This is a genomic window from Thermasporomyces composti (assembly GCF_003386795.1).
GTDB classification, from domain to species: Bacteria; Actinomycetota; Actinomycetes; order Propionibacteriales; family Actinopolymorphaceae; genus Thermasporomyces; species Thermasporomyces composti.
Map to the genome: position 1 here is coordinate 2,356,892 of NZ_QTUC01000001.1, position 57,671 is coordinate 2,414,562.

The following is a 57,671-nucleotide window of genomic DNA, read 5'->3' on the forward strand; positions in this document are numbered from 1 at the left end:
AAGTCGCCGGTCACGATCACGGGAAGATCCGCGTCGAAGTCGGCGAGGCGCCGGGCGAGCAGCTCCGCGCCCAGGCGCTGGGCCCGGTCGACGGCATGGTCGAGGTGGGTGTTCAAGACGACGAGCTCCCGACCCGTCGCCAGGTCGGTGAAGCGCACCCACGTCGCCATGCGGACCACCCGGTTGCCCCACGTCGTCGAGCCCACGACGGATGGGGTGTCGGAGAGCCAGAAGTGGTCGAACTCGCGCGGCTGGAGCCGTTCGGCGTCGAAGAAGACGGCCATGAACTCGCCGCGGGACCCGCCCTCGCGGCCGGTGCCGACCCACTCGTACCGCGCCGGCAGGGCGGCGGCCACCTCGCGGACCTGCGGGTAGAGCCCTTCCTGGGTACCGATGACCGCCGGCTGCTCCGCTCGCAGGAGCGCGGCGGAGACCGGACGCCGCTCGGGCCAAGGGTCGGGCAGGCCCTCATTGCCCACACGGAGGTTGAACGACATCACGTGGAGCGCCGGCGGCGCCACCGGCCCGATGAGCGGGCTGTCGGCCTGGTCACACTCCACGGTCGAGGCATCAGACGTTGGACGTATCGCCACGACGGTCAAGCCTCTCGCATCCGGCGTGGGAAGCGTCAACCGACCACGTCCCACGTGGCCGAGACCGGTACGCGAGCCCCCATTGCTCCGCGAAACCGCTTCAGTGGTGGGCGAGGCCGGAGGCGAACATGTTGCGAGAGATCCTCACCACCGAGGCGCTGTCGAACCACCTGCCACAGCCCGGCGCGTGGCGACCTGTCCCGGACGTCAACGATCGGGCCTTCTGGACGAGCGTCGAGGAGCCGACGAGGTCCGCCCTGCTCGCCCACGCCGAGGAGGTCACCCGAGCGCCGTGGCCGGTCCAGCCTGCCACGCTCTGGCTGGACTTTCGGCGAACCGGCAACCGCACCAGGTTCGAGAGAGGCTACTTCGCTCGTCGTACCCGGTTGGCCGCCGCCGTCCTGGCGGCCTGTCTCACCGACGAGGATCGCTGGCACGAGGAGGTCCTCGACGGGGTGTGGCTGCTGTGCGAGGAGACCTCGTGGTGCATCCCGGCCCACGACGAGTCGCACGGTGCGCGAGGCGGCGACCTGCCGAACCCGGCGAACCCGACGCTGGACCTGTTCGCGGCGGAGACCGGCGCCCTGCTGGCCTGGACGTACGCCGTCCTCGGTGACCGAGTCCGGGACCGCTCGGAGTTCGCCGTCCGACGCCTGCTCGACGAGGTGCGCCGGCGCGTCCTCATCCCGCAGCGCACGATCGATACCTGGACGTGGTTCGGTCGGACCCGGCGGCACGTCAACAACTGGAACCCGTGGATCAACTCCAACGTGCTCGCCTGCTCGTTCCTGCTCGACTTCGACCGCGACGACATCGTGCGCACGACCGAGCGGGTCGTCGAAGGGCTCGAGGTGTTCCTCGCCGGCTACCAGCCGGACGGTGCCTGCACCGAGGGACACTCGTACTGGTGGCGGGCGGGCGCGTCGCTGTCGGAGTGTCTGGAGTTCCTCCGGTCGGCCAGCGGTGGGGTGCTGGACTGCTTCGGGCTCCCACTCGTGCGCGAGATCGGCCGCTACCCGCATCGGGTCCACATCGCCGACCGCTGGTACGTCAACGTGGCCGACGGGCCAGCGCAGGTCGACAAGAACGCGTGCGCCCACGTCCTCTACCGGTTCGGCGTCCGGGTGGGCGACGAGGAGATGAAGGCCCACGCCCGCGCCATGCGCGGCGACGACGGGCCGGCGGTCTCGCCCGGCACCCCCCTGGGTCGGGCGCTGCTGGCGCTCGCCGACACCGAGTGGCGGAGGGAACCACCCCGCTCCGCGCCTCTCGTCGCGCAGGCGTGGTGGCCGGACGCGCAGCTGCTCGTCGCGCGGCAGCACCCGGGACGTGCGGACGGCCTGCTCATCTCGGTGAAGGGCGGCCACAACGCCGAGGACCACAACCACAACGACGTCGGAACGGTGCTGGTGGCGCTCGACGGGCATCCGGTGCTCGTGGACGCCGGCGTCGGTGAGTACACCGCCCAGACCTTCTCGGACCGGCGCTACGAGATCTGGGCGCTCCGCAGCGCGTACCACAACGTGCCGTTGATCGACGGGTACGAGCAGGCACCGGGCGCGGCGTACGCGGCCCGTGACGTCACGGTCGAGTTGGACTCGGGCCGGGTCCACGCCAGCGTGGACCTCGCCGGCGCGTACCCCGCGGAGGCGGGCTGCCGGCGGTGGCTCCGGACGCTGACCCTCGACCGCGCGGGGGAGGGGCGGGTCACGTTGGTCGACTCCTGGGAGCTCGACCACCACCCCCGGGACCTGCGCCTGCACCTGATGGCGTCGGGCACCCCGGACACAACCGTGCGGGGGACGATCGTGGTCCCCGGGCAGCGGCGCGCGCTCCGCGTCGACTACGACGCGGAGCTCCTCGACGTCGGCGTCGAGCGCATCGCCTTCCAGGACAGCAAGCTGAACCCGGTCTGGGGTGAGGCGCTCTGGCGGATCGCCCTCGTGGTCCGGACACCCGCCGCGACCGGGTCGGTGCGCCTGGTCATGTACCCGGTCACGTCGGACTGAGCGGTCGTGCGCTGGGGACGCCGGCGAAAGGCCCGAGCGCTGGGGCTCAGAACCGGTAGAAGTTGCGGTACGACCGCGAGGGTGTGGGCCCGCGCTGGTTCTGGTAGCGCGAGCCGTAGACCTCGGCGCCGTACGGGTGCTCCGCCGGCGAGGACAGCCGGAAGAAGCAGAGCTGGCCGATCTTCATGCCCGGCCAGAGCTTGATCGGCAGCGTCGCGACGTTCGACAGCTCGAGGGTGATGTGCCCGGAGAATCCGGGGTCGATCCACCCGGCTGTCGAGTGGGTGAGCAGCCCCAGGCGCCCCAGGCTCGACTTGCCCTCCAGGCGGGCGGCGATGTCGTCGGGGAGGCTGACCCGCTCGTACGTCGAGGCGAGGACGAACTCCCCGGGGTGGAGGATGAACGGCTCCCCCTCCGCGCACTCGATGAGCCGCGTCAGGTCCGGCTGCTCCTGCGCGGGATCGATGTGGGGGTAGCGGTGGTTCTCGAAGACCCGGAAGTAACGGTCGATCCGGACGTCGACGCTCGACGGCTGCACGAAGGCAGGCTCGAACGGTTCGAGGACCACCCGGCCCTTGTCGATCTCGACGCGGATGTCACGGTCGGAGAGGAGCACACTCGCAACCTACCGAACCGGCATCCTCACACCTGCTGCAGCCAGGCGACGGATGAGTAGTATCCTGATCCGTCGTCACCGTGAGGTGACGGTACGCGGGTGTAGTTCAATGGCAGAACGTCAGCTTCCCAAGCTGATAGTGCGGGTTCGATTCCCGTCACCCGCTCTCTTGCCCGGAGGCCGAGGTCAGGGATGTGATCCCGCCCCCGGCCTTGTGATCTTGGCGCAGTCTCGCCCAGGGCCTCCGCGATCGCCCCGTCCGCCGGCTCGTGGCGCACTGCGGATCGGCGTGGCGTTCGGGTTTTCGTGCCCCATCCGGCCCATCAGGTCCGCGGGCTCGTCCCGCTAGCCGTCGGAGGCGTGCTTTCCGGTGTGGCGAGGTCGTGGAAGCGCAGACCCGGACGACGGATCGTGGCCGCCACGCCCGGTCAGCCAACGAGACGTTGCCGCGCCATAGCAACCGGCCGTCCGGTGAACGCGTCGTCGTCACGTCGGGCAGGTGGTCGCGGAGCGCCGTGACGTCGGCGCGAGGAGGCCGCTCAACCGGCGCGCGTCGGCCTTGGCGGCGGTGAGCACGACGGAATCAGGAGGTCGTCGTCGACCTAGGCGTGACCGGGCAGGCTGATAGGAGAGCGGCGTGGAGATCACCGAGTTGCGCCGAGCGCTGGACGACATCTCCGACCACGCCGTCGTGTACCACGCCTACACCGATTACATGCGCGACTACGAGGTCATCGTCCACGTGACGGCCGACCCGAGGACAGGCATCAAGCCGACGCACCTTCGGTACCTCTTCAAGTACTGCGTCGTGGCGGAGACGAGGACCGCTCTGAGCCCGGAGACCTGGCGCACGTCCTTGGACGAGCGGCTGACGGACCCGGAGATCGGACCGGACCTCGACGGCTACGTGTGGGCCGTGAGGTGGCAGGCGCTCTACCCTGGGGCCCACCTGGTCGCCGACTCGCGCCGGGCAAAGGCGTGGACCGAACGTCTTGGGATCGACTTCCACGAGGTCCGTCTCGAGATGAACAGCCACAACCTCACCCTGATCTTCAGCGAGTTGGAGGTGACGGAGCCTCCCGTCGGCTACATGCCATTCGTGCTTGCCGGCGACGAGTGATCAGAGGCGGGGTCAGCTGACCACAGCCACGTCCGGGAGCGGACGACGCATGTCGATCATGCACGTCCGATTCGTGGACCGGCGTCAAGTTCTCGTCGTGGAGCCGAACACAAGGAGCACGTGAAGGCCGCCCTCGCGGCGGCGCGTGAGGCGTACGCCGCCGCGACCGACGCCTTGGCTCGCGCCGAAGAGGCAGCGCGAGCCGTCGGGCTCGATGTCGACCAGTCCGACGAGCCGGTGCGGGAGCTCCGAGCGCAGCGCATCCGCATCGTCGAGCCGGACGGCACCACGCGCATGCTCATCGGCAACTCCACCATCGCGAGCATCGCCCCGACGCGCGGCGAGGACCAGGAGCATCCGGGCCGCGGGACGTTCGGCGGCATCTTGTTCTGTAACGACGAGGGGACCGAGGCCGGCGGCTTGATCTACGCGGGCCACAGGAACAACGGCAAGCCCAGCCAGCTCGGCCTTTGGACAGCCGAGGGCGCGGTCAAGATCACGGCGACCGCCGCCGACGGCACCGACCACACGCTCTTCTCCAGCGAGGCAACCCACAACGGAGCACCCACTGCCCCAGCGATGTGAGGCTCCCGGGACGGAGGACGGAAAGCTCCTGTTGGGAACCGTGGTACCAGGGCACGATCGCGGGTGCTAGTCGCGCACCGGTGCGGCGTCACCGCTCCCGCCGTCCGCGCCGGCGGTGGCGTCGCCAGGGGAGGCGCTCGCGGCGGAGCGGTCACCGCCTCGACGGACCGACTCCAGCAGCAGCTGTGCCACGTCGACCACTTCGACGTCCTCACCAGCCTTGCCGTCGGCCTGGTGCTGGGTGACGCCGTCCCTCAGCATCACCCGGCAGAACGGGCAGGCGGTGGCGATGCGCTCGGCGCCGGTCGCCACGGCCTCGGCGGTGCGCTCGAGGTTGATGCGGGTGCCGATGCGCTCCTCCATCCACATGCGGGCTCCGCCGGCGCCGCAGCAGAAGGACGTCCGACCGCTGCGCGGCATCTCTCGCACCTCCACCTCGGGCAGCGCGCTCAGCAGCTCCCGGGGCGGCTGGTAGACCTGGTTGTGTCGGCCGAGATAGCACGGGTCGTGGTAGGTGACGGGTCGTCGCTCGCCGTCGGCCGTCGGCGGCACGGGGCGCAACCGCCCCTCCCGCACCAGGCGGTTGAGCAGCTGCGTGTGGTGGACGACCTCGAGCTCCAAGCCGAGCTGGCGGTACTCGTTGCGAATCGTGTTGAAGCAGTGCGCGCAGGTCGCGACCACCTTGGTCGCGCCCGCCTCGCGCAGCGTCTCGACGTTCTGCTGGGCCAGCATCTGGTAGACGAACTCGTTGCCGGCGCGCCGTGCGGGATCACCGGTGCAGGTCTCGGCGGGGCCGAGAACGGCGAAGGACACCCCGGCGATGTGCAGCAGCTCCGCGACCGCGCGCGTCGTCTTCTTGGCGCGATCGTCGAACGCGCCGGCACACCCGACCCAGAACAGGTACTCCACCCGGGACAGGTCGGTCACGTCGCCCTCACCGACGACCGGCACCTCGAACGACAGCCCTTTCGTCCACTCCAGCCGTGCCGCCGGGTTCATGTTCCACGGGTTGCCGCGGCTCTCCAATCCCCGGAACAGCTGGTTGAGCTCGCTGGGGAACTCCGACTCGACGAGCACCTGGTGCCGGCGCATCTCGACGATGTGGTCGACGTGCTCGATGTCCACCGGGCATTGCTCGACACAGGCGCCGCACGTCGTGCACGACCAGAGGACGTCGGAGTCGATCACCGCGCCGAGCGTGCCGGCCGCCGGGTCGTCGATCGCGCCCACCAACCGGCGTTGCGCCTCCGCCTTCACCTGGTCGGGCAAAGCCTCCCGCTCGTTCTCCGACGCCCGCAGGTAGGGCGCCTTGGCGTACGCGTGGTCGCGCAGGTCGAGGATGAAGCCCTTGGGCGACAAGGGCTTGCCGGTGTTCCACGCCGGGCACTGCGACTGGCATCGTCCGCACTCGGTGCAGGTGGTGAAGTCCAGCAACGCCTTCCAGGTGAACTCCTCGACCGCTCCCGCGCCGAAGATGTCGTCCTCGCTGGGGTCCTCGAAGTCGATGGGCCGGCCTCGCGAGTACATCGGTGGCAGCTCACCCAACGCGGTGCCGCCGTCGGCCTTGCGCCGGAACCAGATGTTCGGGAACGCCGTGAAGCGGTGCCAGGCCACGCCCATCGTGGGGTACAGCGCGATGACGACGAGCCACGCCATGGAGACCGCGATCTTGAGCGTGGCGACGGCGAGGATCGCGGTCGCGAGGGTCGTCGGAGCCAGTCCGGAGAACGCTGCGACGAGTGGGGCGGTGACCAGGTGGTGCGAGCCGCGCTCGGGCCCGCCGAGGGCGCCTTCCAAGCCTCGCAGGACGAGGATGCAGCAGGCGATCACGACGATCGTGGCCTCGACGTAGTAGGCCTGCCACATCGTCGAGCCGCTGAACCGACTGCGCCGCCCGAGCCGACGCGGGTGGTTGCGCTGCCGGATGACGATGAGGACGAGGATGCCGGCCAAGGTCAGCGAGGCCACGAGCTCGGCCGCGATCTCGTACGGCCACCAGTGACCGAGGAGCGGCAGCGTCCAGTCGGCTCCGCCATACACCTGGCCGTAGGCGGAGACGAGGGTGAAGAAGAGGAATCCGAAGCCGACGAAGACGAACCAGTGCGCCACACCGACCAGCGGCCAGCGTGTCAACCTGGTGTGACCCACGGTCTCGCGCAGCATCGTCGCCCATCGACGCCAGGGCTGGTCCGTACGACCGACCACGGGCTGGCCGAGCCGCACGACCCCGACCATTCCGGCGACGGTGCGGGTGACCAATGCGACCGCCACCAAGGTGATCGCCGTGGTCGTCACGATCGCGAACGTACGCATCCGGGCTGCTCCTTTGGATCCGCAAGGTCACCCGGTCCGGCGGTGACCGCTCGTGGCCCGACGAGGTGGTGGATTCCGAGGGTAGTGTTCACCGCCCGCATCGGCGGGAGGACGGTCCGCGCGGGTCGCCGGAACCGGTTCCTGTCCTCTTCGTCACACCTGGGCCGAGTGCAGGGCGGTTATTGTGGGTTCGGTGTGCCGGTCGCGACAGGCAAGGGTGTCACCGGGGCGCCGGGCGACCGCGACGCACCCGTCGACCGAGGAAGGGGCCGACGACCGTGATCGAGTTCGATTCCGTGACCAAGCGCTATCCCGACGGCACGGTGGCGGTCGACGCGGTCGACATGCGGGCCGAGACAGGCGAGATCACGGTGCTGGTCGGTCCGTCCGGCTGCGGCAAGACGACGTCGTTGCGCATGGTCAACCGCATGGTGGAACCGACGTCTGGACGGGTTCTCATCGACGGTCGCGACGTCGCCGACACCGACGCCGCTCAGCTGCGACGTGGCATCGGGTACGTCATCCAGCACGCCGGGCTCTTCCCGCACCGGACCGTCGTCGACAACATCGCGACCGTGCCGTACCTGCTCGGGTGGAGCCGCCGAGCGGCCCGGCGGCGCGCGATGGAGTTGATGGAGCGTGTCGGACTCGACCCCGACTTGGCGCGACGCTATCCCGCGCAGCTGTCGGGTGGGCAACAGCAGCGCGTCGGTGTCGCCCGGGCGCTCGCCGCTGATCCTCCGATCATGCTGATGGACGAGCCGTTCAGCGCTGTCGACCCGGTCGTGCGCGAGAGCCTCCAGGACGAGTTCCTCCGTCTGCAAGCTGAGCTTGACAAGACGATCCTGTTCGTCACGCACGACATCGACGAGGCGGTGAAGCTCGGCGACAAGGTGGCGGTGTTCCGTACCGGTGGCCGGCTGGCCCAGGTGTCCACACCGAGAGAGCTCCTGGAGCACCCCGCCGACGAGTTCGTCGCCGGTTTCGTCGGCAAGGACCGTGGCTACCGGGCGCTCTCCTTCATGCCGGCCGAGGGGCTCGCCGTCGACCCCGAACCCACGGCCACGCTGGGCTGCTCGGTGGCAGAGGCCCGGGCGGCGGCGAGTGACGGCTGGGTCCTCATCGTCGACGATCAGCGCCGACCGCAAGGCTGGCTTGACGTTCGTCAGTGGTCCGACGTCGGGTCTGTGGCGCCGGAGCACCTCAACCGCGGGGGGACGGTCGCGTCCTTCACCGGTTCGCTGCGGGGAGTCCTCGACGCCGCGCTCTCCTCACCGACGGGGCGAGGAGTGCTCGTCGACGACTCCGGTCGGCTGGTCGGTACGGTCCCCGCGGCGAAGGTGCTCGCGCTGATCGACGGTGCGCCACCCGGCGGCGCCAGCGCGAACGGGGCTCACGCGGGCCCCCAGCTCTCTCCGATCACGCCGCGATCGCCGCGGTCTGGAGCGCCCACTCCGGAGGACCCGCCGTGATCGAGTGGCTGTCCCGTAACGTCGACGAGATCGTCGTACTGTTCGGGTGGCACGCGATGCTCTCCGTGCTGCCGCTGGTCTTCGGGCTGCTCCTCTCCATCCCGTTGGGCTGGCTGGCGCGCGAGCGTCGGTGGCTGTATCCGCCACTGGTGGGCGTCTCCAGCCTGCTGTACACGATCCCGTCCCTGGCGCTCTTCGTCGCTCTTCCGGCGGTTCTCGGCACTCGCATCCTCGACCCGGTCAACGTCGTGGTCGCCCTCACGATCTACACCGTCGCGCTCTTGGTCCGCACAGTCGCCGACGGTTTGGCCGCTGTGCCCGACGACGTGCGGCAGGCGGCGACCGCGATGGGCTTCCAGCCGCTCCGTCGGCTGCTGCAGGTCGAGCTTCCGGTGGCCGTGCCCGTCATCGGCGCCGGGCTACGGGTCGCGGCGGTGTCCAACGTGAGCTTGGTCAGCGTCGCCGCGATCATCGGTGTCCCCGAGCTCGGGATGCTGTTCACCGACGGCTTCCAACGTGACTTCTTCACGCCGCTCGTCACCGGCATCGGCCTGTGTGTGGTGCTCGCGCTGCTCCTCGACGGCGCGGTGCTCGCCATGACACGCGCGCTCACGCCGTGGGAGCGAGTGGGGAGCCGCTCATGATCGGCGCTCTCCTCTCCTGGCTCACCGATCCCGCCCACTGGGCGGGATCCGACGGCGTGCCCCACCGGGTGGCCGAGCACCTCGGCTACTCGGTCCTCGCGCTGCTCCTGGCCGCCGTCATCGCCGTTCCGCTCGGGCTGTTCATCGGCCACACGGGACGGGGCACCTTCCTCATCGCGGGACTCGCCAACGCCTTGCGCGCGCTGCCCACCCTCGGTCTCCTGATCCTCGCCGTCCTGGCGCTGATCTCCCGGCTGCCCGGCGAGCTCGGCTTCCTGGTGCCCAGCATCGCCGTCCTCGTCGTCCTCGCCGTGCCCCCGATCCTCAGCGGCTCCTACGCCGGTGTCCGTTCCGTTCCCCCCGAGGCGCGCGACGCCGCGTTCGGCATGGGGATGACGGGCCGTGAGGTGCTGGTCAAGGTCGAGATGCCCTGCGCGCTGCCGCTTCTCTTCTCCGGCCTGCGCAGCGCGATGCTCCAGATCGTCTCCACCGCCACGGTGGCGGCCTACGTCGGCCTCGGCGGGCTCGGACGACTGTTGATCGACGGCTTGGCGGTGCGTGACTACCCCCAGATGCTGGCGGGCGCGCTGCTCGTCGCTGTTCTCGCCGTGCTCGTCGAGCTGCTGCTCGCCGGACTCCAGCGACTCGTCGTTCCCCGTGGGCTCATCGCCGCCGCGCGACGAGGCGAACGACGGACGCGCGACGTCGGAGGGGAGGACGTCCAGGACCAGCTCGAGGACCACCTGGTCCGGGCGCGCTGAGCGTCGTCCACGACGCGTGGTCGACCACCCTGTGCGCGCCAGCCCTTGTGACCGAGACAGCGTTCGATGGCGACGCGGACGTCGTCACGGGCGCGTCACGACGGAGGAGAACACCATGCGACCGACACGGACCCTCCTCGCCACGGTGGTGGCCGGCTTGCTCGCCATCACCGCCTGTGGAGGGGGTGGAGACCCACTCGCCACGAACAGCACGGAGCCGGCGGGACGCGACACGATCACCGTGGGCTCGGCCAACTTCCCGGAGGCGGTCCTGCTCGGGGAGATCTACGCCGGAGCGCTGGAGGCCAAGGGCATCCAGGTTGAGCGCAAGCTCAACATCGGGAGTCGGGAGACCTACATCAAGGGACTCGAGGACGGCTCCCTCGACCTGGTTCCCGAGTACACCGGCGTGCTGCTGCAGTACTACGACTCCGACGCGACAGCCGCCGAGCCGGACGAGGTCTACGCCGCGCTCCGCGACGCTCTGCCGTCCGGTCTCACCGTCCTGGAGATGTCGTCGGCGGAGGACAAGGACGCGGTGGTGGTGACCCGGGAGACCGCCGAGGAGTACGACCTCAGCTCGATCGAGGACCTCAAGCCGTACGCGTCGTCGATGGTTCTGGGCGGTCCGCCCGAGTGGAAGACCCGACCGACTGGCGTCCCGGGCTTGGAGAAGGTGTACGGCCTGACGTTCAAGTCGTTCAAGGAGCTGGACACCGCGGGACCGGTGACCGTGGCGGCGCTCAAGAGCGGTCAGGTCGACGCCGCGAACCTCTTCACCACCCAGTCGGCGATCGAGGAGAACGACTTCGTCGTCCTCGAGGACCCGAAGCTGCTCTTCACCGCACAAAACGTCGTCCCGCTCATCGTCGAGGACAAGGCGTCCGACACCGTGCGCGACGCGCTGAACGCCGTCTCGGCCCAGCTGGACACCGAGACCTTGCGGGAGCTCGTCCGCAAGGTCGAAGTCGACAAGGAGGACCCCGACACGGTGGCGGAGGAGTGGCTGACCACGACCGGGCTGGTCTGATGCCGTGGTCGGGTTCCGCGGTTGGGCTGGTCTGAGGCACCGGACCGCCTCTCCCCGCCGCACCGCGTGGGAACGTCGACGTCGGACCTCGGCCGGCACCCCCGACTGGGCCGAGGTGGTGGCACGGCGGCCGGTTCGCGGGTGGAATGAGGACATGGAGCAGGTGACGGTCAGTGGCCGACCACTGACCGAGGCGGAGGTCGTGGCGGTCGCCCGGCACGGCTGCCGCGTCGCTCTCGCGCCCGAAGCGCTCACCGCGATCGCCGCTGGACGGAAGCCGGTCGACGACCTCGCTGCGGCGGAGCGCCCGGCCTACGGCGTTTCGACCGGGTTTGGTGCGCTCGCGACCCGCTTCATCGTCCCGGAGCTGCGGGCCAAGCTCCAGCGCAGCCTGATCCGCTCCCATGCCGCGGGGATCGGCCCCGACGTGGAGGACGAGGTCGTCCGGGCGATGATGCTGCTTCGCCTGCGGACCCTCGCGACCGGTCAGACGGGTGTTCGTCCGGAGATCGCGACGACCCTGCTGGCATTGCTCAACGCCGGCATCACCCCGGTCGTCCCCGAGCACGGGAGCCTCGGCTGCTCGGGCGACCTCGCGCCTCTGGCCCACGTCGCGCTCGCCCTCACCGGCGAGGGCGAGGTGTGGAGCGGTGAGGGTGGGGCGCGGCGGCGCCGACCTGCCGCCGAGGCGCTCGCCGACGCCGGCATCGCACCCGTCACGCTCGCGGAGAAGGAGGGCCTCGCGCTCATCAACGGCACCGAGGGCATGCTCGGCATGCTCGTGCTGGCCTGCCACGACGCACAGCGGCTGCTCGACACCGCCGACGTGACGGCGGCGATGAGCGTGGAGGCGCTGCTCGGCACCGACCGGGTCTTCGCCGCCGACCTGCAAGCCCTGCGGCCCCACCCGGGGCAGGTCCACTCGGCCCGACACCTGCGCCAGCTGCTCGCCGGCTCCCCCATCGTGGCGAGCCACGCCGGCCCCAGCGACACGCGGGTCCAGGACGCGTACTCGCTGCGATGCGCGGCCCAGGTCAACGGCGCGGCCCGGGACGCCCTGGCCTTCGCCCGGACGGTCGCCGGTCATGAGCTCGCCGCGGTCATCGACAACCCGGTCGTGCTGCCGGACGGTCGGTTGGAGTCGAACGGCAACTTCCACGGGGCGCCGCTGGCGTACGCGCTGGACTTCCTCGCGATCGTCGTCGCCGACGTCGCGAGCATGGCGGAACGTCGGACGGACCGCTTCCTCGACGTGGCCCGAAGCCACGGCCTCCCGGCGTTCCTGGCCGACGACCCCGGGGTGGACTCGGGGTACATGATCGCCCAGTACACCCAGGCCGCCTTGGTCAGCGAGCTGAAGCGGCTCGCGGTCCCCGCGAGCGTGGACTCCATTCCCTCCTCGGCCATGCAGGAGGACCACGTCTCGATGGGCTGGTCGGCGGGACGCAAGCTCCGTCGAGCCCTCGCCGGGCTCGCCGAGGTGTTGGCCGTGGAGGCGATGACGGCGGCCCGCGGACTCGACCTGCGGGCGCCCTTGCGGCCGGGACCGGCGACCTCGGCCGTGCTCGCCGCCATTCGACGGCGGGTGCCGGGGCCGGGTCCCGACCGCGAGCTGTCGAAGGAGATCGCCGCCGTGGTCGACCTGGTCCGTTCCGGTGAGCTCGTCGTCGCGGCGCAGTCGGTCACCGGGCCGTGGGACGCGGAGCCTGAGCTGTCCGCGCACGCGGCGGAGCCCGAAGCGGCAGAGGAGGACCCATGACGCACGACACCCACCTCAGCGTGCCCCGCACGGTCACCGCGCCGCGGGGGGCGACTCTGCACGCCCGAGGCTGGCAGCAGGAAGCGGCGCTGCGGATGCTGCAGAACACCCTCGACCCCGAGGTGGCCGAGCACCCAGACGACCTGGTGGTCTATGGCGGCACGGGGAAGGCCGCGCGGGACTGGGCGAGCTTCGACGCGCTCGTCCGGACCTTGGAGTGGCTGGCGGACGACGAGACGATGCTCGTCCAGTCGGGTCGCCCCGTCGGCGTCCTGCGGACGCACGAGTGGGCGCCTCGCGTGCTGATCGCCAACTCCCACCTGGTTCCCGAGTGGGCCACCTGGGAGGAGTTCCGGCGGCTCGAGACGCTCGGCCTGACGATGTACGGCCAGATGACCGCCGGCTCCTGGATCTACATCGGAACCCAGGGCATCCTCCAGGGCACGTACGAGACGTTCGCCGCCGTCGCGGCGCGACTCGAAGGGCAGGACGGCTCCCTGGCGGGCACGGTGACGTTGACCGCTGGGCTCGGCGGCATGGGCGGCGCGCAGCCGTTGGCGGTCACCATGAACGGCGGTGTCGCGCTGTGCGTCGAGTGCGACCCGTCCCGGATCGAGCGTCGTCTCGCCCAGGGCTACCTCGACGTGTGGGCCGAGTCGCTCGACGAGGCCTCGCGCCTGGTCGAGCGGGCCCGGCAGGAACGCCGGTCGCTGTCGGTCGGCGTCCTCGGCAACGCCGCCGAGGTGGTGCCTCTCCTCCTCGCCCGAGGGCTGCCGGTCGACATCGTGACCGACCAGACGTCCGCGCACGACCCGCTGCGCTACCTGCCGCTCGGGGTCGCGTTCGAGGACTGGAAGACGCTGCGCCATCGGGACCCGGACGGGCTCGTCGAGCGCGCACGAGAGTCCATGGCCCGGCACGTCGACGCCATGGTGGGCTTCCTCGACGCGGGTGCCGCGGTCTTCGAGTACGGCAACTCCCTGCGCGAGGAGGCTCGCCGGGGTGGTGCCACCCGCGCGTTCGACATCCCCGGCTTCGTCGCCGCGTACATCAGGCCCCTGTTCTGCGCCGGCAAGGGGCCGTTCCGGTGGGTGGCGCTCTCGGGCGATCCAGCGGACATCGCCCGGACCGACCAGGCGGTGCTCGAGCTGTTCCCCGACAACGAGCCGCTCGTCCGATGGATTCGGCTGGCGCGCGAGCGGGTCACGTTCCAAGGGCTGCCTGCTCGCATCTGCTGGCTGGGGTACGGCGAGCGGGACCGCGCTGGCCTGCGCTTCAACGACATGGTGGCGTCCGGAGAGCTCAAGGCTCCCGTCGTCATCGGGCGGGACCACCTGGACTGTGGGTCCGTCGCCTCGCCGTACCGCGAGACCGAGGCGATGCTCGACGGATCGGACGCGATCGCCGACTGGCCTGTGCTCAACGCGATGGTGAACGTCGCGAGTGGGGCCTCGTGGGTGTCGCTGCACCACGGCGGCGGGGTGGGCATCGGCCGCTCGATCCACGCGGGGCAGGTGTGCGTCGCCGACGGGACGCCACTGGCGGCGCAGAAGCTGGAGCGGGTCCTCACCAACGACCCCGCCCTCGGTGTGCTGCGACACGTCGACGCCGGCTACGCGCGGGCGGAGCGGGTCGCCGAGGCTGGTGGGCTGGTCGTTCCGACCCGCGACCACGGTCGGCTCGGAGACGGTGGCCCGTGACGAACGACGGAGTGGGATCCTCAGCCGCCGGCGCGGTCGCGCCGACGTTCCACGAGATGTGGGAGGAGCTCGCCGCGCTCGGCCGAGACCCGCGCACGGGCGGCTACCACCGCCTGAGCTGGACGCCCGCCGAGCGGGCGTGTGTCGTCTGGTTCCAGGAGCAGGCCGCCCGGCGCGGTCTCGTGCTGGACGGCGACGGGAACGGCAACCTCGTCGCGTGGTGGTGGCCGGACTCGGCGTCACCGGAGCGCGGGCGACTGGACGGTGGTGTGGTGACCGGAAGTCACCTGGACTCCGTCCGGGGTGGGGGCGCCTACGACGGCCCCCTGGGGGTGGTCTCAGCGCTCGCGGCCATCGACGTGCTCAGGGCCAGCGGCGTCCGCCCGCGTCGGCCGCTCGGCGTCGCGGTCTTCGTGGAGGAGGAGGGTGCCCGCTTCGGTGTGCCGTGCCTCGGCTCTCGGTTGATGACCGGAGCGCTGACGCCCGACGAGGCGGCGCGACTGCGGGACGCCACCGGCACCTCCCTCGTCGACGCGATGCGACAAGCGGGTCACCACGCCGAGCTGGGTCCGTCGCTCGCGCTGTTGCGCGATCCGGTGGCGTTCGTCGAGCTGCACGTGGAGCAGGGCCGCCAGCTCGCCGACCTTGGCGCCCCCGTCGGTGTCGCCACCTCGATCTGGCCGCATGGTCGCTGGCGGTTCGAGTTCACCGGTGAGGCCAACCACGCCGGCACGACGGCGATGGAGGACCGCCACGACCCGATGGTGACCTACGCCATGACGGCACTCGCGGCGAACAAGCGGGCTCGACTGCTGGAGGGACGTGCCCGGGCGACCTTCGGCCGGGTCGAGGTCGAGCCGAACGCGGTGAACGCCGTGCCGTCCCGCGTCCGGGCGTGGCTGGATGCTCGGGCTGCGGACGAACGCATCCTCGAGACCCTGGTCGGCGACATCCGGCGGCAGGCTGGGGAGCGGGCGACCCGAGACGGGACGCGGCTCGTCGTGGAGCGGGAGTCCTGGACGCCAGCCGTCGAGTTCGACCCGACCCTGCGTGACCGGCTGCGGCTGGTGGCTCGAGTGGCCGTGGCTGGGACAGGGTTCGAGGCAGGTGAGGTCCCGCTGCTCGCCACCCAGGCGGGGCACGACGCGGGCATCCTGGCGAGCGCCGGAGTCCCCACCGCCATGCTCTTCGTCCGCAACCCCACCGGGGTGTCGCACGCTCCCGCCGAGTACGTCGACCCCGTGGATCGGGTCGCCGGGGTGGGGGCACTCGCGGCGGTCCTGGCGGATCTCCTCAGGCACTGATCTCCTACTGACGCACCGGCTCGAGGTCGGGCACAGCCCGACATACCGACAGCGGGGGTATCGAGTCGCCGCTCGCAGGCTGTCACGGGGGTCAGTGCTCGGTGAGCGGCTCCAGAAGGCGGTGGGGACGGCGCAGGGCTCGGCTCACCGGGTCCTCTCGCGTCGACTCGGCACCGGGACCAGGCCGCATCTCCACGCTCTCAGGCGGGACCTGGTCGCCGCAGGCGGGACAGACCGGGCTCCCGGTGAGGTGTCCCCCGCAGCCGAGGTGGACGAACAGACGGCGAGGGCGGCCGTCCGCGAGGTGCCGCTCGCCCCAGCTGGCCAGCGCGAGCAGCGCCGGCCAGAGGTCGCGTCCCATCTCGGTGAGCACGTACTCGTCGCGGGGCGGGCTGTCCTGGTACCGGCGCTTTTCCATCACGCCGGCCTCGACCAGCCTCTGGAGTCGCTGGGAGAGCACGGCCCGCGGCATGTCCAGGTGGGCGAGGAAGTCGCCGAAGCGGCGAACGCCGTAGAAGGCGTCGCGAATCACCAGGAACGTCCAGCGCTCACCGATGAGCTCCAGCGCGCGGGCGAGGGAGCACTCCTGTCCTTCGTAGTTCTTGCCCAACCCCACGCGCGGCATCTTAGTTCATTCACTGAACCCACATCTGCTACGGTGCTCGCGGATAGGTTCAATCATTGAACTAACCAGAGGTGCTCTCGTGACCGTCGCTGCTGCTCAGGTTCCCGCCGCTCCGGCTGGGGCGCGCACCACTCTGGTGATGTCGTGCGCGGCCGTCTTCCTCGTCATGGTCAACTACACGGTCCCAGCCGTGACACTCCCGGTGACCGCGGCCGACCTCCGCGCGGGCGTCACCGGGCCCGCGTGGATCCTCAACGGCCTCGTCCTCGGCTTGTCCGCGCTGCTGCTGGTCGCTGGAGTCATCGCTGACGAGTACGGGCGCCGTCGCACGTACCTCGTCGGCATGCTGCTGTTCGCGCTCGCGAGCGTGGGCGCCGCGATCGCCTCTCGAACCGCCACCTTCGTCACCGCGCGGGTGCTGCAAGGCGCGGCGAGCGCCGCGTTGCTCGCCGCTGGGCTGGGTGCGGTGGGTCACGCCTACCCTGCTGGTCCCCCGCGGTTGAAGGCCACCAGCTCCTACGGTGCGATGGTCGGGCTCGGCGTTCTCGCCGGCCCGTTCGTCGCGGCCGGTATCACCACCGTCGCCGGGTGGCGGGCCACCTACGGGGCGCTCGCCGTCGTCGCCGCTGTGCTTGCGCTCCTCGGCGCCGGTCTGTTGCCCGAATCACGCGCCGAGCGGCCCCGCCGCCTCGACGTCGCCGGTGTCGTCACGCTCAGCCTCGGTCTCACCGCACTCGTCACCGGTCTCACCGAGGGGCGGCTCGGCTGGACGCGGCCCCTCGTCCCGGCCAGCTTCGAGCTCGCCGCTGTCCTGCTCGTCGCGTTCACGCTGATCGAGCGGCACCGAACGGAACCACTGCTCGAGCTGGTGCTGTTCCGCACTCCGCTCTTCGCCATCGCCACCGGTGGGGCGCTCGTCTCCGGCATCACGGTCATGGCTGTCATGACGTTCCTGCCGAACGTGGTGCAGCTCGCTCACGGGATCTCGCCGATCGGAGCCGCTCTGCTGTTCGGTCTGTGGTCCGGCGTCTCGTTCCTCGTCTCCCTCCAGGCCCGGAGGGTGCCACTCGCCGGTCGCTCCCAGCTCGGTCTCGGCTTGACCCTCGCCGTCGTCGGGTACCTCCCGCTGCTCGGCGTCGGCGACCACTGGTCTCCCGTGCGGGTCGTCATCGGCCTGCTCGTCGCTGGGGTCGGCAGCGGCCTCATCAACGCGGCCCTCGCCTACCTCGCCGTCGCGAGCGTCCCGCCCGGCCAGAGCGGTATGGGGGCTGGTGCCAACAACACCGCTCGCTACGTCGGCTCCGCCCTCGGTGTGGCCGCGATCTCGTCCGTCGTCGGCGCGTACGGCTTGAGTCGCGGAATCGACGTTGCTCTGGTGACCTGCATCGCCGTCGTCCCCGTCGTCGTCCTCGCCGGCCTGCGCCTCAGGATCGCGTCTGAGGATCGCTCCCGAGGATCGCTCCCGAGGATGTGGTGAGGGCCGCGCCCCAGCCGCACGCGCGTCACGTCCACCCGGAGTCCGCCTGAAGTCCACCCAGACATCGCCGTGGTCCAGACAGCCACGTGCTGAACCTGCCCGCCGGCCGGGGCCGCACGGGCGGGGCGCGTTCGCTTGCGTTCGCGGGGTCCGTCCTGCTAAGTACCGTCTGGGCGATCGGCCGCGGGTCCTAGGTTCCCTTCATCCGGCTCTCTGGGCCCGTGCCGGGCGCAGGTGATCGCAGCCAAAGGGAGTGACGCGACGGTGAACGGCACAGCCATCGCGACACGCCGAGAGCGCGACACGCCGGTGAATGTGGTCACAAATAAGCCAACAACCCGCGGTTGATCTTGCACCCGTTGTGTGCGCTATGTCAGGATTCCCAGCCGGTAGCGCCCACTGCCGCGGCAGTTTGATCACGGAAGGTGATCGAACGTCCGGAATGTGAGATCTCCTCACGAAGGCCCCGGTAGTGGGACCGTTGCCGTTTGTTCTACGCTCCGTCTGTTTTCTCAGTCCGTACGACTACCCCCGGGGGGTCACATCGTGAGATCGCGTCGCTTGGTCGGCGGTCTCGCAGCCCTTGCCACCGCGGTCAGCGGTTCGGCACTGGTTGCGATGGCGACGCCGGCCAACGCGGGATCGCTGACAAGTCCCGCGTTCGGTAAGAAGCCCGACGCCGTCGTGCAGCAGCGTGGAAACGACGGCACGGTGCGCGTCATCGAGGCCAAGGGCGGCACCATCGCGCGTCCGAAGGGAGTCTCCGCCAAGGCCAAGCCTGAGCAGGCCGCCAAGGCGCACCTCGACCGCTTCGCGAGCGCGTTCGGTGTGTCGAGCAAGGAGCTGAAGCACAAGAGCACCGTCGAGCTCGACAACGGCACGGCCGTCCGCTTCGAGCGCACCCACCAGGGCATCGAGGTCATCGCGGGCGAGGTGGTCGTCTCCCTCGACAAGTCCAACAACCTCGAGTTCATCGTGGGTGAGGTGGGCGCTACGCCCAGCAAGCCCTTCCCCAAGGGCGTTCTCAACGAGAGCAAGGCGCAGGCCGTGGCCAAGCAGGTCGTGGCCAAGCGGGAGAAGCTCTCGTCGGCCTCCGGCCTGAAGGCCAAGCTCGAGGGCAAGGCCTGGTACGACCCGCAGGTTCTCGGCGTTCCGGGGCAGGAAGGTGTCCGGCCGGTCTACAAGCTGAAGGTCACCGACCCGTCCAACATCGAGCTGCAGTACCAGGTCCTCGTCAACGCCTCCACGCTCAAGGTCGAGCTGGCCTACAACACCGTCCAGCACGCCATCAACCGCGTGGTGTGTGACGCTGAGGGCCAGGTGGTCAGCGACTACACCTGCGGCGTCGGCCTGCCGGTCACGCGGGCCGAGGGTGACGGTCCGTCGTCGGTGGAAGACGTCAACAACGTCTACGACTTCTTCTACGACACCTCGGTTCGGTTCGCCAGCTACGTCAACGTTGACGTGACGCAGCTGATCGGAGCGGACTACGGCGACGGCCGCGGTCAGGCTCTGCGTGGCACGGTCCGCATCTGCGCCGAGAACCAGTGCCCGTTCCAGAACGCGTTCTGGGACGGTCAGCAGATGGTCTTCGGTGAGGGCCTGGCGGCCGACGACGTCACCGCCCACGAGCTGGGCCACGGCGTCACCCAGGCGACCGCCAACCTCGCGTACCTGTTCCAGTCGGGCGCCATCAACGAGGGTCTGTCGGACTTCTGGGGCGAGATCGTCGACCAGAACAACGGCAGCGATGACGACACCGACGAGAACCGGTGGAAGATCGGCGAGGGGACGAGCATCGGGGTCATCCGCGACATGGCCGACCCGACCAGCCTGGGTCAGCCGGACCGGATGACGTCCGACCTGTGGGACGACGACCCGGCGCTCTGGGACAACGGCGGTGTCCACACCAACAGCGGTGTCTTCAACAAGGCCGCGTACCTGATGGTCGACGGCGGTAGCTTCAACGGCTACGACATCCGCGGCCTCGGTCCGGCCAAGTCCGCCAAGATCGTGTGGACGCTGCAGAACCTCCTCGCGCCGGGCGCCGACTACAAGGACGTCTTCTACACCCTGCCGCTGGCCTGCCGGAAGAACATCGGTCGTGCCGGCACGTTCCTGACCGAGGACGACTGCGCCCAGGTCGACAAGGTCGTCCGCGCGACCGAGATGTACAAGGACCCGGCGAAGGGTGCCCCGAAGAACGTCGACTACTGCGACAACGGCACTCCGACCTCCGTCTACCGCCAGGACTTCGAGTCCCGGAACGACGGCTGGGAGTTCGAGGGCAACTGGCTGCTCTCCAGCGAGACCGGCTTCGAGCGGCTGGCGACCACCGGCGAGGACTCCGCGGTGGCCTGGACTGTCGCCGGTGACAACATCTCGCTGACCCAGCAGGAGGCGGTGACGATTCCGGAGGGTGCCTTCGCCCGGTTCGACAACATGTACCTGCTCAACTCGGGCGACGGTGCCGCGCTGGAGTACTCGACGGACGGCGGCGCCACCTGGAAGCCGGCCGCTGAGCTGCCGAACGTGAACGGTGAGGACACGCCCGTCGACTCGATCGGCGGCAAGAGCTTCTCCGGCAACTCGAACGGCTTCGGCGGTACCCGGTACGACCTCTCCAGCCTGGCTGGGCAGGACGTGAAGTTCCGGTTCCGTGCCGCGTCCGTCACGTCGGACTCCGCTTGGTGGGTCGACAACTTCAAGATCTACACCTGCGGCTGAGTCCAGGCTGTAGCTCTGAATCCTCGAGGGCCCTGGTTCACCCCCGGGTGGGCCGGGGCCCTCTTCATGTCTGGGTTCCTCTGCCTGCTTGGCCTGTCGTCGGCCCGCTGGGTCTGTCGTCGGCCGAGCTCACGTCCACTGGCCGTGCGACGCGGCGGGTGGCACGTGGAACGGCACGTTCTCCAGAGTCGGCAGGCGATCACCCGCCCCGCACTAGAAACCGTTACGTATGCCCACTATGCTCCCTCCGGCATGCTTCGACCCACTACGTATCCGTTTTCGATTGAGTGATGGGGGATTCAGTGAAGTACCGACGCACGGTCGGTGGCTTGGCTGCGCTGGCGACCGTCGTCAGCGGTAGCGCACTCGTGGCGCTGGCCACCCCGTCCTACGCCGGATCGACGACAGGCCCCAGCTTCGTCTCCGACGCGGGCGGCGCTACCGCAGGACGTGGACCTGGACTGGTGAGCGTCCTGAAGCGTGACGACGGCTCGATCCTCGGTATCCAGGCCAAAGACAACCCGATCGAGGCGCCGCGTGGCACCTCGTCCTCGCCGAAGGAAGCGGCAAAGGCTCACCTCGAGCGTTTCGCGCCGCGCCTTGGTGTCTCGGCTTCGGACTTTAAGCCGGTCACCACGGCGAAGGTGCCTGGTGGTAGCACCGTCCGGATGCAGCAGCACATTGACGGGCTTCCCGTCGTGGCCGGCGAGGTCGTGGTCTCGCTCGACCGCGAGGGCCGTTTGGAGGCGCTGCTCGGCGAAACGACCAAGGGCACGGTCGAGAAGGCGAAGAGCCCGCTGAGCCAGGCGAAGGCGGCGACGATCGCGCGCCGGTACGTCGCCAAGAAGGCCGGTGTCTCCGCGGACAGCCTCCGGGTGCGAAGCGAGGGCCGTTGGATCTACAACCCAGCGTTGCTCGGGGCGCCGGGTGCGCCGGTCAACCGCGAGACGTTCAAGTTCCGCGTCTCGAGCCGGAACGCGATGGTCGACTACACCGTCTTCGTCGACCTCGGGTTCAAGAGCGTCGCCCTGGCGTACAGCAACAACCACGCGGGTCTGAACCGACAGGTCTGTGACCTGAACAACACCGACGTCGGGACCCTCGACGGTGCGGCGTGCGACGGCACCACCGTGCCGTACGCCCGTCAGGAAGGCGACGCCCCGACCGGCGTGGACGAGGTCGACAACGTCTACGACCGTCTGGGCGAGGTGGCCAAGTGGTACGCGTCGTACGTCAACCTCGACGTCTCGGCGTTCATCGGTGGGCAGGAGAAGTCGCTGAAGGCGACGGCGCGGGCCTGCGTCTCTCAGTCCCACAACGGCTGCCCCATGGCCAACGCCTTCTGGAGCGACGGCATTGGCGGGGTGGTGTTCGGTGACGGCGTGAGCGCGCTCGACGTCGTCGGGCACGAGGTCACGCACGGTGTCACCTCGCACACGTCCAGCCTCTACTACGTCTACCAGTCGGGTGCGCTCAACGAGTCGATCTCCGACACCATGGGTGAGCTGATCGACCTCGCGGCGCACCCGGAGAAGCGGGGCACCGACCAGGCGTGGCTCATCGGCGAGGAGAACACCCAGCCGGGCATCGACAAGCCGTGGCGGAGCATGAAGGACCCGACCGCCTACGACCAGCCCGACACCATGACCTCGCCGCTGTGGAACGACGACCCCGAGCTCTGGGACAACGGCGGTGTCCACACCAACAGCGGTGTCGGCAACAAGGCCGCCTACCTGATCGCCGAGGGCGACAGCTTCAACGGCTACGACGTTCGTGGCCTGGGTCTGGCCAAGACGTTCAAGATCTACTGGACGGCGTCGAACCTCCTGACGTCTGGCTCCGACTACAAGGACCTGTTCCACGTCCTGCCGCTGGCGTGCCGGAAGAACATCGGCCGGCCCGGTACGCACATCACGGAGGATGACTGCGCCCAGGTCGACAAGGCGGTCCGGGCCACGGAGATGTACAAGGACGCGTCGAAGGGCGCGCCCGTTGCCACGCCGTACTGCGAGGAGGGTGAGACCGTTCGGGCTTCCTACTCGCAGGGCTTCGACGAGGCGCCGTCCGACTGGACCCTGGCCGGCGGTGCCGGGATGGTGATGTCCGACTGGGGTGTCGACTACGTGAACCGTGGCGAGGATGCCCTCGGTCTGTTCACCGAGACCGGTCGGGTCGACAGCAGCACGGCGACGTCTGAGGCGTTGTCGATTCCGGCCAACAGCAAGCTGCGGATCGACTACGCGTCGCTCATGGCGTGGAGCCGGCCGCAGCCGGGTGCGAGCGCCAAGCTGGAGTACAACGACGGCTCCGGCTGGAAGGACGCCAGCGCTCTGCCGGGTTCGGTGAACGGTGGTCCGTGGTCGCTGCACTCCAACGGCTGGTCGTCGGCGAAGTACGACCTGTCCAGCTTGGCCGGTAAGCAGGTGCAGTTCCGGTTCACCGTGAGCGGTGTCTCGGGCGACGCGCAGGACCCGGTGTCGCTGCTGTTCCTCGACAACTTCAAGATCTACACCTGCGGCTGATCCACTCCACGTGGTGGACGGAGGCGGGGTGCCCCAGGGCACCCCGCCTCTTCCTGTGTTCTTGTGCTCTTGTGCAGCCGCCATGCGCGTCGGCGACCCCGGGTGACGGGACACGAGGGTCCGCGATCGTGGTCAAGGTCGCGGCCGTGAGCTCGACCTCGAAAGCGTCGCCAAGGGCTGGGCGGTCCGTCGGGATGGTCTCGCCTCCGCGTGGTGAGCCGTGCGTCCCCACGACGTAGGTCCCTGACGCCGTCCACTGGGTGGCGATGACTGATCGGAGCCAGTGCAGTGGGTCGGGCGGTGTCCCGGTCTGTCCGGCTCGGGCGCCACGTGTGGATGGTCGGGAATCCTGGGGCTATCCTCGTCGTTAGGAAAGTTGAGTCCAGTCGACTCAGATCTGTTGACAGCGACCAGCGCGTCCAGGAGGATTGAGTCGAGGCGACTCAGCTTCGGCCGTCAGGCCATTGTGCCTCGACGGCGTCCTGCTGGCCACTGCGGACGAAGACGACCCGACCCGGACGGGGCGGGCGATCGGCAAGGAGGTTGCGGCGCATGTCCCGTGCGATCGGTATTGATCTTGGTACGACGAACTCTGTGGTTGCGGTTCTGGAGGGTGGGGAGCCGTCGGTTATTGCGAATGCGGAGGGGTCGCGGACGACTCCTTCGGTGGTGGCGTTCGCGAAGAATGGTGAGGTTTTGGTTGGTGAGGTCGCGAAGCGGCAGGCGGTCACCAATGTGGACCGGACCATTCGTTCGGTGAAGCGCCACATGGGGACCGATTGGAAGATCGAGATCGACGGGAAGTCGTTTTCGCCGCAGCAGATTTCCGCGTTTGTTCTGCAGAAGTTGAAGCGGGACGCGGAGGCGTATTTGGGGGAGCCGGTCACGGATGCGGTGATTACGGTTCCGGCGTATTTCTCGGATGCGCAGCGGCAGGCGACGAAGGAGGCTGGTGAGATCGCTGGGCTGAATGTTCAGCGGATCATCAATGAGCCGACTGCTGCGGCGTTGGCGTATGGGTTGGACAAGGAGAACGACCAGACGATTCTGGTGTTCGACTTGGGTGGTGGCACGTTTGACGTGTCGCTGCTGGAGATTGGTGAGGGTGTGTTCGAGGTCAAGGCGACCTCGGGTGACAACCATCTTGGCGGGGATGACTGGGACGCCAGGGTGGTGGATTGGTTGATCACCCAGTTCAAGAACAAGCATGGGATTGATCTGGGTGCGGACCGGATCGCGCGTCAGCGGTTGGTGGAGGCCGCGGAGAAGGCGAAGATCGAGTTGTCGTCTGCGTCGGAGACGCAGATCAATCTGCCGTACATCACGTTGGGTGAGTCGGGTCCGCTGCACTTGGATGAGAAGTTGACGCGGGCGGAGTTCCAGCGGATGACGGCGGATCTGTTGGAGCGGTGCCGGGGCCCGTTCGAGCAGGTGATCAAGGATGCTGGGATCAGTGTGTCGCAGATCGACCACGTGATCTTGGTGGGTGGCTCGACCCGGATGCCGGCGGTGGCGGACCTGGTGCGTGAGCTGACCGGGGGTAAGGAGCCGCACAAGGGCGTCAACCCCGACGAGGTGGTCGCGGTCGGTGCCTCGCTGCAGTCGGGTGTGCTCAAAGGCGAGGTCAAAGACGTCCTCCTGCTCGACGTCACACCCCTCTCCCTCGGCATCGCCACCAAGGGTGGTGTCTTCACCAAGATCATCGAGCGCAACACGACCATTCCGACGAAGCGCTCCGAGATCTTCACGACCGCTGAGGACAACCAGCCCTCGGTGATGATCGAGGTCTTCCAGGGCGAGCGTGAGATGGCCCGGGACAACAAGTCCCTCGGCAACTTCGAGCTGACTGGTATCCCGCCGGCGCCGCGGAACGTGCCTCAGATTGAGGTGACGTTTGATATTGACGCGAACGGGATCGTGCATGTGTCGGCGAAGGACCTGGGGACTGGTCGCGAACAAAAGATGACCGTGACTGGTGGGTCGGCTCTGCCTCGTGAGGAGATCGAGCGGATGATCAAGGAGGCGGAGCAGTACGCCGAGGAGGACCGGAAGCGTCGGGAGGCGGCGGAGCTGCGGAACCAGGCCGACACGCTGGTCTACCAGACGGAGAAGTTCTTGGCCGATAACCCGGACACGGTGCCGGCGGATGTGAAGTCGGAGGTGGAGCGGGACATCGCCGAGGTGAAGAAGGCGCTCGAAGGCGATGACACCAGCGCGCTCAAGGCCGCCTTCGACAAGCTGTCCGCCTCCCGCACCAAGATCGGCCAAGCCATCTACGCCAACGCCCAGCAGAGCGCGACCGCTGGTGAGAGCGGCGGCACGAGCGCCAGTGCGAGCGGCAAGGACGACGAGGACGTGGTCGAGGCGGAGATCGTCGACGAGGACAAGCCATCTGACGAAGGGCAGGGCGGTCAGAAGTGACTCAGGCCGAAGGACACGAGAAGCCCGTGATCCGCGACCGGAGGCGCATCGACCCGGAGACCGGCAAGCTCCGTACCGCGTCGGAGACCGCCGCACAGCCCCAACCCCAACCCGAGTCGACGTCGGAAGGGGACGCGGTCCAGGGGACGGCTGGTCCGGCTCAGACAGGTGAGTCGGGTCAGGTGACGACGCCGCCGGCGGCGACGGCGTCCGGTGTGGACGGGGGCGTCGCTCCACCCGACGCAGCCAAGCTCGCGGCCAGGATCGAGCAGCTCGAACGGGAGCTGGCCGAACGCACCGACGACCTCAAGCGAGTCCAGGCTGAGTACCTCAACTACAAGCGTCGGGTCGAGCGCGACCGAGAGCTGGTGCGCGACCTCGCGGTTGGCTCGGTTCTCACCGAGCTGCTCCCCGTGCTCGACGACATCGGACGAGCGCGGGAACACGGCGAGCTCACCGGCGGTTTCAAAGCGGTCGGTGAGGCGCTCGAGACGACCGTCGCCAAGCTCGGCCTGGTGCGCTACGGCGAGGTGGGTGACTCGTTCGATCCGCGGATCCACGAGGCGCTCATGCACTCCTACGCCGACAACGTCGACGGGCCGACCTGCACGGCGATCCTCCAGCCCGGCTACCGCCACGGCGACCGGGTCCTGAGGCCGGCGCGTGTCGCGGTGGCCGAGCCCACGGTCGGGCCCACCGACAACGGGGAGGCGGGGCAGCAGCCGAGCGAGGCGGCGGAACAGCAGCCCGGTGGTGCCGCGGATCAGCAGGCCAGTGAGACGGCGGGCCAGCAGTCCGAGACATCGGGTACCGACTCGACGTCGCAGTCCCCCTCCAGCGACAGCTAAACCACGGAGAGAGCACCGATGAGCACCAAAGAGTGGCTGGAGAAGGACTACTACAAGGTGCTCGGCGTCTCCAAAGACGCGTCCCCCGAAGAGATCAAGAAGGCCTACCGTCGGCTCGCCCGGCAGAACCACCCGGACGCCAACAAGGGCGATCCGAAGGCGGAGGAGCGCTTCAAGGAGGTGTCGGAGGCCTACTCGGTGCTGTCCGACCCTGCTCGGCGCAAGGAGTACGACGAGACACGGTCGCTCTTCGGGGGCGGAGGCTTCCGCTTCCCGGGTGGTGGTCAGACGGGTGGGTTCCCGTTTGACCTCGGTGACATCTTCGGCCAGCCAGGCACGCGGACCGGAGGTCTGGGTGACCTGCTGGGCGGGATCTTCACCGGCGGCCGCACGCGAACCACGGGAGTCCGTCCGCGTCGGGGTGCCGACGTGGAGACCGAGGTCACCATCAGCTTCGTCGACGCGGTCGAGGGCGTCACGGTGCCCCTGCGGATGACGAGCGACAGCCCGTGTCCGGCGTGCTCGGGGACGGGTGCCCGCTCGGGCACGCTGCCGCGGGTGTGTCCGGACTGCGAGGGCGTCGGTATGCGCGCCACCGCGCAGGGCGGGCGGCTCGCGATCTCCGAGCCGTGCCGAACCTGCCGCGGTCGCGGCATGGTCGTCGATGACCCCTGCCCGAGCTGCCACGGCTCGGGCAGGGGCCGCTCCTCGCGGACCATGCAGGTCCGCATCCCGGCGGGGGTTCACGACGGCCAACGCATCCGGCTGCGGGGCAAGGGCGCGCCGGGCGAGCGTGGTGGCCCAGCGGGCGACCTCTACGTGACCGTCCACGTGCAGCCGCACGAGCGGTTCGGCCGCAAGGGCGAGCACCTCACGATCACGGTGCCGATCACCTTCCCCGAGGCCGCACTCGGAGGGGAGATCAAGGTCCCCACGCTGAACGGGCCTCCGGTGCGGTTGAAGATCCCGCCGGGCACACCCAACGGGCGGACCTTCCGCATCCGCGGCAAGGGAACCACCCGGCGCGACGGCACCAAGGGCGATCTCCTCGCCACCGTGGAGATCGTCGTCCCCAAGCACCTCGACGAGGAGGCGAAGAAGGCGTTGGACGCCTTCCGCAGGGCGACCGGCGCCGCTGACCCCCGCGATGACCTGCGGTGACGGGAAAGGAGGCAGGCGATGAGCGGTGACAGCATCGACGCGGCCTCCCGCGCGCGCCGGTCGGCCCGGGGCCGCGCCGCCAAGCAGACGTTCGGCGTCCCGATGGACATCGACACTCCGGCGTACGTCATCAGCGTCGCGGCCGAGCTCACCGGACTTCACCCGCAGACGCTCCGGACGTACGACCGGATCGGGCTGGTGACGCCAGGTCGCTCCGTCGGGGGTGGGCGGCGGTACTCGATGCGGGACATCGAGACGCTCCGGCGGGTCGCGGAGCTCACCGCCGCCGGCATCGGCCTGGAGGGCGTGAAGCGGATCCTCGAGCTCGAGGCACAAGTGGAACGTCTGAGCGCGCGTGTGGCGGAGCTGGAGAGCGCGCTCGAGGAGGCCCGAGCCATGGCGGAGCGTGCCGGGGAGCAGGCGTCGTTCCTACCCGAGCTGATGCCGCGCTCCACCCAGGCGGTCGTCGTGTGGCAGGGACGCTCGTCTCGGCGCCGGCGTGGTTCCCGTGGGAGCTGAGCGAACCAGACGACGGGGGACAACAAGGAGCGGATGAAGCATGGACGCGCAGAAGCTGACGACGAGGAGTCAGGAGGCTCTGTCAGCGGCGATCCGGCAGGCCGCGAACGCCGGTAACCCCTCGGTGGAGCCGGTGCACCTGCTGCAGGCACTGCTTGCCGATCCGGAGGGCACGGCGGGTGCTCTGCTGGACGCGATCGGGACCGGTCGTGAGGCCGCGCGCCGGGCCGCCGAGGACGCCGTCCGCCGGCTGCCGTCGGTGAGCGGGTCCACCGTGCAGGCGCCGGGTCTGTCCAGGCCGATGTACCAGGTGCTGCAGGTGGCCCAGGACCAGGCGAGCGAGCTGGGCGACGAGTACATCTCGACCGAGCACCTGCTGGTCGCTCTGGCGACCGTGGCGAGCAGCGCCAAGGACATCCTGAACCGCATGGGCGCCACGCCCGACGCCCTCCGCGCGGCGTTCTCCCAGGTGCGGGGCTCCGCGCGGGTGACCACACCTGACCCGGAGGGCACCTACAAGGCGCTGAGCAAGTACTCCGTCGACCTCACCGAGCGGGCCCAAGAGGGCAAGCTCGACCCGGTGATCGGTCGGGACGCCGAGATCCGCCGGGTCGTCCAGGTGCTGTCGCGGCGTACCAAGAACAACCCGGTGCTGATCGGCGAGCCGGGGGTCGGCAAGACGGCGGTCGTGGAAGGGCTCGCCCAGCGGATCGTCGCGGGCGACGTGCCCGAGTCGTTGAAGGGACGCCGCTTGGTCGCGCTGGACCTCGCCTCGATGGTGGCCGGCGCCAAGTACCGAGGGGAGTTCGAGGAGCGTCTGAAGGCCGTCCTCGCCGAGATCAAGGAGTCCAACGGCCAGATCATCACCTTCATCGACGAGCTGCACACGGTCGTGGGCGCGGGTGCCGCCGGCGACAGTGCGATGGACGCCGGCAACATGCTCAAGCCCATGCTGGCCCGTGGCGAGCTGCGCATGATCGGCGCGACCACGCTGGACGAGTACCGCGAGCGCATCGAGAAGGACCCGGCGCTCGAACGCCGGTTCCAGCAGGTGTTCGTGGGTGAGCCGTCGGTCGAGGACACCATCGCGATCCTGCGTGGCTTGAAGGAGCGGTACGAGGCGCACCACAAGGTGCAGATCGCGGACAGCGCTCTCGTCGCCGCGGCGGTCATGTCCAACCGCTACATCACCGGCCGCAAGCTGCCCGACAAGGCGATCGACCTCGTCGACGAGGCGGCGAGCCGACTCCGGATGGAGATCGACTCCAGCCCGATCGAGATCGACGAGCTGCGCCGGCAGGTCGACCGGATGAAGATGGAGGAGCTCGCGCTCGCCAAGGAGGAGGACGAGGCGAGCAAGGAGCGGTTGGCGCGACTGCGGGCCGAGTTGGCCGACAAGCAAGAGGCACTGCGCGGCCTGGAGGCGCGCTGGGAGAAGGAGAAGGCCAGCCTCAACCGCGTGGGTGAGGTCAAGCAGCGGCTCGACGACCTGCGAGGTCAGGCCGAGCGCGCTCAGCGAGAGGGTGACCTGGAGACCGCCGCGCGGATCCTCTATGGCGAGATCCCCCAGCTGGAGAAGGAGCTCGCCGCCGCCTCGGCGCAAACGACCGAGACGACGCCGATGGTGCGCGAGGAGGTCGGCCCTGACGAAGTGGCCGAGGTGGTGTCGAGCTGGACCGGCATCCCGACGGGCCGGCTGCTCGAGGGCGAGAGCGGCAAGTTGCTCCGCATGGAGGAGGAGCTGGGCCGGCGGATCATCGGCCAGCGTCGCGCCGTTCAGGCCGTCTCCGACGCGGTGCGCCGGGCCCGGGCCGGGATCTCGGACCCGGACCGGCCGACGGGGTCGTTCCTGTTCCTCGGCCCGACCGGGGTCGGGAAGACCGAGCTGGCGAAGGCGCTGGCGGAGTTCCTCTTCGACGACGAGCGCGCGATGGTGCGCATCGACATGAGCGAGTACTCCGAGAAGCACTCGGTGGCGCGACTCGTCGGCGCCCCGCCTGGCTACGTCGGCTACGAGGAGGGCGGCCAGCTCACCGAGGCCGTGCGCCGGCGGCCGTACTCGGTGGTCCTTCTCGACGAGGTGGAGAAGGCTCACCCGGAGATCTTCGACGTCCTGCTGCAGGTGCTCGACGACGGCCGGCTGACGGACGGCCAGGGTCGGACCGTCGACCTGCGCAACGTCATCCTGATCCTCACCAGCAACCTCGGGTCGCAGTACCTCGCCGACCCTGCGCTGGACGAGGACAAGAAGCGGGAGCTCGTGATGAACGTCGTGCGGTCGTCGTTCAAGCCCGAGTTCCTGAACCGTCTCGACGAGGTGGTGCTCTTCGACCCACTGGGCAGCGAGGAGCTCACGAAGATCGTCGAGCTCCAGGTGGCGGCCCTGGCGAAGCGACTCGCCGAGCGCCGCATCACCCTCGAGGTCACCAGTGGCGCCAAGGAATGGTTGGCGCTCACCGGATACGACCCCATCTACGGCGCCCGGCCGCTGCGTCGACTCGTCCAGTCGGCGATCGGCGACGGGCTGGCTCGCAAGATCCTGGCCGGCGAGGTGCGCGACGGCGATCGGGTGCTCGTGGACGTGAACGACGCCAGCGACTCCCTCGACATCCGCGTCGCTGAACCCGCCGCCACCGCGTCCGCGTAAGTCGTGACGAGCGTGCAGGAGAAGACAGCGCATGTCCCGTGCGATCGGTATTGATCTTGGTACGACGAACTCTGTGGTTGCGGTTCTGGAGGGTGGGGAGCCGTCGGTTATTGCGAATGCGGAGGGGTCGCGGACGACTCCTTCGGTGGTGGCGTTCGCGAAGAATGGTGAGGTTTTGGTTGGTGAGGTCGCGAAGCGGCAGGCGGTCACCAATGTGGACCGGACCATTCGTTCGGTGAAGCGCCACATGGGGACCGATTGGAAGATCGAGATCGACGGGAAGTCGTTTTCGCCGCAGCAGATTTCCGCGTTTGTTCTGCAGAAGTTGAAGCGGGACGCGGAGGCGTATTTGGGGGAGCCGGTCACGGATGCGGTGATTACGGTTCCGGCGTATTTCTCGGATGCGCAGCGGCAGGCGACGAAGGAGGCTGGTGAGATCGCTGGGCTGAATGTTCAGCGGATCATCAATGAGCCGACTGCTGCGGCGTTGGCGTATGGGTTGGACAAGGAGAACGACCAGACGATTCTGGTGTTCGACTTGGGTGGTGGCACGTTTGACGTGTCGCTGCTGGAGATTGGTGAGGGTGTGTTCGAGGTCAAGGCGACCTCGGGTGACAACCATCTTGGCGGGGATGACTGGGACGCCAGGGTGGTGGATTGGTTGATCACCCAGTTCAAGAACAAGCATGGGATTGATCTGGGTGCGGACCGGATCGCGCGTCAGCGGTTGGTGGAGGCCGCGGAGAAGGCGAAGATCGAGTTGTCGTCTGCGTCGGAGACGCAGATCAATCTGCCGTACATCACGTTGGGTGAGTCGGGTCCGCTGCACTTGGATGAGAAGTTGACGCGGGCGGAGTTCCAGCGGATGACGGCGGATCTGTTGGAGCGGTGCCGGGGCCCGTTCGAGCAGGTGATCAAGGATGCTGGGATCAGTGTGTCGCAGATCGACCACGTGATCTTGGTGGGTGGCTCGACCCGGATGCCGGCGGTGGCGGACCTGGTGCGTGAGCTGACCGGGGGTAAGGAGCCGCACAAGGGCGTCAACCCCGACGAGGTGGTCGCGGTCGGTGCCTCGCTGCAGTCGGGTGTGCTCAAAGGCGAGGTCAAAGACGTCCTCCTGCTCGACGTCACACCCCTCTCCCTCGGCATCGCCACCGGCCAGACCGCGGCGCGCGGCGGGGTGTTCACGAAGATCATCGAACGGAACACCACAATCCCCACCAAGCGCTCGCAAATCTTCACCACCGCGTCGGACAACCAACCGTCCGTCCTCATCGAGGTCTTCCAGGGCGAGCGCCCCATGGCGGCTGACAACAAGCTGCTGGGCAACTTCGAGCTCACCGGCATTCCGCCCGCCCCTCGCGGCGTCCCTCAGATTGAGGTGACGTTTGATATTGACGCGAACGGGATCGTGCATGTGTCGGCGAAGGACCTGGGGACTGGTCGCGAACAAAAGATCACGGTGACTGGTGGGTCGGCTCTGCCTCGTGAGGAGATCGAGCGGATGATCAAGGAGGCGGAGCAGTACGCCGAGGAGGACCGGAAGCGTCGGGAGGCGGCGGAGCTGCGGAACCAGGCCGACACGCTGGTCTACCAGACGGAGAAGTTCTTGGCCGATAACCCGGACACGGTGCCGGCGGATGTGAAGTCGGAGGTGGAGCGGGACATCGCCGAGGTGAAGAAGGCGCTCGAAGGCGATGACACCAGCGCGCTCAAGGCCGCCTTCGACAAGCTGTCCGCCTCCCGCACCAAGATCGGCCAAGCCATCTACGCCAACGCCCAGCAGAACGCCGCGTCGTCGGGGTCGTCCGAGACCACGAGCCAGGAGACCCCGGTCGACGGCGACGTCGTGGAGGGCGAGGTCGTCGAGGACGACCAGCGTGACCAGAAGTCGTCCTGATCGAGTCGTCCTGGTCGAGCCTGACCGTGGAGGTCCGCCGGTGCGGGCGGACCTCCACGCAGGTCCGCTCGATCGAGGTCGACGCTCCCTCACCTCTCCCCCTGCGCGGACGGCGCGCGGCGGCCACCGGTCGCGGCGCCGCCTACGCTGACGGCATGGGCCGCCGAACGGAGCTGCGCGACTTCCTACGGAGCCGGCGGGCTCGGCTGAGTCCCGAGGACGTGGGCCTGCCGGGCGCCGGTCGGCGTCGCACTCCGGGGTTGCGCCGGGAGGAGGTGGCCGTCCTGGCCGGGGTGGGCGTCTCCTGGTACACGTGGCTGGAGCAGGGACGCGACATCACCGTCTCGCCGCAGGTTCTGGACGCGGTGGCGCGAGCGTTGCGGCTGAACCACGACGAGCGCGCGTACCTGTACGTCCTGGCGGGGTGTAACCCGCCTCTCCCCGCGCCGGAGGACGGGACGCCGATCGGGGACGAGCTGCGGCGGTTGCTGGACGCCTGGTCGCCGCGTCCGGCGTACGTGCTCGACCGGCACTGGGGGATCGTCGCGGTGAACGAGCCGGCGCGGACGGTCTTCGGTCTCACCGACGACGACCACAACTGTCTGGTGTCGTTCTTCACCAGTCCCGCCTACCGCTCCTCGTTCGCGCACTGGGAGGCGGCGGCTCCGGGGGTCGTCGCCCAGTTCCGCGCCGACGCGGCCCGCTATCCGGACGACCCGGAGTTCGCACGCCTGGCCGCCGACCTGTGCCGGGCCAGCGCGGAGTTCGCCGAGCTGTGGCGACGCCACGAGGTGAGGTCCGCGACCCAGGGGATCAAGGCGATCCGACATTCTGAGGAGGGCCTGCTGGTTCTCGAGTACACCAGCTTGCCGTTGCCCAACCACCCGGGTCACCGGCTGGTGTTGCACAACCCACGACCGTCCACGGGGACAGCGGAGAAGCTGGAACGACTGGCCGGCAGCGTGGTGGTACCACACCCATGATCAGCTCGCTCTGGTCGCGGTGACGAGCGCCGGGCAGCATCCGGTTATGAGCCGATTCACCGACCAGGTTGCGCTGATCACCGGCGGGAGCAGTGGCATCGGATTGGCCACCGCCCGTCGCTTCGTCGCTGAAGGTGCTCACGTGGTCATCACCGGCCGTGACCGGCGGCGCCTGGACGCCGCCGTCGCCGAGCTCGGAGATCGCTGCGTGGGCGTGGCCGCGGACGTAGGCGATCCGGACGGCGTGGACGCGGCGACGACGGCTGTGCGGGAGCGACACGGTCGGCTCGACATCGTCGTCGCCAACGCGGGGACCGGGACGTTCAAGCCGTTCGCCGAGATCACCGTGGCGGACTTCGAGCGGACGGTGGCGGTGAACTTCCGCGGCGTGTTCTTCACCATTCAGCGGGCGCTTCCACTGCTGGCGGAGGGCGCTCGGATCGTCGTCAACGCCTCCTGGACCCTGCACCGAGGGAACGCCACCGCCAGTCTGTACTCCGCCACCAAGGCGGCGGTGCACAACTTGGCACGGACTCTCGCTGCGGAGTTGGGTCCGCGGGGCGTCCGGATCAACTCGGTGAGCCCGGGATACATCGACACACCGATGTATCCCGAGGCCGAGCTCGACCCCGCCGAGGCCGCGGCCAACCGAGGACGTGTGCCAGCCGGTCGATTCGGTCGCCCGGAGGAGGTCGCGGCGGCGATCGCGTTCCTGGCCAGCCCGGAAGGCTCCTACATCAACGGGCAGGACCTGATCGTGGACGGCGGTCTGGTCGCGGTCGTCCCAGGCGGGTGAGACGCTCGACGGTGTCGGCTCGACGTTGCGGCGTGGGCGGCCGGCGTGGGTGGCCGGCGTGGGTGGCCGGCGTGGGTGGCCGGCGTGGGTGGCCGGCGGCCCCGGCGAGGACCGTGGACAGTCGCCCGCGAGGCGGAACGAGCCACGGATGCCCTGTTTCGTCCCGATTCGCGACAGCCGGTTCGCCTCGATTTGACTCACGGAGAGCGGGTCCGTATGGTTCTACTCGCCTCGCCGGAGAGCGGGACGCCGAGCGGCGGCCGATCCGTCGGGGAACCCAGTCCACCAGCTCGAGTCGGTACACTGTGTCTCCCACAGGAAGCCGACACGACAAACCCCGCGATCAATCCGACCCGTCGGGTTGACGTGGTTGGGTGGGGTGGGTAGTGTTGGTGGTTGGCCCTGCTTCTGGGTGGCTGCTGTGTGTGGTGGTTGCCTGGGGGTGTGGGTTTGATTCTTGAGAACTCAACAGCGTGCCTGTTAGCCGATGTGTAGTTTTTGGCCCTCGCAGCGCCGCGGCCTCGTGTGGGGTTGTGGTGTTGTGGTGGTTCCTTTGGGTGGATGACCCTGTGTTGGGGTTGTTTGCCTGCTGGGATCGTTAGGGCTTTCTGTCTTGGGCTGCTGCCTGCCTTTGTGGTGGGTGGTGGTCTGTTGGTTTTTGGACGGAGAGTTTGATCCTGGCTCAGGACGAACGCTGGCGGCGTGCTTAACACATGCAAGTCGTGCGGAAAGGCCCCTTCGGGGGTACTCGAGCGGCGAACGGGTGAGTAACACGTGAGTAACCTGCCCCTAGCTCTGGGATAAGCCTGGGAAACTGGGTCTAATACCGGATATGACTTCTGCCCGCATGGGTGGGGGTGGAAAGGTCTTTGACCGGCTAGGGATGGGCTCGCGGCCTATCAGCTTGTTGGTGGGGTAATGGCCTACCAAGGCTGTGACGGGTAGCCGGCCTGAGAGGGCGACCGGCCACACTGGGACTGAGACACGGCCCAGACTCCTACGGGAGGCAGCAGTGGGGAATCTTGCGCAATGGGCGAAAGCCTGACGCAGCAACGCCGCGTGAGGGATGACGGCCTTCGGGTTGTAAACCTCTTTCAGCGGGGACGAAGCGAGAGTGACGGTACCCGCAGAAGAAGCGCCGGCCAACTACGTGCCAGCAGCCGCGGTAATACGTAGGGCGCGAGCGTTGTCCGGAATTATTGGGCGTAAAGGGCTCGTAGGCGGTGTGTCACGTCGAAAGTGAAAATCCGGAGCTTAACTCCGGACCTGCTTTCGATACGGGCACACTAGAGGTAGGCAGGGGAGAGTGGAATTCCTGGTGTAGCGGTGGAATGCGCAGATATCAGGAGGAACACCGGTGGCGAAGGCGGCTCTCTGGGCCTTACCTGACGCTGAGGAGCGAAAGCGTGGGGAGCGAACAGGATTAGATACCCTGGTAGTCCACGCCGTAAACGTTGGGCGCTAGGTGTGGGGGATTTTCCACGTCCTCCGTGCCGTAGCTAACGCATTAAGCGCCCCGCCTGGGGAGTACGGCCGCAAGGCTAAAACTCAAAGGAATTGACGGGGGCCCGCACAAGCGGCGGAGCATGTTGCTTAATTCGAGGCAACGCGAAGAACCTTACCTGGGCTTGACATGCAGGGAAAAGCCGTAGAGATACGGTGTCCTTCGGGGCCCTGCACAGGTGGTGCATGGCTGTCGTCAGCTCGTGTCGTGAGATGTTGGGTTAAGTCCCGCAACGAGCGCAACCCCCGTCCTATGTTGCCAGCGGGTAATGCCGGGTACTCATAGGAGACTGCCGGGGTCAACTCGGAGGAAGGTGGGGATGAGGTCAAGTCATCATGCCCCTTATGCCCAGGGCTGCAAACATGCTACAATGGCCGGTACAATGGGCTGCTAAACCGTGAGGTGGAGCGAATCCCAAAAAGCCGGCCTCAGTTCGGATCGGGGTCTGCAACTCGACCCCGTGAAGTCGGAGTCGCTAGTAATCGCGGATCAGCAACGCCGCGGTGAATACGTTCCCGGGCCTTGTACACACCGCCCGTCAAGTCATGAAAGTCGGCAACACCCGAAGCCGGTGACCCAACCCCTTTTTGGGGAGGGAGCCGTCGAAGGTGGGGCTGGCGATTAGGACTAAGTCGTAACAAGGTAGCCGTACCGGAAGGTGCGGCTGGATCACCTCCTTTCTAAGGAGCAGTTGTCCCGCCCCTGTGTTTGGTGTGGGGGTTGGGGCTCGCCCTGCCTGGTTGTGGGTGGGGTGGTGCTCGATGGTGTGGAACGTCGGCTGAAGGCGCTCGGCTGGTTTGGTGTCATGTCCTAGTACTGCCCTGCTGTGTGTGGGGTGTGGAACGGGTGGCGCTGGGCTGGTTGGGTGTCGTGGCACGCTGTTGGGTCCTGAGGGATCAAGCCCACGTGTGGGGTTTGGTTCTGCGGGCCGCTCTGGTTGCCGCGCGACCATTGCCGCTGTTGGTGGTGGTTGTGTGGTGGCGGGTGGGGTGGTTTCCGCTTGTGTTTTGAGAACTGCACAGTGGATGCGAGCATCGTGATCGCCGAGGACAAGTTAGTAAGGGCACTCGGTGGATGCCTTGGCACCAGAAGCCGATGAAGGACGTGGGAGCCTGCGATAAGCCCCGGGGAGCTGGCAACCGAGCGTTGATCCGGGGATGTCCGAATGGGGAAACCCGGCTGGGGTCATGCCCAGTCACCGGCGCCTGAACACATAGGGCGTTCGGAGGGAACGCGGGGAAGTGAAACATCTCAGTACCCGCAGGAAGAGAAAACAACCGTGATTCCGTGAGTAGTGGTGAGCGAAAGCGGAAGAGGCTAAACCGTGCAGGTGGTAAAGCTGGCAGGCGTTGCCTGTGCGGGGTTGTGGGGCCGTCCAGCTGGGGCTGCCAACCCGGCAGGGAGTGAGAAACCGTTGCTGAAGTCGAAAGGTCTGGAAAGGCCTGGCGGAGAGGGTGACACCCCCGTAGACGTAAGGCAGCGGCTCCCGGACGTGTCCCCAAGTAGCACGGGACCCCGGAAATCCCGTGTGAATCTGGCGGGACCACCCGCTAAGCCTAAATACTCTCTGGTGACCGATAGTGAACCAGTACCGTGAGGGAAAGGTGAAAAGTACCCCGGGAGGGGAGTGAAATAGTTCCTGAAACCGGGTGCCTACAAACCGTCGGAGCGGCTGGCTCTCCTTGTGGGGGTTGGCTGTGACGGCGTGCCTTTTGAAGAATGAGCCTGCGAGTTAGCGGCATGTGGCGAGGTTAACCCGTGAGGGGGAGCCGTAGCGAAAGCGAGTCTGAAGAGGGCGTTGAGTCGCATGTCCTAGACCCGAAGCGGGGTGATCTACCCATGGGCAGGGTGAAGCGCGGGTAAGACCGCGTGGAGGCCCGAACCCACCGGCGTTGAAAAGCCGGGGGATGACCTGTGGGTAGGGGTGAAAGGCCAATCAAACTCCGTGATAGCTGGTTCTCCCCGAAATGCATTTTGGTGCAGCGTCACGTGTTTCCTGCCGGAGGTAGAGCACTGGATGGCCTAGGGGGCCCACAAGCTTACCGAAGTCAGCCAAACTCCGAATGCCGGTAGGTGAGAGCGTGGCAGTGAGACTACGGGGGATAAGCTTCGTAGTCGAGAGGGAAACAGCCCGGACCACCAGCTAAGGCCCCTAAGCGTCCGCTAAGTGGAAAAGGATGTGGAGTTGCTTAGACAGCCAGGAGGTTGGCTTAGAAGCAGCCATCCTTTAAAGAGTGCGTAATAGCTCACTGGTCGAGTGATTCTGCGCCGACAATGTAGCGGGGCTCAAGCGGACCGCCGAAGCTGTGGCATTCGCACGTGAACCTGGCCCTTCGGGGTTGGGTGTGCGGATGGGTAGGGGAGCGTCGTGTGGCGTGTGAAGCGGCGGGGTGACCCAGCCGTGGATGCCACACGAGTGAGAATGCAGGCATGAGTAGCGAAAGAGGGGTGAGAAACCCCTCCGCCGGATGACCAAGGGTTCCAGGGCCAGGCTAATCCGCCCTGGGTAAGTCGGGACCTAAGGCGAGGCCGACAGGCGTAGTCGATGGACAACGGGTTGATATTCCCGTACCGGTCTTGCCGCGCCCATGTCGAATCCGGTGATGCTAAGCGCCCGGCCCCGCGCTGGTCCTTCGGGACTGGTGGTGGGTGTCCGCGCGTGACCCGATCCGGTAGTAGGCAAGCGATGGGGTGACGCAGAAGGGTAGCTCTACGCGGCGATGGTAGGCCCTTTCGGGCTGAACCGCGGGCAAGGGTGTAGGGCGAGGCGTAGGCAAATCCGCGCCTCATACAAGCCTGAGACCTGATGCCGAGCCGATTGAGGCGAAGTGAGTGATCCCATGCTGCCGAGAAAAACCTCTAGCGAGTGGCAAGGCCGCCCGTACCCGAAACCGACACAGGTGGTCAGGTAGAGAATACCAAGGCGATCGGGCGAACCGTGGTTAAGGAACTCGGCAAATTGCCCCCGTAACTTCGGGAGAAGGGGGGCCGGATCCGTGACGGAACTTGCTTCCTGAGCGGTGAAGGTCGCAGAGACCAGGCCCAAGCGACTGTTTACTAAAAACACAGGTCCGTGCGAAGTCGCAAGACGATGTATACGGACTGACGCCTGCCCGGTGCTGGAACGTTAAGGGGACGAGTTAGCTGACCCTTCGGGGTTGGCGAAGCTCTGAACTTAAGCGCCAGTAAACGGCGGTGGTAACTATAACCATCCTAAGGTAGCGAAATTCCTTGTCGGGTAAGTTCCGACCTGCACGAATGGCGTAACGACTTGGGCGCTGTCTCAACCACGGACCCGGCGAAATTGCACTACGAGTAAAGATGCTCGTTACGCGCAGCAGGACGGAAAGACCCCGGGACCTTTACTACAGCTTGGTATTGGCGGTCGGTTCGGCTTGTGTAGGATAGGTGGGAGACTGTGAAGCCTGGACGCCAGTTCAGGTGGAGTCGCCGTTGAAATACCACTCTGGTCGTACTGGCTGTCTAACCTCGGTCCGTTATCCGGATCAGGGACAGTGCCTGGCGGGTAGTTTAACTGGGGCGGTTGCCTCCTAAAAGGTAACGGAGGCGCCCAAAGGTTCCCTCAGCCTGGTTGGCAATCAGGTGTTGAGTGTAAGTGCACAAGGGAGCTTGACTGTGAGACCGGCGGGTCGAGCAGGGACGAAAGTCGGGACTAGTGATCTCGCGGTGGCATGTGGAAGCGCCGTGACTCAACGGATAAAAGGTACCCCGGGGATAACAGGCTGATCTTGCCCAAGAGTCCATATCGACGGCATGGTTTGGCACCTCGATGTCGGCTCGTCGCATCCTGGGGCCGGAGCAGGTCCCAAGGGTTGGGCTGTTCGCCCATTAAAGCGGTACGCGAGCTGGGTTTAGAACGTCGTGAGACAGTTCGGTCCCTATCCGCTGCGCGCGTAGGAGACTTGAGAAGGGCTGTCCCTAGTACGAGAGGACCGGGACGGACGAACCTCTGGTGTGCCAGTTGTCCCGCCAGGGGCACGGCTGGTTAGCCACGTTCGGAAGTGATAACCGCTGAAGGCATCTAAGCGGGAAGCACGCTTCAAGATGAGGTCTCCCACCGGGTCAACCGGGTAAGGCCCCCAGCAGACTACTGGGTTGATAGGCCAGAAGTGGAAGCGAGGACTAGCGACTCGTGAAGCTGACTGGTACTAATAGGCCGAGGGCTTGTCCTCTAACACACGTATGCTCGTATTCCACTGTGCGGTTCTGGAAACACAAGCCACCACCCCCGCACACACCCCCCCCAGGGTTAGGGGTGGGCGGCTCGGGTTGTGACAACAGAACAACGAGCCCACCCGGGACCGTGAGCATTTCCTAGGTTTTTGAAGGGTGTGGGTTGTCTCGGTGGTCATAGCGGAGGGGAAACACCCGGTCCCATTCCGAACCCGGAAGTTAAGCCCTCCAGCGCCGATGGTACTGCAGGGGAGGCCCTGTGGGAGAGTAGGACACTGCCGGACAACCACAACACGTGGAGGCGTGGGGTGAAACCGTGAGGAACGGTGTCGCCCCACGCTTTTTTCGTTTGCCTTTTCCCTTTCCCTGCCTGCTCGCCCGGAAAGAGCGGCGGGCAAGGTCGAGCCGTTCCGCCCTGTCCTGGCGTCCCCGGTTGTCGATCCTGGGAGGACGCATGACACGCCACGACCGGCATCCCGAGCTCGCGAGCATCCTCGGTGGGCTTCGACCCTGGTCTACCTCGGTTTCCCGCACATGGAGCACCTGGGGCCACGGCCCGAGGGCTATCGCCACCCGTACCCGGACAGTCCTCACCTCATCTTCGGCAGGAAAGCCGAGAGCCGACACGTCGGGACGGACGTGTCTTCGCCTGCTCACGGCGTGGGTTGCGCTGGGCGCCAGTCGTAGACCTCGTAGGCGAGGGCGAGCCGGCGCGTGCGGTACAGCGACGACGAGCCGGGCAGGAGGTGCTCGACGGGACGGTCGCCGTTCAGCACCCGAGGTTCGAGCTGGTCGGTGATGACGGGCGCGACTCGGAGCGGTCGGCTGGGGCCAGGAGCGGGGAGACGGCCCAACGCGCGGCGGACCGCAGCAGTGCCCCTGGGGCCGAGGATCCGCATGGCTGTGGCGCGAGCGGTGAGGTCGAGGGAGCGCAGACGTTCGCGCGACGTGGGACGGTGGCCGGTGAAGCCGTCCGCGAGACGCGCGAGCAGCTCGGCGGTCTCGGACGCCCCCGTCGGGAAGGGCAGCGTCCGACACGCCTCGGCGAGGGCGCCGCGGGTCGTGGGGTCCAGCAACTCCCGAACAGCGTCGGCCACCGAGGCCGGCTGAGTCTCGTCAGCGTAGAGCGCGAGGCCCGCGTCAGCGAGGCTGCGGGCGCGCGTGCGCTGGTCGTCGGTGGCGGTGGCGGTGTTCGGAACGAGGATCGTTGGAACCCCGGCGAGAAGCAGCTCGTGAACGGCGTTGTAGCCAGCCGCGCTCACCGCGGCATCGAAGGTGGCGAGGTAGCGCGCGAGAGGGTAGACGTTCGCGAGCTCGTGTACGCGATCCGCCAGGTGGGAGGGAAGGCCAGCCCGGGCGAGCGGTGCGCGGGTGACGGCGACCTGCCAGTCGTCGGTGTCGAGAAACGCTGTGATCGCCGCCATCGCCGGGGTCACCGTGTCATTGATCGAGCCCGCGCCGAGGGTGACGAGTGCGGTCGGTCGATCCGGATCCAGCCCGAGAGCGGCGGCCGCCTCGGCGCGGGACAGCGGCGGTTGAGCCTCGAGCATGCTGACCGGCGAGACCCGGGTCGCGTCGGTCAAGCGCGCTGTCGCACCTAGGTCGGCGGCGCCGGCCACGTCTCCTGGCTCGACCACGAGGTCGAAGAATGGCCGAGCGTTGAGGGCGCGCCGGTTCACTCCCGGCCGCCACATGCCGCGGCGTATCCAGACGAAGGCAACGTCGGGGTGAGCGGCACGGGCCCGCAACAAGCCCAGGTACGGCGCGACGCCGTCGAAGGCCAGCACCCGCGCCCGGGTCTCCCGCAGCAGCAGCGACAACCGGGCGCTGAGGTAGCTGTGCCACATCAGGTGGGGCATCCAGTTGCGGTGGTGGCTCGGACAGTACTCCGCCCGCAACCCATGGCGCTGCACGACATGGACGGCCTGGGACAGCGAGAAGACGATCGGCTCGGCACGGCCGGCGAGCAGATGCGCGACCGCCGCCTGCCGAGCCAGGTGTCCCATCCCCGTCCCATTGCTGGTGGCGAGGACGACGCGTGGGAGCTCGCTCACCGGGCGCGGCGGGCGTTGAGCCAGTCGACGATGACCCGCGCGATGCGCGGTCCGGCCTTGCCGTCCCACAGCGGTGGCACCGGCCACTCGGTCAACGGCCCGCGTTCGAGGACGGCCTGCAGCTCGTCGGGGAGCGTGTCCGCGCGCACCAGCCGGTTCGTGCCGTGCGTGATCGTGATGGGCCGTTCGGTCGACGGCCGTAGGGTGAGGCAGGGGACACCGAGCACGGTGGTCTCCTCCTGCACACCACCGGAGTCGGTGAGGACGGCGGCCGCGCCGCGCACGAGTGACATGAACTCGACGTAGCCGAGTGGGTCGACGACGCGGATGTTCGGGTGGTCGGCGAATCCCAGCTCGAGCAACCGAGCCCGCCCACGCGGGTGCAGGGGGACGAGGATGGGCAGCAGGTCGGCGCACTTGTGGATGGCCTGGATGAGGGTGACCGCGTGCGCCTTGTCATCGACGTTGCCCGGCCGGTGCAAGGTCGCCACCGCGTACGGTCCGGACAGCCCGTGCGCCTGCCGCGCCGGCTCCGGGTCGAATCGGTCAAGGTGGGCGAGCAACGTGTCGATCATCGGGTTGCCGACGAAGTGGATCCGGTCCGCCGGCACGCCCTCCCGGGACAGGTGCGCGATGGCGTCCGGGCTGGTCGCGAACGCGAGGTCGGACAGCGCGTCGGTGACCTTGCGGTTGATCTCCTCGGGCATGGTGAGGTCGAAGCTGCGCAGCCCCGCCTCGACGTGGGCCACCGGTACGCCGATCTTGGCGCAGACCAGCGCGGCCGCCAGGGTGGAGTTGACGTCGCCGTAGACCACGACGAGGGACGGGCGCTCGGCGAGGAACCGCTCCTCCAGCGCGGTCATCACCGCGGCCGTCTGGGTGGCGTGGGACCCCGATCCCACACCGAGGTTGACGTCGGGACGCGGCAGCTCCAGCTCCCGGAAGAAGATGTCGGACAGTTTGTCGTCGTAGTGCTGTCCGGTATGGACCAACTGCTGTCGGACGCCCAGGGACGTCAGCGCGGAGAGGACGGGCGCCGCTTTGGGGAAGTTGGGACGCGCCCCTGTGATGTGGACGACGGTCACGGGTGTGAACCTCCACTGTCGAGCCATGCGCGGACGGCGGCCGCGAAGGCGCGCGACACCCGCGACGGGGAGATGCGTGCGGCCGCTCCGAGGGCGGCGGCACGAGCGCGTGGGGTCACCAGGCTCCTCGCTTGCGCCAACGCGGTGAGCAGGCCGTCTGGGTCGTCGCCGTCGTATCGCAGGGCGTAGGACGGGCTGACTCGCGCCGCCTCACCCGAGTCCTCGCGGAGGACGACCGGAAGCCCGAACGTTAACGCCAACGCCAGGGCGCCGGAGTTAAGCGACCGACGGTACGGGAAGACCGCGACGTCGGCGGCACGAAGGTAGACCTGCATCTCGTCGTCGGGAATCTTACGCAGCGCGGCGTACACGGCCGGATGGGTGAGCACCCGCTCGCGGAAGGCGCGAGTCTCCTCCTCCTGGTTGGTGGGTCCGGCCACGATCAGCGCGTAGCGACCGGGCTCGCGCTCGCACAGACGGTCGAACGCGTCGAGGAGCTCGGTCAGCCCCTTGTAGGGCTGGACGCGTCCGACGAGCGCGAACGCGGTGACGTCGGGCGGCATGCCCAGTTCGAGCCGGGCCTGCTGTTTGGTCATCCACGAGGGATAGACGTCGTGGTAGGCCGGGTGGGGAACGGCGAGCAGTTTCTCCTCGGGAATGTCGAACCACGGGGAGACGAGCTCGCGGGTCCGCGGGCTCATGACGTGGACACGCTCGGCGAGGTTCACCACACCCTGTCGGAGCTCCGCCTCCAACCGCTCGAAGCGGGTCTCGTGGGGGAGGACGTTGTGGACCGTCCACAGGATGCGGGCGCCCTGCTCCTTGAGCTGGCTCAGCTGGTCGAGGTACCGCTTGAGTCGGTCGCGGGCATCGGCCTCGTCGGCGGCCTTGGCCATGACGACATTGAGCCAGTGGACGTGGACCACGAGGTGGAGGCCGCTCCCAGCGACCGCGCGGGCGAGACGGAGGGTGGTGTCGGGGTCGTACGTCGGCACCGGTGTCAGCCCGGCGTCGCCGAGCTGGGAGTACAGCATCGCCTGGAAGGGGTTGCCCCGCACCACGGGGTAGTACGCGAGCAGGCCGGCACCGGCCCGCGACCAGTCCATGGCCGAGAGGGCGCGGAGCGCGTCGTCGAGCGCCAGCGAGGGCTCGTAGCCCAACCGTCGGGTGATCAGCATGGTGCCCCTTCCGTCGCCTGGCCGTCGTCCGCGGAGGGTGGTGCCGGGGTGCCCTCGGCGTCGACGGCGGGCGGCGTCGACGATGCGATGGATGGCAAGGACTCGAGTCCGTCCACGCCCCCGGCGAGCCGCTCGGCCGCCGCCTTGCCACCTCGGGCCAGCAGGTCGTCGTAGGCGGCGCCGAACGCCCGCGCCACCGCGGACCAGGACCGCTCCGCGGCGACCCAGCGGGCCGCCTCGTCGACCAACCGGTGCCGCTCGGCCTCGGCGTCCATCAGCCGCTCGGCCGCCGCGGCGAGCGCCTCGGGGTCGCCGGCCCGGAAGGAGTGCCCGCGCTGGTCGGTGCCGATGATCTCGACCAGCGCCGGGAGATCGGCCACGAGGAGCGGCACCCGCATCGCCATCGCCTCGAACGGCTTCATCGGTGAGACCATCCGGGCGGCACGGTCATCGACCCGGGGCACGACGAACAGGTCGATCTGCGCGTAGTACTCCGCGACGGTCTCGAACGGCACATTGCCGGTGAAGCGCACGAAGCGGGCCACACCGAGCTTCTGGGCCAGGCGCTCCAGCTCAGCTCGGCGGTGGCCGTCCCCCACGAGCAGCCCGGTGACAGCCCGTCCCCGCGCGCGGAGCTTCGCCACGGCCTCGATGAGGACCTCCTGCCCTTCGCGCGGATGGGACAGGTTGCTCACGTACCCGAGGGTGAAGGTGTCCGCGAGGCCGAGCTCGCGGCGCCGCGTGACGTCTCGCTCACGCGGGACGAACCGTGTGAGGTCCACGGCGTTGGGCACCACCCGCACCTTGTCAGCGGGGATTCCGTGACGCCCGACGATCTCGTCCCGCATGGGTCCGGACAGCGTGATCACGAGATCCGCCGCCTCCATCATGCGGGTCTCGGTCGCGAACCGACGCTCGTAGTACTCGCCCCGCTCGGCGTAGCGGGGGTCGTCGGTCCAGGTGGCCTCGAAGAAGCTGCGCACCTCGTACAGCCAGGGAATGCCTGCCCACCGGGCGACCGCCTGGCCGGCGAGTGCCGACTCGAAGCCACGGTGTCCCGAGGCGACGTGGAGGAGTGCCGGGCGTTCCCGTGCCACGACGGCGGCGAGCATGCGGGTGGTCAGCTCGACGTACTCGTCGTGCGCGAGCGTGAGCAGCTGCTTGCCGGCGTTCGGCAGCAGGTGGTGGTAGGTGACCTCCTCGACGACGCTGCGCTCGGGCGCCTGCTCGACGCCCAGGACGCCGGGGAACCCGGGCATGGTCACGCCGAAGACGTCCCAGCCGGCTCGGGTGAGCGCCTGCAGCGACTCGTGCGACCTCGTGCAGAAGCCGTTGTGGAGGAAGGGGCGGGACTCCTTGGCCAGGTAGAGGACGCGCCTGCCGAGAGGGGCGGGCGGGGGAGGCGCCGTCGCGAGGACGGGCCGCCACCGGGCATCGGTCTCCCGGATCCGGCCGGTGAGTTTGCGAGCCGAGCTCCAGTGCACCGGGTCTTGGGTGCGTTCGACCCGATGGAGGGCATGCACGGTGGCCTCGGTGTAGCAGCCCCGCTTGATCGCGACCCGCGACGCCACATCGAGGGCGCGGGGGTCGTCGGGGTTACGTCGCAAGACGGCGGCGACGTGCTCCGCCGCGCGCTCGTAGTCACCCGAGCCCAGGCAGGCCCGTGCCGCGGCCAGCCCAGCGCGCGTGATCCGAGCGGTGTGCTGGCCGAGGACCAGCTGTTGGACTCGCCGGATCCGTCGCTTCGCCTGGGGCGAGAGGCGCTGGCGGGCGACGGCGACCACGGTGTCGGTCAGCTTCTTGGTCCACTGGTCCGCAAGGCTCATGGCGTGAGGATCGCCTCCGGGAGTCCGTCGTAGCGCACGTCGCCGTCGTCGAGGAGCTGTGCGTGGTCAGCCTGCCAGGTGTGCTCGCCGCCGTGTCGGACGTAGACGTATCCGAGGCCGTGCGTGCGATAGATGGTCCCGCCGATCGAGCGGACGCGGGCGAGCAGGTCGGCGTCGACGTGCCGGGGTGAGGTGCTCCATCCGCCGGCCGCCTGGAGGACGCCGCGCGACAGAAGCATCGTTCCGCCCGCCGGGGTGACGTCGTAGGCCTCCACGGCGGCCCACGTCCGGTCGACGGTGGTGCCCTCGCCGACGAGGTGGACGAAGCGGGCTGCCTTCGCGACGAGGTCCGCGCCCGAGGTGCGGGTGGCGACGACCAGGTCCGTGAGGTGGTCGGGGCCGTACCGGTCGTCGTCGTCGACTTTGGCGAGCAGCTCCCCGTCAGCGCGCCGGGACAGGGTGCCGAGGACCTCCCCGAGCGTGCGGTCGGCGGGGACGTCGACCACCCGCAGGGGGACCGGAAGGTGCGCCCGGAGGTCGGCGACGGTGGCCTCGTCGAGCGTGTAGCCGTGGGTCCCGAGGAGGACCTCGAAGGTCGGGTAGGTCTGAGCGGCGAGGTCCCGGACGCAGGTCATCACGTCGGTGGGTCGCTTGCTGGCGATGAGGACGGAGACGGTCGGCAGGCTCAGCGGCGTCGCCTCTCCGTTCGACCCGGTTCCGTTCGAGCCGGTGCCGCCGACGGCGGCGAGTCGGGCCAATGGTGTGTGGCGGAGCGCGGGGTCGTGGCGGATCGCAGCGTTCCGGGCCGCCGCCACGCTCACCTGGTAGCCGGACGGACCATCGACCGTGGACGGGTCGTCGACCACGACGTGGCCACGGTGGGCCAGCCGGTCGCGGACGGCCGCGCTCGGGGAGGTCATGACGACCCCGCAGGCGGCGAGGCCGGCCAGCACGTGGTCGACGAACGGCGTGTCCGGAAGGTCGTCCGCGAGGGAGACCACCGCGTACTTGTCCCACCGCGGCGAGACCAGCGTCTGCTCGACCGAGCCGCGCGGGTGGAAGGACAGCACCCGGTCACCGGCCTCGGTCCACAGCACCACCCCGTCGCCGTCAGGGCGCAGCGAGTAGCGCCGCGCCGTCCCGACCAGCCGCCGTCCGTGCGGGTTGGCCAGCGCGGTCACGAGCGGCCAGCGAAACTCCACGGTCCGAGTCGTGAGCGGTGGGAAGGGGCCGCTGGTGTCCAGCGGTGGATCGCCGAGGACGCCGTGAGGCCAGGTCGAGGATCCCCGCACCCAGGCGGTGCGGTCGACGGTGGGGACGACCCCACCGGTCTGCTCCCACCGTCGAGGCCGCAGGACGGTCGTACAGAGCTCGTCGAGCGCGTCGCCGACACTGCGCCGGCTCTTCCACCGCAGGCGAACCTCGAGGCGGGAGCCCACCGCTCGCCAGCTGACCGCGGTCGTGTCGCGCGCCAAACCACGCGGTCGGAGTCCGCCGCGCAGCCAGGTCGGCATGGTCGCGATGCGCAGCGAGACCTCCCGGACGTGCCCGTGCAGCAGGCACGACCCGGCGAGACGTTCCAGACAGGCGGCGTCGGGAAGATCGAGCCGGAGGACCTCCGCGTGGACCGGCCGGCGTGCCTGGGGGTCGTCCAGCCGGTAGCGGCGCGGGCGGAGACCGTGGGTCGGCGAGACCTCGACGGTGTCCCAGCGCGTCATCCGGACGGTGACGCCCCCGGTCAGGCGACGGGCGAGCTCGTGTGCCTCGTGTCGGAGTCTCGCCGTCCGGAGCCTCCTCACCCGACGACCTCCCGTCTCACTCTCCGCGCGCTCGCACCCAGCTCACCGGTCACACCTCTGTCCCGCGATGCCGGACCGTGGCCGCGACGCCTGGACGGTAGGACCATCCTGACCCGGGTCAGACGCGTTCGAGACGGGAACGTAACGGAGCGACGCGATGACGGACGGCTCGGGTGCGGTCCGTGGTGGGTGTTCAGCATCGGACGCATTCGTCCCTATGCTGCCTTTTTCGTGGTCGACGACACGCCTCACGGCGTCCATCAGGTTGGCATGACCGAAGACCAGGAGACCGGCACGCCGGTCGGGACGAACACCGTCGTTCTCCTCCGTGAGGAGAGGTGGCCGGCGTGGCCAGGCGTGTGCTGCTGGCGGGCGAGTGTCCACGCGGCATTCGCCGAGGCCGGCCTGGACGTGCGGGAGATCCCGTGGTCGCCGCTTGAGCGGGAACAACCGGAACGTCCCGCCCCGCCGCCGTCCCACACGCGGCGTCCGGCGCGTGAGCAGTCGACAGCCGTGCTCGCGCTCCAGTTCATGGGCCGTGTCGCTCGAGCCGGTGTCGTGACGGCGGGCCGTCGGGTGCGGGCGGCCGCGGGTCGGGTAGGGCGGGAGCTCGAGGCCCGGGTCGCCGACCGAATGCCCCGATCGGTGCCGCCTCCGTCGGGTGTCCAGGACACGGTGAGAGTCAGTCCGCCGTCGGAGTCGGACCCCCGCCTGCGTGGTCTGACGAGGGCGCGGCTGGTGCTCGCCGAATCGCCCGAGGGCGCCCTCGCCGCTGTCCGGTCGGGTGTGCCGGCGGGGGTCGTCTGGCTGCTCGCCATCCCGCCGGAGCGGTCCGCGCCCGGTGAGCCGGTCACGTGGGCTGGTCCGCTGCGTGAGGCGGTGTCGGAGATCGGCGGGCTCGTCACCGACAGTCTGGACGCCGCTGGCATCCTCGAGCGGGTCGCCGGACCCGTGCGCACGGTGGTTCTGCCGCCCCTCGCGTCAGACCGTGCCTGCCCGACCTGCGGTGGGGGAACGCCTGCAGGAGTCGACCCGGAGAAGCGTCCCCCGACGCTCGACGTCCACCCGACCGACATCCCCTCGCACCTGCTGCTGTGGCGGCGGCTGCTCGACGAGCCGACGCCCACCGAGTACTCGTGGGCGGTGGCGCGGCTCCGCGGTGAGGGCGGGCCCTGGTTGCCACCGGAACGCGACACGTGGGGCGCCACACCCGACCGCGCGACCGGCGGGTCCGCGCCCGACTGGAGCGCCTCGGCGCAGGCCGCGGGCGTCCGACGGCTGCTCGCGGCACTGCCTCCCCCCGCTGACCAGGTGCCGGCGGGCGCCTCGCCCCTGCGGGTCCGGGTCTTCGGGTACGACATGAAGTTCATGCGGGACCTCGCCCGCGTCTTGGGTGAGCGACCCGACTTCGACCTCGTGGTGGACGAGTGGCGCAGCGCCAGCGCCAAGAACGACGGGATCACCGAGAACCTCGCGCGCTCCGCGCAGACTCTCGTCGCCGAGTGGGCGCGGCCGAACGCGGTCTGGCTGTCCAAGGTCAAACGGCCCGACCAGTACCTCGTGGTACGTCTGCACCGGTTCGAGATCGAGAGCGCCTACCCTCGCCAGATCGACATCGACGCGGTGGACGCGGTCGTCTACATCGCGCCCCACATGGGTCGCCGGATTCGCGACGAGCTCGGCTGGCCGGCCGACAAGCTGGTCTACATCCCCAACTACACCGACCTGGCGAACCTGGACCGGCCGAAGTATCCCGACGCCCGCTTCACTCTCGGGATGGTCGGGATCGTGCCGAGCCTCAAGCGGTTCGACCTCGCCCTGGACCTGCTGGCGGCGATCCGCCGGGAGGATCCGCGGTTCAGCCTGCTGGTGCGTTCTCAGATGGGCTGGGCGCACCCACCGTCGTGGGAGTCGGCGGAGGAGCGTCGCCAGGTCCAGCGGGCGTTGGAGCGGGTGGAGAAGGATCCGCTGCTGCGGGGTGCCGTGGTCTTCGACGCCTTCGGGCGCGACATGGCCGCCTGGTTCCGCAAGGTGGGCCACATCCTCTCCCTCTCCGACGTCGAGGGCTCGCACGTGGCGTTGTGCGAGGGCATGGGCTCGGGCGCGGTGCCGGTGATCCGCGGCTGGGAGGGCGCCGCCGAGGCCTACGGCGCCGAGAACGTCAGCGCGTCCCTCGACGACGCGGTGGCCAAGGTGCTCGAGAGCGCCGACCCAGCGGTGTGGGAGGAGCGGTCGCAGCAGGCCAAGGAGGAGGTGGCCCGCCGCTTCGACCCCACCCAAGTCGTCGAGGCGTGGGTCGACCTCTCGTACGGCCACGCCGAGAAGGCGAGGCAGCGGTTCGCCGCCTACGTCGACGAGTCGCTGCGGCTCGCTCCGTAACCAGCGGCGCGCGTGCGAGACGCAGTCGCGTGCCCGGGACCGCCACGTGAGGGGTGCTGGGTGGGAGGTCGGGTATGGCCTGGAAGACTCGGTCGCGTGGAGATCTGCTGTCTCGGCCCGAACGCGACGTCCGCCCCGGGGTCGTCGCCTCCACGCCTGGTCCGGCGGGAACCGAACCGGCGTCGAGGAGGCGGCCAAGATGGTAACTTTTTCTTAAATCTCCACTGTGACCTGTCCAAACGGCCGCGTCGGCGGCGCGTACGCACTTAGAGTCCCGAACGTGTGTGACCTCGTTGTCGTCGGGCTTGGCTATGTCGGCCTGCCACTGGTCCGGGAAGCCTGCCGATCCGGCCTCCGTGTCGTCGGCTTCGACATCTCGTCGGCCGTCGTCGAAGGGCTGATGGCCGGTCGCTCCCACGTCGACGACATCTCCGACGACGACGTGGCGCAGATGCTGCGTGCCGGCTTCGTCGCGACCACGGACGAGGAGGCTGTGGCCGGCGCTGACACCGTGGTCCTCTGCGTTCCCACGCCGCTCGATGAGGACGGCGGGCCCGACCTGACCGCCGTGACGTCGGCGGCCGAGATGGTGTCGCGGCACCTGCGCGCCGGCATGCTGGTGGTCTTGGAGTCCACCACCTACCCCGGAACGACCGACGAGCTCGTCCGGCCCATCCTGGAGAAGTCCGGCCTGCGCGCCGGTGAGGACTTCGCGCTCGCCTACTCGCCGGAGCGCATCGACCCGGGCAACAAGCAGTACGGGCTGCGGAACACGCCGAAGGTGGTGGGTGGGCACACGCCCAAGTGCGCCGAGCGAGCGGAGGCGTTCTACGCCAAGATCTGCGACCGCGTGGTTCGGGCGAAGGGCACCCGCGAGGCCGAGATGGCCAAGCTGCTCGAGAACACCTACCGTCACGTCAACATCGCCCTCGTCAACGAGATGGCGATCTTCTGCCACGAGCTCGGCATCGACTTGCGCGACGCGATCGCGGCCGCCTCGACCAAGCCGTTCGGCTTCCAGCCGTTCTACCCCGGCCCAGGCGTCGGTGGGCACTGCATCCCGATCGACCCCAACTACCTGTCGTACAAGGTCAAGCGGTTGGGGTACCCGTTCCGGTTCGTGGAGCTGGCGCAGGAGATCAACCAGCGGATGCCGGCGTACGTCGCGCAGCGGGTCCAGGATCTGGTCAACGAGGCGGGCCGGTCGGTCAAGGGCTCGTCGGTGCTGCTGCTCGGCGTGACGTACAAGCCCAACATCGCCGACCAGCGCGAGTCGCCCGCTCCGCAGGTGGCGCGTCGCCTGCGACGGATGGGAGCCAAGCTCCAGTTCCACGACCCGTACGTTCCCGAGTGGGAGGTCGACGGCGAGCCGGTGCCACGCGCTGAGCCGCTGCTGGACGCGCTCAGGTCCGCGGACGTCACCGTGCTGCTGCAAGACCACGAGGCGTACGACGTGGAGACGCTCCGCGCGGCTCGGCTGCTGTTCGACACCCGAGGACGGGTCACCGACGGGACTGCTGAGGTCCTCTGATGCCGCCGCTGCGCGTGCTGGTGTGCACGGTGGTGCACCACCCGCAAGACGCGCGCATCCTCCATCGCCAGATCAAGGCGATGGTGGAGGCGGGGTACAGCGTGACCTACGCCGCCCCCTTCTCCGCGTACGACGCTGAGGTGTGGCCTGAGATCGAGGCCATCGACCTGCCCCGCGCCTCCGGGAGGTCGAGGGTGGCGGCGCTTCGAGCCGCGCGGCGAGTGTTGCGGGAACGAGGCCGGGACGCCGACATCGTCCTGCTCCACGACCCTGAGCTGCTCCTCGTGCTGCCGGGGCTGACGTTCGCGGGCGCGGTCGTGTGGGACGTGCACGAGGACACCGGGGCGGCCCTGGTCGCCAAGAGCTGGATCCCCGGCGCGCTGCGCCCGCTGGCCCGCGCGGGGATTCGGCTGATGGAGGGACGTGCCGAGCGGACGGTGCGGCTGATCCTCGCCGAGGAGGGCTACCGCGCCCGCTTCCGCGGCATCCATCCGGTCATCCCCAACACGACCTACGTCCCGGACGCTGTCGTCCCGCCGGGCGAGCGCCGCGTCGTCTACGTCGGACACCTGGCGCGAGCCCGTGGCGTGGACGTGATGGTCGAGGCGGCACGGCTGCTGCGCGGTCACGGCGTCACCTTCGACGTCATCGGCCACGCCGACAACCACGCCCGCCGGCTCCTGCTGGCGGCGCAGGAGGCGGGCGATGTCCACTGGCACGGTTTCGTCGCCAACGACAAGGCGATGGCTCTCGTGCGGGGCGCCTTGTGCGGCCTGTCGCTGCTCCGGGACCTGCCGAACTACCGGCACTCCATGCCGACGAAGGTGTTGGAGTACATGGCTCAGGGGGTCCCGGTGGTGACGACGCCGCTGCCAGCGGCGGTGTCGCTCATCCAGATCCACGGCTGCGGGCTGGTCGTCCCGTTCGACGACCCCGAGGCGACCGCGCGGGCGGTGCTTCGGCTGCGTGACGACGCGGAGCTGCGGGTCCAGATGGGTCAGCGTGGACACCAGGCCGCCCGGGTGGGCTACCACTGGCCGGACACCGCCCGCGACTTCCTGGGCCGGATGGAGGCGTGGGCCAAGGCGGCCCGGCCGAACCCGTGCTTGACGCTCGGCACCAGCTGAGGCGGCTGCCGCGGACCCACGACTCGACGCCCGTCCGCGGCCGGTGCGGCGCTACGCTAGCGGTTCGTCCTGCTCCGTCCCGGTTCGGAAAGGCGCGCACGTGAGGATCACAGTCGTCGGCCTGGGCAAGATCGGCTTGCCTCTCGCCGTTCAGTACGCCGGCAAGGGGCACACGGTGACCGGCGTCGACATCAACCCGCGTGTCGTCGAGCTGGTCAACGAGGGGACGGAGCCGTTTCCCGGCGAGGCCGAGCTGGCCACCCGGCTCAAGCAGGTGGTCTCCGAGGGCGCGTTGACCGCCACCGATGACTACGCCCGAGCGGTCCCCGACGCCGAGTACATCGTCGTGGTCGTTCCGTTGTTCGTCGACCCCGACGGCGTTCCCGACTTCGGCTGGATGGACGAGGCGACCGCGGGGATCGGTGCCCACCTCACCGCCGGCACGACCGTTCTGTACGAGACGACGCTCCCCGTGGGGACGACTCGAGGTCGGTGGAAGCCCGCGCTGGAGCGGGCGTCAGGGCTCACCGAGGGCGTCGACTTCTGGGTGGCGTTCTCGCCCGAGCGTGTGCTGACCGGCCGAGTCTTCGCTGACCTGCGGAAGTACCCCAAGATCATCGGCGCGCTGGGCCCGGAGGGGGCCGCACGAGCGAGGGCGTTCTACGAGGCGGTGCTCGACTTCGACGAGCGGCCGGACCTGCCGCGACCGAACGGCGTCTGGGATCTCGGATCGGCTGAGGCAGCCGAGCTGGTCAAGCTCGCCGAGACGACGTATCGAGACGTCAACATCGCGTTGGCGAACCAGTTCGCGCGCTTCGCCGACCGGCAGGGGATCGACTTCCTCCAGGTGATGGAGGCCGCCAACTCTCAGCCCTACAGCCACCTCCACCGGCCTGGCATCGCGGTGGGTGGGCACTGCATCCCGGTCTATCCCCGCCTCTACCTGTGGAACGACCCGGACGCCACGGTGGTGCGGGCCGCTCGGGAGGCGAATGTCGCGATGCCGGCGTACGCGGTCGACCTGCTGGCGCAGGCGTACGGTGACCTCGCCGGCGCCCGCGTGGTCGTGCTCGGTGCCGCCTACCGGGGTGGTGTGAAGGAGACGGCGTTCTCGGGAGTGTTCCCGACCGTCGAGGCGCTGCGTGAGCGGGGCGCTGAGGTGGTCGTCCACGACCCGCTCTACGACGACGCGGAGCTGTCCGGTCTGGGCTTCAAGCCCTACCACCTGGGCGAGCCGGTCGACGCGGCGGTCATCCAAGCCGACCACCCCGAGTATCGCGACCTCGGCCCCGCGGACCTGCCCGGTGTGCGCGCGCTCGTCGACGGTCGAGCGATCACCGATCCGGCGCGGTGGGTCGGGGTGGCGCGTCGGGTGATCGGGGTCGCCTCCGCGTCCTGATCACCTCAAGCCACCGACGTCCAGGCCGAGGACGCCTGCGAACGTCGTGACGACGGGGCGCCGACTCCCGCGGGATGCCGGCGCCCCGTCACGACTCACTTGCTGGCGAGCTGCTTCAGCTCGGCGTACGAGCCGCTGAAGTAGTTCTGGTCCAGCGGTGTGTCGGTGTACTGCCAGAAGGTGTGCCTCTTCCAACCCGGCGGCAGCGGACCCACCTGGCCGTCGTAGTTGGCGATCCACAGGGGGTTGTCCTCGAAGGACCGGTGCGATCCAACGCACTGCTGCCACCAGCTGGTGTTGGTGTAGATGATCGCCTTCCGGCCGGTGAGCTTCTCGTACGTGGTGACGAAGTCGTCGATCCAGGCGGCGAGCTCCTGGGGCGAGCGGTTGTAGCAGGTCGCCACGCCGACCGCCTCGCCGAACTCGATGTCGAGGACGCCGGGAAGGGTCCATCCGTCCCCCTTGCCCCCTCCGCCGTTGGCGACGAAGTACCGGGCCTGCGCGGCGCCACTGCTGGTGTCGGGTCGGCCGAAGTGGTAGGCGCCGCGGAGCATGCCAACCTTCCGGGAGCCGTCCCAGGCGTGCTTGTAGAACGGGTTGACGTAGGAGGTGCCCTCGGTGGCCTTGATGAAGACGAACCGCTTCCCTTGCTTCCACCAGTAGTCCCAGTCGACGTAGCCCTGGTGGCTCGCGACGTCCATGCCCCTCACGCGGACCCACTTGTTGCCGGGGCCGAAGCGGGCCTCGTGGGCGGCGTAGGGGTTCTTGGTGGGCGTGGGCTTCGACGTGGGCGTCGCCGTGGCCGTCGGCTGGTCGGGCTGGGGCTCGGCCGTGGGCTCGGGTTGCGTCGGTTTCGGCGCCGCTTCCGCGACGGCCTTTCCGCCAGCGGCCGCACCCTTCGACGACGGGGCGACCCGGCGGTCCGCCCGGGAGGCCGCCTCCGAGCTCCGGGCGGAGTCGTCGGTGGCCGCCTCGTCTCGCGGTGCCCGGGGCGGGGTTCCGAGCGCCGCCTTGTGCGGTTCCGTGGCGGACGCCGGCCGGTCGGGCGGTGCGACCTGGGCGAAACCGACGACGCCGAGGGTTGGGTCGGCCTCGTCGTCCGACGTTGAGCCGAGCTCGTTGTGGGAGGAGAGGGCGGTGTAGGTCGGGGCGGCCAGCGCGACGGCGACCGCGAGCACCCCGAGGACCGCCTTCATGCCGTGGCCGCTCCTGGTGGGAGCGGTGATGAGCCGACGGATGAGGGGCGCCAGGCGCGCGGCGCTTGCCCGCGCCGTCTCGGCCGACCGCACCTGAGCCGACCGCACCTGGGCCGCCTTCTTGCGGGCCCCGCGGAACCATGGGGCCCTGGTGATCCGGTCGAGCAAGGGCGAGACGCCGAACCAGCGACGCTTGGGATTCTGGGAGGCGGATGGCCGCACGAAAGATCTCCTCGGGTCGGGGGCAAGGGCACACGGTCCCGACGTCGTCCACCTCGCACGAGGTGGCCTCGGCGTGAGGGCACAGGTGACCGATCGACGCGCCCGCGCGCGCCGGTCTGGGTCGGGTCGCTGATGCGACGGTCGGGAGCCGTGGGGAGGCTGCCGGGTGCGACCCCCGTCGCCGGCCTCGGCATTCTGCGAGACCGCCATGGAGAGCCTCAAATCGAGGTGTCCACAATGCGGGAAATCCCGGGAAGTTCGTGTCGACTTGGTGTAGAGCGCGGCGGAAGTCTGGAGAGGCCTTCATGTGACGTATGAGGGCACCTGCGTGAGTCGTCGGAGCCGGCGCTGGCGGTTCCTCACGAACGCACGATGCGTCGTAATCAAAACGTTAGGTACCGATTCGCAACCAGCCGGCCGGGTAGGGCGTTTGGCACGTGGAGTGGTGGGGCCGGTCGCTTCCCACCTGCCCACGGGCGAGTCGTAACCGCTCGCTCGGCTGATCGTTGGTAGCGCGGGTGGTCGGCTGCGACCGGTCGCGGCGAACGGGCGGCATGCTCGTCCCCGCCTCTCGCACGGCCGTGCGGCGGTCGTCCCACGGCAAGCCTGCCTTCGACACGTGGGGGTGTTGTGAGACATCGGGTCGCACGCGGTGTCAAGCGTGGCTTCGACATCGTGTTCGCACTGGTCGGGCTGGTCGTTCTCGCTCCTGTCGCGCTCGCGGTCTGGGTCCTGGTCCGCTGGCGGCTCGGCTCACCCGCCATCTTTCGTCAGCGCCGCACCGGCATGCATGGTCGGCCGTTCACGGTCCTGAAGTTCCGGACCATGACCAACCGGTGTGACGCCAACGGTCAGCTGCTGCCGGACCACCGACGCCTCACCCGCTTGGGTCGACTCCTGCGCAAGCTGAGCCTCGACGAGATCCCACAGCTCATCAACGTGCTCCGCGGCGACATGAGCATCGTGGGCCCGCGGCCGCTGCTCCCGAAGTACGACCAGTGGTACACCCCCTACGAGCGGCGGCGGTTCGACGTGCGCCCCGGCATCACCGGATTGGCTCAGATCGCCGGCCGCAACACGGTGAGCTGGAGCACGCGCCTCAGCCTCGACGTCGAGTACGTCGACCGCTGGTCGCTGTGGCTGGACTTCAAGATCATCCTGCAGACGATCAAGATGGTCTTCGCCCGCGAAGGCGTGGTTGTGGACACCCGGGCGCTGATGAGCGACCTGGACGAGGAGCGTGGCGACGCTCCGACTCACCAGCTCATCCTCACGTCGCGCGACCGCGAGCTCCTGCGCGCCGGCTGACCGGCACGGCAGGGCTCACACGCCGAGTCCTGCCGTGCGGTAGGCCGGGAAGAACGCTCGGTCCGGGTCGAGTCCGACGGCCCGCGCGGCGGCCCGGTAGGCCTCCTCATCGAGGACGGCGGTGATCGTGCGGTAGGTGAAGCGGTCGGGGCCGAACCCGCCTTTGAAGCGCAACAGGCTGTCGTTGTCGCCCCCGACGCCTCCACCGAGGTGCAGCCAGCGGTCACCGCGTCGGTGCGACTCCTCCGCGACCGCCTCGAACAGTGGCCGGGCCGCTCCGAGCGCGTAGTCGGCTGTCCGGGTGCCGCCGAGGTGGTACTGCACGATCCCGTTCGTG

General features: G+C 68.8%; 36 protein-coding genes, 1 tRNA gene, 3 rRNA genes and 1 pseudogene (2 of these 41 running past the window's edge). 30 read left to right on the forward strand and 11 right to left on the reverse strand.

The features are described from left to right. Positions 1–560, reverse strand: the 5' portion of a protein-coding gene (locus tag DFJ64_RS10165; RefSeq protein ID WP_245941051.1) for an endonuclease/exonuclease/phosphatase family protein. It extends 268 nt beyond the left edge of the window; the window shows 560 of its 828 coding nt (coding positions 1–560); the start codon lies at positions 558–560; its stop codon lies beyond the left edge, outside the window. Between the two features lie 161 nt (positions 561–721). Between DFJ64_RS10165 and DFJ64_RS10170 the strand changes: the two genes are divergently transcribed. After that, positions 722–2,602, forward strand: coding sequence for a heparinase II/III domain-containing protein (locus DFJ64_RS10170; RefSeq protein WP_115850248.1), 1,881 nt, complete (start codon positions 722–724; stop codon positions 2,600–2,602). A gap of 46 nt (positions 2,603–2,648) precedes the next feature. Here the strand turns inward: DFJ64_RS10170 and dcd are convergent, their stop codons facing one another. Continuing rightward, complete coding sequence (dcd, locus tag DFJ64_RS10175) at positions 2,649–3,218, reverse strand: dCTP deaminase (RefSeq protein WP_115850249.1); 570 nt, start codon at positions 3,216–3,218, stop codon at positions 2,649–2,651. Positions 3,219–3,313: 95 nt separating this feature from the next. On the opposite strand from dcd, the gene DFJ64_RS10180 reads away from it, so the two are divergent. The 3 genes from DFJ64_RS10180 (at position 3,314) to DFJ64_RS10190 (ending at position 4,923) form a co-directional block, all read left to right on the forward strand. Then, positions 3,314–3,384: transfer RNA gene (locus DFJ64_RS10180), tRNA-Gly, on the forward strand. A 471-nt stretch (positions 3,385–3,855) separates the two neighbouring features. Beyond that, positions 3,856–4,338: a YxiG-like protein gene (locus DFJ64_RS10185; RefSeq protein WP_115850250.1), complete on the forward strand. Its 483-nt coding sequence runs from the start codon at positions 3,856–3,858 to the stop codon at positions 4,336–4,338. 120 nt (positions 4,339–4,458) lie between these two features. Continuing rightward, positions 4,459–4,923: a hypothetical protein gene (locus tag DFJ64_RS10190; RefSeq protein ID WP_115850251.1), complete on the forward strand. Its 465-nt coding sequence runs from the start codon at positions 4,459–4,461 to the stop codon at positions 4,921–4,923. A gap of 66 nt (positions 4,924–4,989) precedes the next feature. Here the strand turns inward: DFJ64_RS10190 and DFJ64_RS10195 are convergent, their stop codons facing one another. After that, positions 4,990–7,236 carry a (Fe-S)-binding protein gene (locus DFJ64_RS10195; protein WP_115850252.1) on the reverse strand — a complete coding sequence of 749 codons (2,247 nt, stop codon included), beginning with the start codon at positions 7,234–7,236 and terminating at the stop codon, positions 4,990–4,992. A 278-nt stretch (positions 7,237–7,514) separates the two neighbouring features. Here DFJ64_RS10195 and DFJ64_RS20215 point away from each other — a divergent pair. The 7 genes and pseudogenes from DFJ64_RS20215 to DFJ64_RS10230 form a co-directional block, all read left to right on the forward strand. Continuing rightward, positions 7,515–8,237: pseudogene (locus DFJ64_RS20215) on the forward strand (ABC transporter ATP-binding protein); the annotation flags it as partial. Between the two features lie 467 nt (positions 8,238–8,704). Continuing rightward, positions 8,705–9,352, forward strand: a complete 648-nt coding sequence (locus tag DFJ64_RS10205; protein ID WP_342768117.1) for an ABC transporter permease — start codon at positions 8,705–8,707, stop codon at positions 9,350–9,352. Then, entirely contained in the window at positions 9,349–10,113 is a 765-nt protein-coding gene (locus tag DFJ64_RS10210; protein ID WP_115850254.1) for an ABC transporter permease, read from the forward strand. The genes DFJ64_RS10205 and DFJ64_RS10210 overlap by 4 nt, the downstream gene beginning before the upstream one ends. A 115-nt stretch (positions 10,114–10,228) precedes the next feature. Further along, entirely contained in the window at positions 10,229–11,143 is a 915-nt protein-coding gene (locus tag DFJ64_RS10215; protein WP_115850255.1) for an ABC transporter substrate-binding protein, read from the forward strand. Between the two features lie 154 nt (positions 11,144–11,297). Beyond that, positions 11,298–12,902 carry a histidine ammonia-lyase gene (gene hutH / locus DFJ64_RS10220; RefSeq protein ID WP_115851972.1) on the forward strand — a complete coding sequence of 535 codons (1,605 nt, stop codon included), beginning with the start codon at positions 11,298–11,300 and terminating at the stop codon, positions 12,900–12,902. Further along, the gene (locus DFJ64_RS10225) at positions 12,899–14,602 is read left to right on the forward strand and encodes a urocanate hydratase (RefSeq protein WP_115850256.1); all 1,704 of its coding nucleotides are present in this window, start codon (positions 12,899–12,901) and stop codon (positions 14,600–14,602) included. Before hutH ends, DFJ64_RS10225 begins: the two co-directional genes overlap by 4 nt. Continuing rightward, positions 14,599–15,906, forward strand: a complete 1,308-nt coding sequence (locus DFJ64_RS10230; protein ID WP_342768118.1) for an allantoate amidohydrolase — start codon at positions 14,599–14,601, stop codon at positions 15,904–15,906. The genes DFJ64_RS10225 and DFJ64_RS10230 overlap by 4 nt, the downstream gene beginning before the upstream one ends. 91 nt (positions 15,907–15,997) lie before the next feature. Here the strand turns inward: DFJ64_RS10230 and DFJ64_RS10235 are convergent, their stop codons facing one another. Beyond that, complete coding sequence (locus DFJ64_RS10235) at positions 15,998–16,522, reverse strand: winged helix-turn-helix transcriptional regulator (RefSeq protein ID WP_115851974.1); 525 nt, start codon at positions 16,520–16,522, stop codon at positions 15,998–16,000. An 88-nt stretch (positions 16,523–16,610) separates the two neighbouring features. Here DFJ64_RS10235 and DFJ64_RS10240 point away from each other — a divergent pair, with 88 nt between their 5' ends. The 14 genes from DFJ64_RS10240 to rrf all read left to right on the forward strand — a co-directional run bounded on the left by DFJ64_RS10240 (position 16,611) and on the right by rrf (position 40,514). Beyond that, positions 16,611–18,008 carry an MFS transporter gene (locus tag DFJ64_RS10240; RefSeq protein WP_115850257.1) on the forward strand — a complete coding sequence of 466 codons (1,398 nt, stop codon included), beginning with the start codon at positions 16,611–16,613 and terminating at the stop codon, positions 18,006–18,008. A 618-nt stretch (positions 18,009–18,626) separates the two neighbouring features. After that, complete coding sequence (locus DFJ64_RS10245; protein ID WP_115850258.1) at positions 18,627–20,735, forward strand: M4 family metallopeptidase; 2,109 nt, start codon at positions 18,627–18,629, stop codon at positions 20,733–20,735. 290 nt (positions 20,736–21,025) lie between these two features. After that, positions 21,026–23,257: a M4 family metallopeptidase gene (locus DFJ64_RS10250; RefSeq protein WP_245941052.1), complete on the forward strand. Its 2,232-nt coding sequence runs from the start codon at positions 21,026–21,028 to the stop codon at positions 23,255–23,257. A 552-nt stretch (positions 23,258–23,809) separates the two neighbouring features. After that, positions 23,810–25,678: a molecular chaperone DnaK gene (dnaK, locus tag DFJ64_RS10255; RefSeq protein ID WP_115850260.1), complete on the forward strand. Its 1,869-nt coding sequence runs from the start codon at positions 23,810–23,812 to the stop codon at positions 25,676–25,678. A 26-nt stretch (positions 25,679–25,704) separates the two neighbouring features. After that, entirely contained in the window at positions 25,705–26,526 is an 822-nt protein-coding gene (gene grpE / locus DFJ64_RS10260) for a nucleotide exchange factor GrpE (protein WP_245941053.1), read from the forward strand. Positions 26,527–26,544: 18 nt separating this feature from the next. Next, a complete protein-coding gene (dnaJ, locus tag DFJ64_RS10265) occupies positions 26,545–27,687 on the forward strand; it encodes a molecular chaperone DnaJ (protein ID WP_115850262.1) in 1,143 nt (380 codons plus the stop codon). A gap of 18 nt (positions 27,688–27,705) precedes the next feature. Further along, positions 27,706–28,206 carry a heat shock protein transcriptional repressor HspR gene (locus DFJ64_RS10270; RefSeq protein WP_115850263.1) on the forward strand — a complete coding sequence of 167 codons (501 nt, stop codon included), beginning with the start codon at positions 27,706–27,708 and terminating at the stop codon, positions 28,204–28,206. Positions 28,207–28,246: 40 nt separating this feature from the next. Further along, positions 28,247–30,853, forward strand: coding sequence for an ATP-dependent chaperone ClpB (clpB, locus tag DFJ64_RS10275; protein ID WP_115850264.1), 2,607 nt, complete (start codon positions 28,247–28,249; stop codon positions 30,851–30,853). Positions 30,854–30,884: 31 nt separating this feature from the next. Then, positions 30,885–32,753 carry a molecular chaperone DnaK gene (gene dnaK, locus DFJ64_RS10280; protein WP_115850265.1) on the forward strand — a complete coding sequence of 623 codons (1,869 nt, stop codon included), beginning with the start codon at positions 30,885–30,887 and terminating at the stop codon, positions 32,751–32,753. A gap of 155 nt (positions 32,754–32,908) precedes the next feature. Continuing rightward, complete coding sequence (locus tag DFJ64_RS10285) at positions 32,909–33,736, forward strand: helix-turn-helix transcriptional regulator (RefSeq protein ID WP_115851975.1); 828 nt, start codon at positions 32,909–32,911, stop codon at positions 33,734–33,736. Between the two features lie 46 nt (positions 33,737–33,782). Then, positions 33,783–34,532 (forward strand): SDR family NAD(P)-dependent oxidoreductase, encoded by a 750-nt coding sequence (locus DFJ64_RS10290; protein WP_115850266.1) that lies wholly within the window; start codon positions 33,783–33,785, stop codon positions 34,530–34,532. Between the two features lie 659 nt (positions 34,533–35,191). Further along, positions 35,192–36,716: ribosomal RNA gene (locus DFJ64_RS10295) — 16S ribosomal RNA — on the forward strand. A gap of 367 nt (positions 36,717–37,083) precedes the next feature. After that, positions 37,084–40,229 (forward strand): 23S ribosomal RNA (locus DFJ64_RS10300). A 168-nt stretch (positions 40,230–40,397) separates the two neighbouring features. Further along, positions 40,398–40,514 (forward strand): 5S ribosomal RNA (gene rrf / locus DFJ64_RS10305). The 16S, 23S and 5S rRNA genes sit together here, the layout of an rRNA operon. Positions 40,515–40,883: 369 nt before the next feature. On the opposite strand, the gene DFJ64_RS10310 is transcribed toward rrf, so the two are convergent. The 5 genes from DFJ64_RS10310 to DFJ64_RS10330 are packed head-to-tail and all read right to left on the reverse strand — an operon-like array spanning position 40,884 to position 48,172. Then, positions 40,884–42,284, reverse strand: coding sequence for a glycosyltransferase (locus tag DFJ64_RS10310; RefSeq protein WP_115850267.1), 1,401 nt, complete (start codon positions 42,282–42,284; stop codon positions 40,884–40,886). Continuing rightward, positions 42,281–43,369 (reverse strand): non-hydrolyzing UDP-N-acetylglucosamine 2-epimerase, encoded by a 1,089-nt coding sequence (gene wecB / locus DFJ64_RS10315; RefSeq protein ID WP_211310560.1) that lies wholly within the window; start codon positions 43,367–43,369, stop codon positions 42,281–42,283. Before wecB ends, DFJ64_RS10310 begins: the two co-directional genes overlap by 4 nt. Beyond that, on the reverse strand, positions 43,366–44,547 hold the full coding sequence (locus tag DFJ64_RS10320) for a glycosyltransferase (protein ID WP_115850269.1): 1,182 nt from the start codon (positions 44,545–44,547) through the stop codon (positions 43,366–43,368). Before DFJ64_RS10320 ends, wecB begins: the two co-directional genes overlap by 4 nt. Continuing rightward, positions 44,541–46,373: a glycosyltransferase family 4 protein gene (locus DFJ64_RS10325; RefSeq protein ID WP_115850270.1), complete on the reverse strand. Its 1,833-nt coding sequence runs from the start codon at positions 46,371–46,373 to the stop codon at positions 44,541–44,543. Before DFJ64_RS10325 ends, DFJ64_RS10320 begins: the two co-directional genes overlap by 7 nt. After that, the gene (locus DFJ64_RS10330; RefSeq protein WP_115850271.1) at positions 46,370–48,172 is read right to left on the reverse strand and encodes a glycosyltransferase family A protein; all 1,803 of its coding nucleotides are present in this window, start codon (positions 48,170–48,172) and stop codon (positions 46,370–46,372) included. Before DFJ64_RS10330 ends, DFJ64_RS10325 begins: the two co-directional genes overlap by 4 nt. Before the next feature lie 270 nt (positions 48,173–48,442). Here DFJ64_RS10330 and DFJ64_RS10335 point away from each other — a divergent pair, with 270 nt between their 5' ends. From DFJ64_RS10335 to DFJ64_RS10350, 4 genes are all read left to right on the forward strand, one after another. Continuing rightward, on the forward strand, positions 48,443–50,551 hold the full coding sequence (locus tag DFJ64_RS10335) for a glycosyltransferase family protein (protein ID WP_115850272.1): 2,109 nt from the start codon (positions 48,443–48,445) through the stop codon (positions 50,549–50,551). Positions 50,552–50,831: 280 nt separating this feature from the next. Further along, positions 50,832–52,082, forward strand: coding sequence for a nucleotide sugar dehydrogenase (locus DFJ64_RS10340; protein WP_115850273.1), 1,251 nt, complete (start codon positions 50,832–50,834; stop codon positions 52,080–52,082). Then, positions 52,082–53,209: a glycosyltransferase gene (locus DFJ64_RS10345; RefSeq protein WP_115850274.1), complete on the forward strand. Its 1,128-nt coding sequence runs from the start codon at positions 52,082–52,084 to the stop codon at positions 53,207–53,209. Before DFJ64_RS10340 ends, DFJ64_RS10345 begins: the two co-directional genes overlap by 1 nt. Before the next feature lie 100 nt (positions 53,210–53,309). Then, positions 53,310–54,608 (forward strand): nucleotide sugar dehydrogenase, encoded by a 1,299-nt coding sequence (locus DFJ64_RS10350; RefSeq protein ID WP_115850275.1) that lies wholly within the window; start codon positions 53,310–53,312, stop codon positions 54,606–54,608. A gap of 95 nt (positions 54,609–54,703) precedes the next feature. Here DFJ64_RS10350 and DFJ64_RS19910 read toward each other — a convergent pair whose 3' ends face one another. Then, on the reverse strand, positions 54,704–56,026 hold the full coding sequence (locus DFJ64_RS19910; protein WP_245941054.1) for a GH25 family lysozyme: 1,323 nt from the start codon (positions 56,024–56,026) through the stop codon (positions 54,704–54,706). A gap of 630 nt (positions 56,027–56,656) precedes the next feature. Between DFJ64_RS19910 and DFJ64_RS10360 the strand changes: the two genes are divergently transcribed. Further along, positions 56,657–57,334, forward strand: coding sequence for a sugar transferase (locus DFJ64_RS10360; RefSeq protein ID WP_115850276.1), 678 nt, complete (start codon positions 56,657–56,659; stop codon positions 57,332–57,334). A 15-nt stretch (positions 57,335–57,349) separates the two neighbouring features. On the opposite strand, the gene DFJ64_RS10365 is transcribed toward DFJ64_RS10360, so the two are convergent. After that, on the reverse strand, positions 57,350–57,671 hold the end of the coding sequence (locus DFJ64_RS10365) for a GNAT family N-acetyltransferase (RefSeq protein ID WP_245941296.1). Its footprint extends 731 nt past the window's final position; only the last 322 of its 1,053 coding nucleotides appear in the window; its start codon lies off the right edge, out of view; it ends in the stop codon at positions 57,350–57,352.

What these genes read in the sequence shown, in the direction of transcription:
- DFJ64_RS10170 (WP_115850248.1), top strand. Translation starts at nt 722, where the DNA reads ATGTTGCGAGAGATCCTCACCACCGAGGCGCTGTCGAACCACCTGCCA.
- DFJ64_RS10195 (WP_115850252.1), bottom strand. Translation starts at nt 7,236, where the DNA reads ATGCGTACGTTCGCGATCGTGACGACCACGGCGATCACCTTGGTGGCG.
- DFJ64_RS10210 (WP_115850254.1), top strand. Translation starts at nt 9,349, where the DNA reads ATGATCGGCGCTCTCCTCTCCTGGCTCACCGATCCCGCCCACTGGGCG.
- DFJ64_RS10215 (WP_115850255.1), top strand. Translation starts at nt 10,229, where the DNA reads ATGCGACCGACACGGACCCTCCTCGCCACGGTGGTGGCCGGCTTGCTC.
- hutH (WP_115851972.1), top strand. Translation starts at nt 11,298, where the DNA reads ATGGAGCAGGTGACGGTCAGTGGCCGACCACTGACCGAGGCGGAGGTC.
- DFJ64_RS10225 (WP_115850256.1), top strand. Translation starts at nt 12,899, where the DNA reads ATGACGCACGACACCCACCTCAGCGTGCCCCGCACGGTCACCGCGCCG.
- DFJ64_RS10245 (WP_115850258.1), top strand. Translation starts at nt 18,627, where the DNA reads ATGGCGACGCCGGCCAACGCGGGATCGCTGACAAGTCCCGCGTTCGGT.
- DFJ64_RS10250 (WP_245941052.1), top strand. Translation starts at nt 21,026, where the DNA reads ATGGGGGATTCAGTGAAGTACCGACGCACGGTCGGTGGCTTGGCTGCG.
- dnaK (WP_115850260.1), top strand. Translation starts at nt 23,810, where the DNA reads ATGTCCCGTGCGATCGGTATTGATCTTGGTACGACGAACTCTGTGGTT.
- dnaJ (WP_115850262.1), top strand. Translation starts at nt 26,545, where the DNA reads ATGAGCACCAAAGAGTGGCTGGAGAAGGACTACTACAAGGTGCTCGGC.
- DFJ64_RS10270 (WP_115850263.1), top strand. Translation starts at nt 27,706, where the DNA reads ATGAGCGGTGACAGCATCGACGCGGCCTCCCGCGCGCGCCGGTCGGCC.
- clpB (WP_115850264.1), top strand. Translation starts at nt 28,247, where the DNA reads ATGGACGCGCAGAAGCTGACGACGAGGAGTCAGGAGGCTCTGTCAGCG.
- dnaK (WP_115850265.1), top strand. Translation starts at nt 30,885, where the DNA reads ATGTCCCGTGCGATCGGTATTGATCTTGGTACGACGAACTCTGTGGTT.
- DFJ64_RS10285 (WP_115851975.1), top strand. Translation starts at nt 32,909, where the DNA reads ATGGGCCGCCGAACGGAGCTGCGCGACTTCCTACGGAGCCGGCGGGCT.
- DFJ64_RS10290 (WP_115850266.1), top strand. Translation starts at nt 33,783, where the DNA reads ATGAGCCGATTCACCGACCAGGTTGCGCTGATCACCGGCGGGAGCAGT.
- DFJ64_RS10320 (WP_115850269.1), bottom strand. Translation starts at nt 44,547, where the DNA reads ATGCTGATCACCCGACGGTTGGGCTACGAGCCCTCGCTGGCGCTCGAC.
- DFJ64_RS10325 (WP_115850270.1), bottom strand. Translation starts at nt 46,373, where the DNA reads ATGAGCCTTGCGGACCAGTGGACCAAGAAGCTGACCGACACCGTGGTC.
- DFJ64_RS10335 (WP_115850272.1), top strand. Translation starts at nt 48,443, where the DNA reads ATGACCGAAGACCAGGAGACCGGCACGCCGGTCGGGACGAACACCGTC.
- DFJ64_RS10345 (WP_115850274.1), top strand. Translation starts at nt 52,082, where the DNA reads ATGCCGCCGCTGCGCGTGCTGGTGTGCACGGTGGTGCACCACCCGCAA.